50 protein-coding genes and 1 riboswitch (1 of these 51 only partly in view) are annotated in these 56,718 nt (G+C 65.7%); of the genes, 23 read left to right on the top strand and 27 right to left on the bottom strand.

All coding sequences use genetic code 11. The features are described 5' to 3' along the window. Positions 1–741, top strand: partial view of a TonB-dependent receptor gene (locus tag ACOJSI_RS20140; RefSeq protein ID WP_420140107.1) — the 3' portion only. It extends 1,407 nt beyond the left edge of the window; 741 of the gene's 2,148 nt are visible here — the last part of the coding sequence; the start codon falls outside the window, past its left edge; the stop codon is at positions 739–741. 108 nt (positions 742–849) lie between these two features. Then, positions 850–1,911 (top strand): alpha/beta hydrolase, encoded by a 1,062-nt coding sequence (locus ACOJSI_RS20135; RefSeq protein ID WP_420140106.1) that lies wholly within the window; start codon positions 850–852, stop codon positions 1,909–1,911. Position 1,912: 1 nt separating this feature from the next. Here ACOJSI_RS20135 and ACOJSI_RS20130 read toward each other — a convergent pair whose 3' ends face one another. Continuing rightward, positions 1,913–3,202: an SGNH/GDSL hydrolase family protein gene (locus ACOJSI_RS20130; protein ID WP_420140105.1), complete on the bottom strand. Its 1,290-nt coding sequence runs from the start codon at positions 3,200–3,202 to the stop codon at positions 1,913–1,915. A gap of 332 nt (positions 3,203–3,534) precedes the next feature. On the opposite strand from ACOJSI_RS20130, the gene ACOJSI_RS20125 reads away from it, so the two are divergent. Continuing rightward, complete coding sequence (locus ACOJSI_RS20125; RefSeq protein ID WP_420140104.1) at positions 3,535–5,652, top strand: TonB-dependent receptor; 2,118 nt, start codon at positions 3,535–3,537, stop codon at positions 5,650–5,652. A gap of 4 nt (positions 5,653–5,656) precedes the next feature. Here ACOJSI_RS20125 and ACOJSI_RS20120 read toward each other — a convergent pair whose 3' ends face one another. Then, positions 5,657–6,055, bottom strand: a complete 399-nt coding sequence (locus tag ACOJSI_RS20120) for a ribose-phosphate pyrophosphokinase (protein ID WP_420140103.1) — start codon at positions 6,053–6,055, stop codon at positions 5,657–5,659. A 99-nt stretch (positions 6,056–6,154) separates the two neighbouring features. Between ACOJSI_RS20120 and msrB the strand changes: the two genes are divergently transcribed. After that, complete coding sequence (msrB, locus tag ACOJSI_RS20115; RefSeq protein WP_420140102.1) at positions 6,155–6,604, top strand: peptide-methionine (R)-S-oxide reductase MsrB; 450 nt, start codon at positions 6,155–6,157, stop codon at positions 6,602–6,604. A gap of 60 nt (positions 6,605–6,664) precedes the next feature. Here msrB and ACOJSI_RS20110 read toward each other — a convergent pair whose 3' ends face one another. Beyond that, the gene (locus ACOJSI_RS20110; protein ID WP_420140101.1) at positions 6,665–8,281 is read right to left on the bottom strand and encodes a glycoside hydrolase family 43 protein; all 1,617 of its coding nucleotides are present in this window, start codon (positions 8,279–8,281) and stop codon (positions 6,665–6,667) included. A gap of 159 nt (positions 8,282–8,440) precedes the next feature. Here ACOJSI_RS20110 and ACOJSI_RS20105 point away from each other — a divergent pair, with 159 nt between their 5' ends. Next, positions 8,441–10,879 (top strand): glycoside hydrolase family 3 N-terminal domain-containing protein, encoded by a 2,439-nt coding sequence (locus ACOJSI_RS20105; RefSeq protein WP_420140100.1) that lies wholly within the window; start codon positions 8,441–8,443, stop codon positions 10,877–10,879. 30 nt (positions 10,880–10,909) lie between these two features. Here ACOJSI_RS20105 and ACOJSI_RS20100 read toward each other — a convergent pair whose 3' ends face one another. From ACOJSI_RS20100 to ACOJSI_RS20090, 3 genes are all read right to left on the bottom strand, one after another. Beyond that, positions 10,910–11,776 (bottom strand): hypothetical protein, encoded by an 867-nt coding sequence (locus tag ACOJSI_RS20100; protein ID WP_420140099.1) that lies wholly within the window; start codon positions 11,774–11,776, stop codon positions 10,910–10,912. A 100-nt stretch (positions 11,777–11,876) separates the two neighbouring features. After that, a complete protein-coding gene (locus ACOJSI_RS20095; RefSeq protein ID WP_420140098.1) occupies positions 11,877–12,869 on the bottom strand; it encodes a Gfo/Idh/MocA family protein in 993 nt (330 codons plus the stop codon). Next, positions 12,862–13,830 (bottom strand): MDR/zinc-dependent alcohol dehydrogenase-like family protein, encoded by a 969-nt coding sequence (locus ACOJSI_RS20090; RefSeq protein WP_420140097.1) that lies wholly within the window; start codon positions 13,828–13,830, stop codon positions 12,862–12,864. Before ACOJSI_RS20090 ends, ACOJSI_RS20095 begins: the two co-directional genes overlap by 8 nt. Before the next feature lie 50 nt (positions 13,831–13,880). On the opposite strand from ACOJSI_RS20090, the gene ACOJSI_RS20085 reads away from it, so the two are divergent. Beyond that, positions 13,881–14,420, top strand: coding sequence for a DUF1003 domain-containing protein (locus ACOJSI_RS20085; RefSeq protein WP_420140096.1), 540 nt, complete (start codon positions 13,881–13,883; stop codon positions 14,418–14,420). On the opposite strand, the gene ACOJSI_RS20080 is transcribed toward ACOJSI_RS20085, so the two are convergent. From ACOJSI_RS20080 to ACOJSI_RS20065, 4 genes are read right to left on the bottom strand one after another with little or no spacing between them, the layout of a single operon-like run. Further along, complete coding sequence (locus ACOJSI_RS20080) at positions 14,409–15,533, bottom strand: inositol-3-phosphate synthase (protein ID WP_420140095.1); 1,125 nt, start codon at positions 15,531–15,533, stop codon at positions 14,409–14,411. The two genes, ACOJSI_RS20085 and ACOJSI_RS20080, sit on opposite strands and share 12 nt — an antisense overlap. Continuing rightward, positions 15,533–16,546 carry a glycosyl hydrolase gene (locus ACOJSI_RS20075; protein ID WP_420140094.1) on the bottom strand — a complete coding sequence of 338 codons (1,014 nt, stop codon included), beginning with the start codon at positions 16,544–16,546 and terminating at the stop codon, positions 15,533–15,535. Before ACOJSI_RS20075 ends, ACOJSI_RS20080 begins: the two co-directional genes overlap by 1 nt. Beyond that, positions 16,543–17,358 carry a TIGR04290 family methyltransferase gene (locus ACOJSI_RS20070; RefSeq protein WP_420140093.1) on the bottom strand — a complete coding sequence of 272 codons (816 nt, stop codon included), beginning with the start codon at positions 17,356–17,358 and terminating at the stop codon, positions 16,543–16,545. The genes ACOJSI_RS20075 and ACOJSI_RS20070 overlap by 4 nt, the downstream gene beginning before the upstream one ends. Continuing rightward, positions 17,355–17,936 carry a histidine phosphatase family protein gene (locus ACOJSI_RS20065; RefSeq protein WP_420140092.1) on the bottom strand — a complete coding sequence of 194 codons (582 nt, stop codon included), beginning with the start codon at positions 17,934–17,936 and terminating at the stop codon, positions 17,355–17,357. The genes ACOJSI_RS20070 and ACOJSI_RS20065 overlap by 4 nt, the downstream gene beginning before the upstream one ends. 262 nt (positions 17,937–18,198) lie before the next feature. Between ACOJSI_RS20065 and ACOJSI_RS20060 the strand changes: the two genes are divergently transcribed. From ACOJSI_RS20060 to ACOJSI_RS20030, 7 genes are read left to right on the top strand one after another with little or no spacing between them, the layout of a single operon-like run. Then, on the top strand, positions 18,199–19,311 hold the full coding sequence (locus ACOJSI_RS20060; protein WP_420140091.1) for an NAD-dependent epimerase/dehydratase family protein: 1,113 nt from the start codon (positions 18,199–18,201) through the stop codon (positions 19,309–19,311). Further along, positions 19,308–20,381 carry an SDR family NAD(P)-dependent oxidoreductase gene (locus ACOJSI_RS20055; RefSeq protein WP_420140090.1) on the top strand — a complete coding sequence of 358 codons (1,074 nt, stop codon included), beginning with the start codon at positions 19,308–19,310 and terminating at the stop codon, positions 20,379–20,381. Before ACOJSI_RS20060 ends, ACOJSI_RS20055 begins: the two co-directional genes overlap by 4 nt. Then, positions 20,378–21,478 (top strand): glycosyltransferase family 4 protein, encoded by a 1,101-nt coding sequence (locus tag ACOJSI_RS20050; RefSeq protein WP_420140089.1) that lies wholly within the window; start codon positions 20,378–20,380, stop codon positions 21,476–21,478. Before ACOJSI_RS20055 ends, ACOJSI_RS20050 begins: the two co-directional genes overlap by 4 nt. Continuing rightward, a complete protein-coding gene (locus ACOJSI_RS20045) occupies positions 21,475–22,584 on the top strand; it encodes a CgeB family protein (protein ID WP_420140088.1) in 1,110 nt (369 codons plus the stop codon). Before ACOJSI_RS20050 ends, ACOJSI_RS20045 begins: the two co-directional genes overlap by 4 nt. After that, positions 22,581–23,669, top strand: coding sequence for a CgeB family protein (locus ACOJSI_RS20040; RefSeq protein WP_420140087.1), 1,089 nt, complete (start codon positions 22,581–22,583; stop codon positions 23,667–23,669). Before ACOJSI_RS20045 ends, ACOJSI_RS20040 begins: the two co-directional genes overlap by 4 nt. Continuing rightward, positions 23,666–24,763: a CgeB family protein gene (locus ACOJSI_RS20035; protein ID WP_420140086.1), complete on the top strand. Its 1,098-nt coding sequence runs from the start codon at positions 23,666–23,668 to the stop codon at positions 24,761–24,763. Before ACOJSI_RS20040 ends, ACOJSI_RS20035 begins: the two co-directional genes overlap by 4 nt. Beyond that, a complete protein-coding gene (locus ACOJSI_RS20030) occupies positions 24,760–25,770 on the top strand; it encodes a UDP-glucuronic acid decarboxylase family protein (RefSeq protein ID WP_420140085.1) in 1,011 nt (336 codons plus the stop codon). The genes ACOJSI_RS20035 and ACOJSI_RS20030 overlap by 4 nt, the downstream gene beginning before the upstream one ends. A gap of 7 nt (positions 25,771–25,777) precedes the next feature. Here ACOJSI_RS20030 and ACOJSI_RS20025 read toward each other — a convergent pair whose 3' ends face one another. The 6 genes from ACOJSI_RS20025 to ACOJSI_RS20000 form a co-directional block, all read right to left on the bottom strand. Next, the gene (locus ACOJSI_RS20025; RefSeq protein WP_420140084.1) at positions 25,778–28,171 is read right to left on the bottom strand and encodes a membrane-bound PQQ-dependent dehydrogenase, glucose/quinate/shikimate family; all 2,394 of its coding nucleotides are present in this window, start codon (positions 28,169–28,171) and stop codon (positions 25,778–25,780) included. Positions 28,172–28,283: 112 nt separating this feature from the next. Further along, positions 28,284–28,481: a hypothetical protein gene (locus ACOJSI_RS20020; protein WP_420140083.1), complete on the bottom strand. Its 198-nt coding sequence runs from the start codon at positions 28,479–28,481 to the stop codon at positions 28,284–28,286. Between the two features lie 101 nt (positions 28,482–28,582). Further along, positions 28,583–29,974 (bottom strand): efflux transporter outer membrane subunit, encoded by a 1,392-nt coding sequence (locus tag ACOJSI_RS20015; RefSeq protein ID WP_420140082.1) that lies wholly within the window; start codon positions 29,972–29,974, stop codon positions 28,583–28,585. Then, entirely contained in the window at positions 29,971–30,846 is an 876-nt protein-coding gene (locus tag ACOJSI_RS20010; protein WP_420140081.1) for an efflux RND transporter periplasmic adaptor subunit, read from the bottom strand. The genes ACOJSI_RS20015 and ACOJSI_RS20010 overlap by 4 nt, the downstream gene beginning before the upstream one ends. Next, the gene (locus ACOJSI_RS20005) at positions 30,843–31,058 is read right to left on the bottom strand and encodes a DUF1656 domain-containing protein (protein ID WP_420140080.1); all 216 of its coding nucleotides are present in this window, start codon (positions 31,056–31,058) and stop codon (positions 30,843–30,845) included. Before ACOJSI_RS20005 ends, ACOJSI_RS20010 begins: the two co-directional genes overlap by 4 nt. Beyond that, entirely contained in the window at positions 31,055–33,148 is a 2,094-nt protein-coding gene (locus tag ACOJSI_RS20000; RefSeq protein ID WP_420140079.1) for an FUSC family protein, read from the bottom strand. The genes ACOJSI_RS20005 and ACOJSI_RS20000 overlap by 4 nt, the downstream gene beginning before the upstream one ends. Positions 33,149–33,400: 252 nt before the next feature. Between ACOJSI_RS20000 and ACOJSI_RS19995 the strand changes: the two genes are divergently transcribed. Genes ACOJSI_RS19995 through ACOJSI_RS19980 form a run of 4 tightly spaced genes read left to right on the top strand, consistent with a single transcriptional unit; the run spans position 33,401 to position 37,060 of the window. Further along, positions 33,401–34,147, top strand: coding sequence for an SDR family oxidoreductase (locus ACOJSI_RS19995; RefSeq protein WP_420140078.1), 747 nt, complete (start codon positions 33,401–33,403; stop codon positions 34,145–34,147). A gap of 38 nt (positions 34,148–34,185) precedes the next feature. Then, complete coding sequence (locus tag ACOJSI_RS19990) at positions 34,186–35,241, top strand: zinc-dependent alcohol dehydrogenase (protein WP_420140077.1); 1,056 nt, start codon at positions 34,186–34,188, stop codon at positions 35,239–35,241. Positions 35,242–35,255: 14 nt separating this feature from the next. Further along, positions 35,256–36,281 (top strand): lactonase family protein, encoded by a 1,026-nt coding sequence (locus ACOJSI_RS19985; protein ID WP_420140076.1) that lies wholly within the window; start codon positions 35,256–35,258, stop codon positions 36,279–36,281. Between the two features lie 23 nt (positions 36,282–36,304). Further along, positions 36,305–37,060 carry an SDR family NAD(P)-dependent oxidoreductase gene (locus tag ACOJSI_RS19980; protein ID WP_420140075.1) on the top strand — a complete coding sequence of 252 codons (756 nt, stop codon included), beginning with the start codon at positions 36,305–36,307 and terminating at the stop codon, positions 37,058–37,060. Positions 37,061–37,072: 12 nt separating this feature from the next. Here ACOJSI_RS19980 and ACOJSI_RS19975 read toward each other — a convergent pair whose 3' ends face one another. From ACOJSI_RS19975 to ACOJSI_RS19945, 7 genes are read right to left on the bottom strand one after another with little or no spacing between them, the layout of a single operon-like run. Next, a complete protein-coding gene (locus tag ACOJSI_RS19975; protein WP_420140074.1) occupies positions 37,073–37,627 on the bottom strand; it encodes a hypothetical protein in 555 nt (184 codons plus the stop codon). Beyond that, on the bottom strand, positions 37,624–38,973 hold the full coding sequence (locus tag ACOJSI_RS19970; RefSeq protein ID WP_420140073.1) for an AMP-binding protein: 1,350 nt from the start codon (positions 38,971–38,973) through the stop codon (positions 37,624–37,626). Before ACOJSI_RS19970 ends, ACOJSI_RS19975 begins: the two co-directional genes overlap by 4 nt. Next, positions 38,970–39,548, bottom strand: coding sequence for a hypothetical protein (locus ACOJSI_RS19965; protein WP_420140072.1), 579 nt, complete (start codon positions 39,546–39,548; stop codon positions 38,970–38,972). Before ACOJSI_RS19965 ends, ACOJSI_RS19970 begins: the two co-directional genes overlap by 4 nt. Beyond that, entirely contained in the window at positions 39,545–40,504 is a 960-nt protein-coding gene (locus ACOJSI_RS19960; protein WP_420140071.1) for a radical SAM protein, read from the bottom strand. The genes ACOJSI_RS19965 and ACOJSI_RS19960 overlap by 4 nt, the downstream gene beginning before the upstream one ends. Next, on the bottom strand, positions 40,501–42,270 hold the full coding sequence (locus tag ACOJSI_RS19955) for a hypothetical protein (RefSeq protein WP_420140070.1): 1,770 nt from the start codon (positions 42,268–42,270) through the stop codon (positions 40,501–40,503). Before ACOJSI_RS19955 ends, ACOJSI_RS19960 begins: the two co-directional genes overlap by 4 nt. A 2-nt stretch (positions 42,271–42,272) precedes the next feature. After that, positions 42,273–43,211, bottom strand: a complete 939-nt coding sequence (locus ACOJSI_RS19950; RefSeq protein ID WP_420140069.1) for a hypothetical protein — start codon at positions 43,209–43,211, stop codon at positions 42,273–42,275. Continuing rightward, on the bottom strand, positions 43,208–44,791 hold the full coding sequence (locus ACOJSI_RS19945; protein ID WP_420140068.1) for an AAA family ATPase: 1,584 nt from the start codon (positions 44,789–44,791) through the stop codon (positions 43,208–43,210). The genes ACOJSI_RS19950 and ACOJSI_RS19945 overlap by 4 nt, the downstream gene beginning before the upstream one ends. A 17-nt stretch (positions 44,792–44,808) precedes the next feature. Between ACOJSI_RS19945 and ACOJSI_RS19940 the strand changes: the two genes are divergently transcribed. Next, positions 44,809–45,081 (top strand): hypothetical protein, encoded by a 273-nt coding sequence (locus ACOJSI_RS19940; protein WP_420140067.1) that lies wholly within the window; start codon positions 44,809–44,811, stop codon positions 45,079–45,081. Here ACOJSI_RS19940 and ACOJSI_RS19935 read toward each other — a convergent pair. The 4 genes from ACOJSI_RS19935 to ACOJSI_RS19920 all read right to left on the bottom strand — a co-directional run bounded on the left by ACOJSI_RS19935 (position 45,078) and on the right by ACOJSI_RS19920 (position 50,820). Then, the gene (locus ACOJSI_RS19935; protein WP_420140066.1) at positions 45,078–45,467 is read right to left on the bottom strand and encodes a hypothetical protein; all 390 of its coding nucleotides are present in this window, start codon (positions 45,465–45,467) and stop codon (positions 45,078–45,080) included. The two genes, ACOJSI_RS19940 and ACOJSI_RS19935, sit on opposite strands and share 4 nt — an antisense overlap. A 97-nt stretch (positions 45,468–45,564) precedes the next feature. Further along, positions 45,565–46,320 carry a DeoR/GlpR family DNA-binding transcription regulator gene (locus ACOJSI_RS19930; protein WP_420140065.1) on the bottom strand — a complete coding sequence of 252 codons (756 nt, stop codon included), beginning with the start codon at positions 46,318–46,320 and terminating at the stop codon, positions 45,565–45,567. A 140-nt stretch (positions 46,321–46,460) separates the two neighbouring features. After that, complete coding sequence (locus ACOJSI_RS19925; RefSeq protein ID WP_420140064.1) at positions 46,461–49,259, bottom strand: TonB-dependent receptor; 2,799 nt, start codon at positions 49,257–49,259, stop codon at positions 46,461–46,463. 247 nt (positions 49,260–49,506) lie between these two features. After that, complete coding sequence (locus ACOJSI_RS19920; protein ID WP_420140063.1) at positions 49,507–50,820, bottom strand: MFS transporter; 1,314 nt, start codon at positions 50,818–50,820, stop codon at positions 49,507–49,509. Between the two features lie 70 nt (positions 50,821–50,890). Between ACOJSI_RS19920 and ACOJSI_RS19915 the strand changes: the two genes are divergently transcribed. The 5 genes from ACOJSI_RS19915 to ACOJSI_RS19895 all read left to right on the top strand — a co-directional run bounded on the left by ACOJSI_RS19915 (position 50,891) and on the right by ACOJSI_RS19895 (position 56,682). Beyond that, a complete protein-coding gene (locus tag ACOJSI_RS19915; protein ID WP_420140062.1) occupies positions 50,891–51,742 on the top strand; it encodes an endonuclease/exonuclease/phosphatase family protein in 852 nt (283 codons plus the stop codon). Positions 51,743–51,820: 78 nt separating this feature from the next. After that, positions 51,821–52,014, top strand: a riboswitch (cobalamin riboswitch). A gap of 164 nt (positions 52,015–52,178) precedes the next feature. Beyond that, complete coding sequence (locus ACOJSI_RS19910) at positions 52,179–54,083, top strand: TonB-dependent receptor plug domain-containing protein (protein ID WP_420140061.1); 1,905 nt, start codon at positions 52,179–52,181, stop codon at positions 54,081–54,083. An 11-nt stretch (positions 54,084–54,094) separates the two neighbouring features. Then, entirely contained in the window at positions 54,095–54,634 is a 540-nt protein-coding gene (locus ACOJSI_RS19905) for a hypothetical protein (RefSeq protein ID WP_420140060.1), read from the top strand. After that, entirely contained in the window at positions 54,631–55,551 is a 921-nt protein-coding gene (locus tag ACOJSI_RS19900; RefSeq protein ID WP_420140059.1) for a cobalamin-binding protein, read from the top strand. The genes ACOJSI_RS19905 and ACOJSI_RS19900 overlap by 4 nt, the downstream gene beginning before the upstream one ends. Positions 55,552–55,614: 63 nt before the next feature. After that, on the top strand, positions 55,615–56,682 hold the full coding sequence (locus ACOJSI_RS19895; protein WP_420140058.1) for a hypothetical protein: 1,068 nt from the start codon (positions 55,615–55,617) through the stop codon (positions 56,680–56,682). The last annotated feature ends 36 nt before the right edge of the window (positions 56,683–56,718 follow it).

The following is a 56,718-nucleotide window of genomic DNA, read 5'->3' as shown; positions in this document are numbered from 1 at the left end:
CTGACTGTTTTCATCACCGCCGCGACGGGTTTCCGCGCGGGCATCGTCCAGTCGGCGGTCCAGGCCGATCTGCTCAACCAATCCGGCATTCCGGCGAGCACCCAGCTCAAGCCGGAACGGTCGACCAATTATGAAATAGGGCTGAAATGGCGCACGCCGGACCGCAACCTCACGGTCGGCTTGAACGGCTATATCACCAAGCTGCGCGACCTGCAGACAAGCACGCCGACGATCAACACCAGCGTCAGCGGCTTCTCCAACTTCGGCGACGCCACCACCAAGGGCATCGATTTCGAGCTGCACTGGCGCACGCCGCTGGAAGGCCTGACGCTCAATGCGGTCGGCAACATCAACGACAGCAAGTTCGATCGGGTCGAGCCGGCAGTCCAGGCGGCCTTGCCCTATCTTCGTCCAGGCACGCGCATCGTCAACACGATCCCGCACAATTGGCGGCTGGATGCGGCCTACACCACGGCGATCAGCAGCGATGTCGAAGGCTTCGCCAATGTCGCCTGGAGCCGCTCCGGCGATCGCCTCCAGACCAGCGGCGTGAGCGCACGGCCCTACAGCATCGTCACCTCCACGCTAGGCCTGCGCAAGGGACCGTATGAGCTGGCGCTGGTCATGGACAATCTGACGGACGAGCGCGGTCCGACGATCGTCGGCACGACCGGCCCCTTCTCGGGCGCTGGCCCCACGCCGCGCACGATCGGGCTGCGCTTCCGGGTGAACATGCAGTAACTGCGGGGCCGCGCTCCTGTTGGCAGGCGCGCGGCCTTTCAGGGTGCCAGCCGGCAGCGGCCGCGATACCCTGCCGAGGATGACGAGAATCATGAGAGAGGATAGAGGATGGAATTGGGTCGTCGCGACGTCATGGGGCTTGGCGCTGGCGCGCTGCTGACCGCGTTTTGCTCCAGCGCTTCGCTGGCGCAAAGCACCACGCCAGCCTCGATCCTCGACAATGTCGATCCTGAACTTCGCCCCATCGCGGAAGCGATGCTGAAGGCCAATGGCCCGTCGCGCCCCTGGACCCGCGCCATGTTGAACGACATCCGCTCGCACATGCCGCCACCCGCCGCGCGGCGGACGGATGTCCCCGTCGAACAGCGGCGCGTGCCCGGACGCGCGGGCCAGCCCGAGGTCACGCTTTGGATCGTCAATGCCAGGCCGGGATCGTCCCGGCCTGGCATCCTCCACACTCATGGCGGCGGATTCATCCTCGGCAGCGCGCAGAGCGAGCTCGCCTACCTCCAGGGCATCGCGCACGATCTCGACTGCGTGATCGTCTCGGTCGAATATCGGCTGGCGCCGGAGACGACCTATACGGGCTCGATCGAGGATAATTATGCCGGCCTGAAATGGCTTTATGACAATGCCGGTGCGCTCGGCGTCAATCGCGCGCGGATCGTGGCGATGGGCGAAAGTGCAGGCGGCGGCCATGCCGCCCTGCTGGCACTGGCCGCGCGCGATCGGCGGGAGGTGCCGTTGGCCGCGCAGATCCTGATCTACCCGATGCTCGACGATCGCACCGGCAGCGGCGTGACGCCGCCGCCCTGGATTGGCGCGATCGGCTGGAATGCCGGTGCCAACCGGTTCGGTTGGGGGAGCTTCCTCGGGCTGACGCCCGGCGGCAGCAACGTTCCCGCCGCGGCCGTGCCCGCCCGCCGCCGCGATCTGGCGGGGCTGCCGCCCACCTTCATCGGCGTAGGCGGCATTGATCTCTTCGTCGGCGAAGACATCGCTTATGCCGGGCGGCTCACCGAGGCGAACGTGCCGACCGAGCTGGTTGTCGTGCCGGGCGCCTTCCATGGCTTCGATCGGGCCGGCGCGGATACGCTCGTCGCCCAGCGCTTTAACAAGGCGAAATATAACGCCTTGCGTCGCGCCTTCGGTCAGCCGGTGGTCGTCTAGGTCACTGCTTGAAGGTCGCGAGGTCGATCGCCTCCGCCATCGCCCGCGTGCCGGCGTCGTTCGGGTGGACATGGTCGCCGGAATCATAGTCCGGCCGCAGCCGCGCCGGCCGTTTCGGATCGCGCGTCGCCGCATCGAAATCAACCACCGCGTCGAACGTGCCGCTGCTGCGGATCCAGGTATTGACCGCCTGACGTGTCGCCTCCGACTGCGGGGTATACAGCCACAGCCCCTCCGTTGCGGTGATGGTGGCGCCCATCACCTTGATTCCGTGCAGATGCGCCTTGCTGACCATCGCCGACAAGCCGGCGATGATCGCGTCGGCGTCCGCCTTCTGATCGGCGGGCAACGCCTTCATCTGCGACATGTTGATATCGTTGATCCCTTCCAGCAGGATCATCCACTTCGCGCCCGGCCGGCTCAGCACGTCGCGATCAAACCGCGTGAGCGCGCTGGCGCCGGCGCCGTCGCGCAGCACCCGGTTACCGGAAATGCCCATATTGACCACGCTCCACTGCGGACTGCCGCCGCGCACCCGCAGCCGCTGTGCCAGGATCTCAGGCCAGGGATTGTGGCGGCCGGGGGTCGTGGCGAAACCGTCGGTAATGGAATCGCCAAAGGCGACGATCAGGCTGGTCGGCTGCGTCACCGCCGCTTCCAGGCCTGTCAGCCAGAAATAGCTCCGCACCTCCCGCGCCGCCGGCAGGCTGGGCGCTCCCGTTTGATCCCCCGCGGCGATATAAGCCGGGTTCAGACCCAGCGGGTGCGCCGTCACGCCGCCGCTATTGCCCTTCACATAAAGGGATACGGCCAGCTCCTGATCGGGCCGGACGGACAGGCGAACCGGATCGCTGACGATGATCGCGCCGGGCGGAATATAGGTCACCGGCTTGCCGCCGAAGGTCAGCGCCCGGTCCGACGCCGGATCGATAGCGCTGCCTTGCGTGCGCAGCGCCAGATGGACGGACGACAAGGTAAGCGGCGGCTTGCCGATGGCATTGGAAAGCTGGATGCGCACCATGTCCGCCGCCAGCGTGGGCTGCAGGATCATCCGTACCGTCTGGTCCTGCAGTGTGTCGGGAATGGGCACGACACGTTGCGGGCCGCGCTTGAACTGCTCCATCACCTCGGGCGGCGGCGGCGGGACGTTGAGGACAGGCGGCGGCGTCAGATCCTGCGCAGTTGCCCACACGCTCACCCACGTTTCGGCGGCGGCCCGTGCCTGCAACGCGCCGACAGCGGCGCACAGCAACAGCCCGGTAGCGATCCTGCGCCCCACTTTACCCCTCATCCGACGTTCCTCTTGCTTGTCTTTCCACGAGCATGGCGCAGTGGACAATCGATTGCAATGTTGGACGCGTTCCGGCGACAATGGCACTTCTAGGTCGCTGAAAAGCTTCGCAACTCCTGCAAAATCACCGTCTGCTTGCGCAGATATTGCCTCAGAACACTCCGAGTGTTAAACATGCAATCGATTGTAGCAACTAAAAACAATGCTGCAGCAGGGAGAGATGGATGATGAAGGGGCGACCAAAAGCAGCGGTTCAGGACGCGTGGCGCGCATCGCATGCGCGGCGGCGCAGGCTCCTGCTGGGCGGGTGCGCCTCGGCAACGGCCCTGCTGATGGCCGTCACCGCCAGCCCTGCTTTCGCGCAAGACGCCGCCGCGACCGCGACGCCGGCACCCCAGAATGCCCCTGCATCGGCGATGGACCAGGGCGAAATCATCGTCACCGCGCTCAAAAGCGGTGCCCAACGGCTCGATAAGGTGCCCGTCGCGATCCAGGCTTTCTCCCAGGAAACGCTCAATCAGCGCCGCGTGCGCGATGGTGCGGACCTGATCCAGCTCATCCCGGGCGCGTCCGAAGCGCAGGAAATCGGCGCCGGATATCGCATCTTTTCCTTCCGCGGATCGGGCGCCGGTGGCCCCGTCGGCGACGGCATGGTCGGCTATTATCTGGACGATACCCCGTTCGGCATCCCCAACAACCAGAGCGCACCGCCCGTCCAATATTTCGATATCGACCGGGTCGAGGTGCTGCGCGGGCCCCAGGGCACGCTCTATGGCCAGGGATCGATGGGCGGGACGATCATCTACCACACCAAGAATCCGTCGCTGGATCACTTCACCTATGACGCGGACAGCGAGCTTTCGAACACGCGGGAATCGGGCAAGCTCAACTGGCGCGTCGCGGGTGCGGTTTCCGCTCCGCTGGTGACCGATCACCTCGGTATACGGCTGAGCGGCGGCTATGACTATCGCGCCGGCTATAACGACATCTATGCCGGCGCGCCGACGGGAACGCCGACCAAGAAGGACGCCAACACGGTCCGTGCCAAGGATTTCCAGGCGATCATCCTCTGGAAGCCGGACGACAAGCTGACGATCAAGGCCAAGGCGTGGCTGTTCAGCACCGACCAGAATTACCTGAACGTGATGAATTCACTCGATCCGCCTTATGCCGCCTATCAGGGCGATGTGGTCGGCTATGACCGGCGCCGGGCGCGTTATTTCTCCAACACCATCACCTATGAATTCGGCGGTCTCACCCTGACCAACGCGACGGCCTATCAGCGCGTCCTGCCGGGCGGCTTCCAGGTCGGGCTCAATCTGGGTGCACCGTTGGGCATCGGCACGCTCAACAATGGCGGCGATGCGCGCGGTTTCGTCAACGAATTCCGCCTGGCGACGTCGGGTTCCGGGCCGTTCCACTGGGTCGGCGGCATCTTCTACCAGAATGCCAAAGGCCTCTACACGTTCGACATCAACTTCCCGACGCTGGCCATCACCGGCAGCACCTTGACCAAGACCAAGAATGCGTCGGCCTTCTCCGAGGTCAGCTACGATCTGTTCGGCGGCAAGCTCGTGCCGCTGCTGGGCATTCGCTATTACAAGGATCGGCGCACGTCGGATTCCGTATCCAACGGCACGCTTGTTTCCAGCCGCGCGACGCCGGATGCGGTCACTTGGCGGGCCAATTTGGCTTATTATCCAACCGAGAGCTGGACAGTTTTCTTCAACGCGTCGACCGGATTCCGCAGCGGCATCCTGCAGTCGCAGGCGCAAGCCGATGCGGTGATCGCCGACGGCGTGCCCAGCAGCGTGTCGCTGTCACCGGACAAGCTGCGCAACCTGGAATTCGGCGTTAAGGGATCGCTGTTCGACCGGAAGGTACGGGTCGCGGCCAGCGTCTACGACATCAAATATCGCAACTTCCAAAGCGCGTTCAACACCTCCATCGGCCTGTCCGCCTTCGCCAATCTGGGCGATGCGAAGACGCAGGGGCTCGATCTGGAAATGTCGTGGGACACGCCGCTCCGGGGGCTGAATCTCAACCTCGTCAGCAACATCAACACGTCGAAATTCACCAATGTGATCCCGGCCTTTGCCGGCGCCAACCCGCGCGTCGCCGACGGCGAGCGGCTGCTGAACACCCCGCCTTACAACGTGCGGCTGGATGCCAATTACGAAACGGCCGTGGGGGATTCGTTGCGGCTGTTCGCGAACGTCCATGGCTCGGCAATCGGCAAGGCGCGCAATGCCGATGCCACCGTCAACATCATCCGGCCGTACCAGCTTTACGGCGCCAATGTCGGGCTGAAGTTCGGTCGTTCGGAAGTGCGGCTGTTCGTCGACAACCTGTCCGACGAGCGCGGCCCGACGGCGGCGAATGGGCCGACGCTGCTCGCCGGCCCGCGCCCCCGCACGATCGGGGTCGGCTTCCGCACGCATTTCGACTGACGGCTTAAACGGGCCGGTCCCGCCAATAGGCGAAGGCCGCTTCCTGCAGCCGGCGCACCAGCGCTGCCGCCTCGGGACCGGTCCACGCACCATGATAATCATGGCGCGCGGGCTGGTCGCCGACCCACCAGCCCTGCCCAGGCAGGCCATCGGATTCGCGTACGACCAACACCGCCAGTTCGGGTTCGCCATCGGCCCGCGCCGCGCGATCGATGACGTCGAGCGTCTTGCAGACCGCCCGCATCTTGGGGCGGGTGAAGCGGTGGCCGAGATCGGCGAGCAAACCCGAATAGCTGATCGCCTCGCCCGCTTTCGCGGCGGCGATGAGCAGCGATCGTACCGCCGCCGCATCCGAGATCGCCGCGGGGCCGAACAGCGCCAAGGGTGACGGCGATCCTTCCATGCCAGCAATTGTCGCGGTGCGATGCGCGCACGGCAAGCCCCTCCCCGCGCGCCAGAGACCCCCTATATTGGGGGTCACACCTCTGACGGGAGCCGATCCATGGCCGATTATTTCAAGGACGAAAGCGTCATCGCCCAGCTGACGCCGGAGCAATATCGCGTCACCCAGGAAAGCGCGACCGAGCGGCCCGGCACGGGCGCCCTGCTCAACAACAAAGCGCCGGGCATTTACGTCGACATCGTGTCGGGCGAGCCGCTGTTCGCATCTTCGGATAAATATGAATCCGGATGCGGCTGGCCGAGCTTCACCAAGCCGATCGAACATTCGCATGTCGAGGAGGTGCACGACACCTCTTACGGCATGAACCGGATCGAGGTGCGTTCGAAGCATGGCGACAGCCATCTCGGCCACGTCTTCAACGACGGGCCGATCGACCGCGGTGGCCTGCGTTACTGCATCAACTCGGCATCCTTACGCTTCGTGCCGCGCGAGGAGATGGAGGCACAGGGCTATGGTGCCTATCTCGATCAGGTCGAGGACGTGCGCTAAGGTTCACGCATCCGAAATGAAACGGGTCGGCCCCGTGTCGTGGGGCCGATCCACCAATGCCTAGCGTGCGGCCTGCGTGCCGCTTTGCGCATAAGGGCCGATGAGCGTTCCGACGAAGCCGCCGGCGGTGGCCGTCGACAAGTTGGTCGCATCGACATCATGCGCGACCGGCTGCCATGGCCCGGACGCGGTCGCATAATCGAAGTCATAGCGGCCGCCGCGGGCGTGGACGCGCAGCCGGATCGGGCCAGACGAGATCGTCTTGCTCGCCACCGTCACGCCCGTGATCGGATCGGACCCACCGGCACGGCGCGATACCCGGACGGCGAGCTTGCCGCCTTCGCGGGTCAGGCCGACGGCCAGGAAGAAATTGTCGTTTTGAACGGCAGCCAGGCCTGCTTCCTCTCCGTCGGCAGGCGCGAAGTTGACGGCGGTGGTGACGATCGCTTCCGCATTCTGCTGGCGGCGGGCGACGAAGCTGGGGCTCTTGCCGTCGCCGATCCGTTCGGGCCGCGCCTGCAGCTGGAGCGCGCCGCCGCCGAGCGAATATCCCGCCGGCGAGCGCATCACCATCCAATAAGGCGCGAGCTTGGGCGCGGTGAAATCGTCCCGCGCGACGAAGCTTCCGGTCGTCGGCGGCGCGGCGAAAGCGGGGAGCGCAGGCGCCTTGGCGACCTGGGGAACGGCCGTGCCATGCGGCAGGATCGTCGGCCAGCCATTGGCCCAGCTGACGGGCAGCAGGAAGGTTTCGCGCCCGGTGTTATAGAAGCCGCCCTCATAAGGTCGGGTCGCGAGGAAGACGGCCCACCAATTCCCATCGTCCAGCTGCACCAGATCGGCATGACCCGACGAGGTAACCGGCTGCGGGCGGGCGGGGTCCAGATCCCGCTGCGTCAGGATCGGGTTCACCCCGGCCGGCGCGGGCACATAAGGACCGTCGACGCGATCGGCGCGGAAGATCACCTCGCTATGCCTGTCGCTGGTGCCGCCTTCGGCCGCCATCAGATAATAGACGCCGTCCTTCTTGAAGAGGTGCGGGCCTTCGATCCAGATCGGTTTGGCGGCGGGATCGACGCCTCCATCGACGATCATCTTCGCTTCGCCGGTGGTGCGCAGCGTTTCGGGATCGAAGCGGTGGAGCCAGATGGCGCGGTGGCCGTCATAGCGCGGGGTGCCCTTGGGCACATCGTTATTGACCAGCCAGGCACCGCCATCCGGATCGAAGAAGAGCGACGGATCGATACCGCCGACATCTTTCAGCCATACCGGATCAGACCAGGGTCCCTTGGGATCACGCGCGGTGATGACGAAGTTGCCGCCGCAATCGACGCAGGTGTTGACGATGTAGAAGCGGTCCTTGTGATGCGAAATGGCCGGCGCAAAGACGCCCTTGGACATGCCGAGGCCACCGAAGTTCAACTGACCGGGCCGATCGATCGCATTTCCGATCTGACGCCAATGAACGAGATCGCGGCTATGCCACACGGGGATGCCGGGGACCAACGAGAAGGTGGAATTCACCAGATAAAAATCTGCACCAACTTTGACGATACTAGGGTCGGGATAGAAGCCCGCCAGGATCGGATTGGCATATTGGCCTGCCGCAGGAGCGGCCGTCTTTTCAATACCTTGATATTCGACCCAGTCGAACCGCGCCACGTTGGCTGCGGAGGACATCGATGTCAAATTTCCGAACGCCGCCAATAATGTAAGCGTTTTCAGGAGCTTCAGCGCGGGAGATGCTATCACGGTTCAACGCTTTCATCTGGCGTTTGAGACAAGTTCGGCTAAGGCCATGCAAGGCCGCAGCATAGCGGAGCGTATAGGGAGCGGAAGATGAGGCGGACGGTCAAGGGGATACTGGTCTCGGCAATGGCGCTAACGCTGGCGGGCGCCGGCATTGCGCAAGGTTCCGCGCCGCGCGGACTGGCCCACCCCGATTTATGGCCAGCAGCGAAGAGCCAGGGCCTCGTCGATCCCAAGACCGAAAAGTTCGTGACGTCGCTGATGGCGAAGATGACGCTGGAGGAGAAGGTCGGCCAGATGGTGCAGGCGGATATCGCCAGCATTCGCCCCGCCGATCTGCGCCAATATCCCCTGGGCAGCATCCTGGCCGGCGGCAGCTCGCCCCCGCTCGATAGCCCCGATCGCTCGCCTGCCCCTGCCTGGCTGGCGACGGCGCGCGCCTTCAACGCGGTCGCGAACGAGCCGCGTAAGGGCCATACCACGATCCCGCTGATCTTCGGCATCGACGCCGTCCACGGTAATTCCAACATCGTCGGCGCCACCGTCTTCCCGCACAATATCGGGCTGGGCGCGATGCGCGACCCGGCGCTGATGACCAAGATCGGCCGCGCCACCGCCGTCGAAACCGCCGCCGCCGGCATCGATTGGGCGTTCGGTCCGACGCTGACCGTGCCGCAGGACGAACGCTGGGGCCGTGCCTATGAAGGCTATTCGGAAGATCCCTCCATCGTCGCATCCTATTCCGCGGCGATGGTGATCGGCCTGCAGGGGCAGCCGGGCAAGGGCACGATCCAGCAGGGGTATGTCGCGGCCAGCGCCAAGCATTTCCTGGGCGATGGCGGCACGATCGGCGGCGTCGACCAAGGCGATGCGGACATTCCCGAGCGCGACCTGATCGCGATCCACAATGCCGGCTATCCCCCCGCGATCGATGCGGGCGTGATGAGCGTGATGGCGTCCTTCTCGTCCTGGCAGGGCGTGAAGATGCACGGCAATAAAAGCCTGCTGACCGACGTGCTGAAGGGCCGGATGGGCTTTGACGGGTTCGTCGTCGGCGACTGGAACGCGCATGGCCAGATCCCCGGCTGCACGACCAGGGATTGTCCCGAGACGTTCAACGCCGGCCTGGACATGGCGATGGCACCCGACGGCTGGAAAGAGCTGTTCACCAACACCGTCGCCGAGGTGAAGGCGGGCAAGATCCCGATGGCACGCGTCGATGACGCCGTCCGCCGCATCCTGCGCGTGAAGGTGAAACTGGGCCTGTTCGAAGCCGCCCGGCCTTATGCGGGCAAGTTCGACGTGGTGGGCGCGCCCGAACATCGCGCGATCGCGCGGCAGGCGGTGGCGGAAAGCCTGGTACTGCTGAAAAATAACGGTGTCCTGCCGATCAAGGCCAGCGCCAACATCCTGGTCGCGGGTGCGGATGCCGACGATATCGGCCAGCAATCGGGCGGCTGGACCTTGTCCTGGCAGGGCGACGGCAACACCAATGCCGATTTCCCGGGCGGCACATCCATCTATGCCGGCATCGCCGCGGCGATGAAGGCGGCAGGCGGCATCGCGACGCTGAGTGCCGACGGCAGCTACACGACCAAGCCGGACCTGGCCGTGGTCGTGTTCGGCGAACAGCCTTATGCCGAGATGCGCGGCGACATCCGCACGCTGGAATTCGAGGCGGGCGACAAGGTCGCGCTGGCGATGCTGAAGAAGTTCAAGGCCGCCGGCATCCCGGTTGTGTCCGTTTTCCTGTCCGGTCGACCGCTCTGGGTAAATCCCGAACTGAACGCGTCCGACGCGTTCGTGGCGGCGTGGCTGCCCGGCACCGAGGGGGCGGGCGTTGCCGACGTGCTGGTGGGCGATGCGGCGGGCAAGCCGCGCAAGGATTTCCGCGGCACGCTGTCGTTCAGCTGGCCTAAGACGGCGGCGCAATTCACGCTCAACAAAAGCGAGGCCAATTACGATCCGCTGTTCGCCCTTGGCTATGGCCTGACCTATGCGCGCGGCGGTAGCGTCGGGGCGTTGAGCGAAGTGTCCGGTGTCGATCCCAGCCTGGGCAATAGCAGCCTGTTCTTCGCCAAGGGACGCGTACCCGCACCCTTCTCCTTCGCCACCGACAGCCGTGTCGAGCGCAAGCCGGTCGATAGCGCGACGCTGCAGGAAGGTGCGGTGCAGCTTAACTGGCCGGCAGGGCAGGATGCCACGATCCGCATCGGCGGCAATTCGATGAACCTGACGCGGGAGGTGAATGCCGACGTCCAGCTGCAGATCACCTATCGCGTCGACAAGGCCCCGGCGGCGCCGGTCAAGCTTTCGGTCGGAACCGGCACGGTCGATGCGAGCCAGCTGTTCGCGGCGGGCGCGGGCTGGCGGACGGTGAAGATCCCGCTTGCCTGCTTCAAGGCGCATGGCGACGATATGACCGCGGTGACCACCGCCTTCGCGCTGAACACGACCGGACCGTTCACCCTGTCGCTGTCCGATCTGCGGCTGGCCGCCGATCCGGCGGGTTCGGTCTGCCCGAAGTAAAGTCTGTGTGAGGACGGCTGGTGCAGGCGACTATCGCCTGAGCCAGCCGATCCCGACACCAACCGCGAGCGCCGCCACCAGGAAGGCGCCCACCGCCGCAACCCAGGACAAGGTAAAATAATAGGTGCCGAGGCCGGCTGCGGCGGCGACGAAGCTGCCGAGCCATTCCACGAGTGAGTCGATCCGCTTGTTGCGAGTGCGGACCGGGGTGGGTGCAGCCCCTCGGAAGACATCGTCCTGATCGACCTGCCCGAAACGCTGTCCATTCTCGACGCGCCTTTGGCCACGGGAAGGATCCAAGTCGGCAGTCGGCCAGATATCGACATCGCCGGTCCCGCTCAGCAACCAGATACGATCTTTGAGCGGGGCGTTGCGGATTTCCTGCACAAGCTCCTCCAGCCGCGGCCCCGGAGCGCCTCCTCGATCCAGCGCATCCAGCTCCGCCAGCGTCGCCGCGAAAAAAGGCTCGGCGTCGGCGACATCGATCATTCCGGACGTTCGCACGAGGAGGAAGGGGCGGAATTGCTGCTCGATCAATGCCGTGAAACCGTCATAGATCGATGCGTTTTCGGGGCCAATCGCCGACAGGATCGTCGCGCGCCGCTGGCGGAGGCGGTCCAGCGCGGCGCCCTGGTCGGTGACCAGATAGGGATAGGTCTGATCGGCGCCGACATCGTCCAGCAGCGCGTCGCGTTCTTCGCTGCCAATATCCTCATCATCGATCGCGCGCGCGCGGCGCAAATCGCTGCTGGAGAACAAACACCACCATAAGAGAGGCGGTGCATTGTTCGCCTCCAGTTCCTGCCGCGCGTCTTTCCAGAATGCCTCCCACTCGCGGTCGGCGCCGTTGGGCATGCGCGACAGGGCCGATGCGTCGAGGAAAACGGGATGGGACATGGAGCTCCCTTTGCGTGTCCATACCCGCAGCGAGACCACGGGCCGGCGGCGAAACGCCGGAGCCCTGGTTAGTATCCGATACGGAACTAAACGGTACGGGTCAGGCCGCGTAGATGGCGTCCAGGATCCGCGCGGACTCGATCAGCCGGGCGCTTTCCGGATCGAAGCGCGACCCTGCGGCAAGCTGCACCGCCCAATTGGCGGCAGCGCGCCCGCCCCACGCATCCGGCGGGCCGACCAGCAGTTCGCGCTGCGTTCCGCGATGGCGCTCTGCCGTGAAGTCGTAGAAGGAGCCGTTGACGTTCCGCAGCGCCGCCGCGCCGTTGGTGCCGTAGAAGATGGCGCCGATCTCGGCCTCTTGCCCGGCATGCAAATTCCAGGAGCAGGCCAGCCGCACCGACGCGCCGGAGGCACCCGATGCAAGTTGGAAGCTGGCGGTGGCATAGTCTTCCACCGCGCCTTCGGGCAGCGGCCTGGCGTGCTGAAGCAGCGTCGCCTGGACCGGACCGGCGAGCGCGGGGAAGTCCATCGCCCACAAAGCCAGATCGACGAGATGCACACCGAGATCGATCACGCAGCCGCCGCCGGATGCGGCGCGATCGAAGAACCAATCCTTGCCGGGCCCGTACGCATTGTGGAACGTCAGATCGATGGCGAAGATCTCGCCGAGTTCGCCCGAGCGGATAAGTTCGACGATGCGCTGCATGCCGGCCGTGAAACGATAGGAAAGATCGACGCCAAGCAGACGATCGGCGCGGCGCGCGGCATCGACCACCGCCGCCACCTCGCCTGCGTTGCGGCCGAGCGGCTTCTGGCAGAAGACCGCGACGCCCGCAGCCAGCGCCTGGATTGATTGTTCGGCATGGAGCGCGCTGGGTGTCGCGATGACCACCCCGTCCGGGCGCAATGCGAGTAGCGCTTCCAGCGAAGGGACGATCCGCGCGGCAGGCGCCCGCGCGATCGCCTCGCGCGTCATTTCCTCCGAAGGATCGCTGATCGCGATCACCTCGATCGCGTCGGTATCGATCATCGCCTCCATGCGATTGCGGCCGATCCAGCCGACGCCGAGGAATCCGACCTTGGACTTAGGCATAGGTCACCAGCGCTTTCACGAAGCCTTCGGGCTTGTCGCGGGTCGCATCCAGCGCCTCCCCCAGCCGATCGAGCGGGAAGCGATGCGAATAGAGTGGACGCGGATCGAGCCGGCCGGACGCGACCGCCTCCACCGCCGCGCGGACGCCCGCGCGCTGCACCTCCGGATCGCGCTCATGGGCGTTGATCACGTCGATCCCCTTCCAGTTCCACATCTGCATATTAACCTGACGCGGCCCGTCCTGATGATAGCCCGCGACGATCAGCTTGCCGCCGAAGCCGACGAGCTCGCCCGCCAGATCGAGCGGCCATTGCTTGCCGACGGCCTCGATCACGCGCTCACACATCCGATCCCCCGTGAGCCGCTTCACCGCATCGATGATCGCCCAATGATCGTCCATCGCGATCGTCTCGGCAGCGCCATAGGATCGCGCGAGATCGAGCGAGAAAGGCCGGCGCGAAATGGCGATGACGCGAGCGCCGGCATCGGTCGCGAGCTTCGTCAGCACGGCACCGAGAAAGCCGATCCCAACGATCGCCACCGTCTGGCCCGGGCGGACATCGCTGCGCTGAAAGATGTTGAAGGCGCAGCCGAGCGGCTCGCCCGGGAAGGGCTCATCCGCCAGCGCCGCCGGCAGTTTCACGACTGCCTCCGCCGGCGCAACGTCATATTCGGCGAAGCTGCGATGGGCGAGGGTCGCGACCCGATCGCCGACCCGTAGCCCTTCCACGCCTGCGCCGATCGCATCGATCACACCCCATCCTTCATGGCCGAGCCCGCCTGGTTCACCCGGATAGGTCATCCATTCCTGGCCGGCCCAGGGCTCGAGATTAGAGGCGCAGACCCCACAGCCTTGCAGCCGGATCCGCACCTCACCCGCGGCAGGCTCCGGCCGCGCCACCTGCGCAATCCGCATCTCTCCCGGGCCGGCCAGTATCGCCGCTTCCATTGACGCCGTCATACATTGTCCTTCCAAGGCAACTATTTGGATTGATGAGGATTTCTTGCCAGATGGAATCCGCCGAGCCCGATGGCGCCAACACCGCCGGCATGAATGCGACGCTGGCCGCCAACATCGCGCGGCTGCGCGAGCGGGCCGAGCTGGAGGAGCGACGCGCACCGCTCAGCACCCGCTTGGCGGATCGCATCACCCGCTTCACCGGATCGATGCTGTTCGTGCTGATCCACCTGGTCGGCTATGCTCTCTGGCTGACGATCAACCTGGGGTTGGTGCCGGGCGCGCCGCGCTTCGACCCCAGCTTCGTCATCCTGGCGATGGAAGCGTCGGTCGAAGCGATCTTCCTGTCGACTTTCGTCCTGATCAGCCAGAATCGCATGGCCGCCCTTTCGGATCGACGGGCCAAGCTGGATCTGCATATCAACCTTCTTGCCGAGCATGAATTGACCAAGCTTGCCGACCTTGTGGTGCGCATCGCCGAACGCATAGGCGTGACCGAGACCGATCCCGCGTTTCACGAGATCAGGCAGGACGTCGCGCCGGAACGCGTGCTCGATGCTCTCGAGGAAACGGAGCGGCCATCAGGCCGCTGACGCGGCAGCATCGGCGACGAACGCCTCCAGCGCCTGATGCGCCTGATCGTCCGTCATCTGCTGGGGCGGGTGCTTGCAGAAATAGGCCGAGGCGGCATCGATCGGGCCAGACAGGCCCCGGTCGAGCGCCAGCTTGGCGCAGCGCACCATGTCGATCGCGACGCCGGCTGAATTGGGGCTGTCTTCCACCGACAGGCGCAGTTCGAGGTTCATCGGCACGCCGCCGAACAATTGCCCTTCCATGCGCAGGAAGCAGACCTTGTTGTCATTCTGCCAGGCGACGTAATCGGACGGACCGACATGGATATTCTCATCCTCCAGCCGCCGCTCCGCGACGGACTGGACGGCTTCGGTCTTGCTGATCTTCTTGGACTTCAGCCGCGTGCGGTTCGACATGTTGAGGAAATCGGTATTTCCGCCGGTGTTGAGCTGGTAAGTCCGATCCAGCTTCACGCCACGCTTGCGGAACAGATCGGTCAGCACGCGGTGGACGATGGTGGCGCCCATCTGCGCCTTGATGTCGTCGCCGACGATCGGAACACCGGCGGTACGGAAGCGATCGGCCCAGGCCTCGTCCGAGGCAATGAAGACGGGGATATTGTTGACGAAGGCGACACCGGCTTCCAGCGCGCATTCGGCATAGAATTCGGTCGCCGCCTGGCTGCCGACCGGCAGATAATTCATCATCACGTCAACCCGGGCTTCGCGCAACGCCGCCACCACCTCATCGCGGGTCGGTTCCGGCGCGTCCGCAAGCAAAAAGGTGCGATCGTCGTCGGGATAGTCCAGCATATGTTCGGCGACGCCATCCTTGACGACGCCCATGCGGACCTTCGCGCCGATCTTCTTCACGTCGGGGCAGAAGATGGCGGTGGAATTGGGCTTGGCGAAGATCGCGTCGGCGATGTCGCGGCCGACCTTGCGGCGATCGACATCCCATGCCGCTACGAAGCGGATGTCCGACGGCCGGTAGCCACCGATCGTCTCGTGCATCAGCCCGGTCAGGTCGTTCGCGCCTTCGCGATAATGGCTGACGCCCTGGACAAGCGAGCTGGTGCAATTGCCGACGCCGATCAGGGCGACGTTGATGGTTTCGGATGTACGCGCGAGCATCAGGCTGCACTCCTTTCGGCGGCGAGCCGTTCGTCTCGATCGAAGTTGAGAAGGCCAAGTTCGGGCCCGGTGGGCGACGTCCCGGGCCCGGCCGCGGGGCTCGTGATGGCCGGCCGTACGCCGCTTGCCGGGGCATAACGATCGATCATCCAGGCGCAGAAATCGGCGAAGGCCTGCGGGTCTCGCGCCGGGCTGGTATGGTGCGGCTCGACGCCGAGATGCTGGGGCGTGAAGCAGAAGGTGACGGTCACGTCGAAATCGGCGAGCGCCTCCATCTGGCGATCGAACGAGTCGACCGCGCCGGGGCGGAAACTGTCCGCCCAGGACAGGCCGGTGCGCAACCGCTTCGTGCCGAGCCGCTTCATCCACGCCACCGCCTCATCCAGGCGCGGATCGTGGAAGTGGAACCACTGCATCAGGCCGATCTCGGCGGCATGCTGCGCATAGGTATCGAGCGCGGGCTTGGGCGTACCATCCTCGCGGATCAGGCCGAGATAGAAATGCCGGTAATAAGAGGAGCCTTCCGCCTCGCGATGGCGGGTTTCGGCGCCCCAACTGACCGGCAGATCGAAGAGCGAATACCAGAAGATGCGGGGCACGACGCCGGACAGCAAGGCGGCGGTCCGCTCCAGCCCGAATTGCTGTACCTCCTCGGCGCCGAAGGAACTGACGCCCACCTCGGTGACCCAGACCGGCTTGTCGGTGACCGCCTGGATTTCGGCGACCTTGGCGGGCCAGGCGCTGAGCGGCCATAAATTCCAGTCGAGCGGGAAGCCATGGACGGCGACGGCATCGACCGCGTCGAGCGCGCCATGGCCTTCCATCCGCCTGAGCCAGTGGGGATCGATCGGCGACATGCCGCCGAGCACGCGCGTGACCGCGGGGTTGATGCTGTGGATCGCAGTGCCGGCGCGGATCACATGATCGGCGAACTGCGCCCATTCGGGATCGATATTGGGATCCCAATGCGACTTGTTGTTGGGCTCGTTCCAGATCATCGCCGCTTCGATCATGCCGCGGGTCCTTTCGCAGGATAGGCCGCCATCGGCTGATCGCTCCAGGTGGCAAAGGGAATTTCGGCGGTGCGGCAGAGATAGACTTCGTCGATCGGCCCGCCTTCGATCGCGAAGCCGGACGCGCGCAGCATCGCTTCCGCGCAGGCGCGGTTGGGGGCCCACCAGTTCGTCCAATCATGCGCGAACTGCTTTTCGATGAAGTGCATCTTGGGATAGCGCGGGTCGTCGAAATAGGCAGGCGGATCCAGCGTCCCTTCGACATAGAAGGGGTGATCCTCCGGCACCTCCATCACCTCTTTCGCGCCCTGCTGCAGCGACTGGAACAACAGCATGTCTTTTGCGACATGTTCGCGGATCAGGTCGAGCGCCAGGAGCGGGTGGCGCAGATGGTAGAGCACGCCCATGAAGATCACGAGATCGAACCGCTCGCCCAGCGCACCGACATCGTAGACCGACAATTTGCGGAACTCGATGCCATCGAAACCAAGCGCACGGGAGGCGAGCCGCGCTTGATCGAGATAGCGTTCGTCACTGTCGATGCCGACAACCCGTTCGGCGCCCCGCCGCTTCATCTCGATGGAATAGAAGCCGGCATTGCAGCCGATATCGAGCACCGTCTTGCCGCTCAGATCGGCCGGCAGGAGCGTGGCAAAGCGTTCGAACTTGAAATTCGGATAATCGCCCAGGAAATGATCGGGCGCGGTGTGCACCCCGCCGAGATCGATATTGTGAAACCAGGGTGCGAGCGCCTCGATCTCGCTACGCAGCGCCTCCCGATCGGCGGTCAACGCGGGATCGCGCTCGCTCATGACAAGCGCTCGTTGAGGGCCACGACGCGACCGCCGCCCTGATAGAGCGACAGTGTGGTGAGCGAGCCCGGATCGCAATCGAACGACAGGATCCGATCCGCGTCCAGCCCGAGATACTGCGAAACGACGCCGCGGATGACGTCGCAGTGGCTGACGCACAGCACCGGCCCCTCCTCTTCCAGATGTTCGAGATGATCGACCGCACGGCGGGTGGCGGCAGCCATCGTGTCGCCGGCCGGGGTGACGGCGCGCCCGCGCGCGCCGTTCCAGCATTGCCAATCGCTCCGCCGATCCAGTGCGGCGAAGGGTTGGCCTGCCCACGCGCCGAAGTCGATCTCGTCCCAAGCGGCGCTGGTCTGAACGGGCAAACCGTGGGCCGTAGCGATCGGCGCGGCCGTCTCCTGCGCGCGGCGGCGCGGGCTGGCGAAGATGGCGGCGAGCGGCACATCCGCCAAGCGGCCCGCCAGCCAGCGCGCCTGCGCCCGGCCGGCCTCGTTCAGCGCGATGTCGGAACGCCCGCTCAACACATGCCCCACCTCATCGTGGCTGCCGTGCCGGGCCAGAAACACCAAGCCCATCACGCAGCAAAGGAACGAGTGGAGAGCATCAACATAGAAGCTTGCAACCACACAGGGCCGCGTCTGTTCCACATCCTGACGTAAAAATGCAAGAATCTGATTGCGCGGCGGAACAAAGATGAAGAAGAAGCACTTGGATCTGCCTGATAGATATTGGCAGGAAGGTGCCCTGATATAAGTTAAGTTAGAACTTTTCCAGTATTTATTTTAACCAGTGTTAACCTAAGTTAGATACTAATCCAAATTAGTATTGGGAGGGCATGTGGAGCGCATCCTTATTACGGGCGGGGCAGGGTTCATCGGGCGCTTCGTGGCAGACGAGCTGCTGCGGCGCGGCCATGAGGTGCGCGTGCTCGATAGCCTGATCGAGCAGGTCCACGGCGAGACCGACGGATCGCAGATGCTCAACCCGCACGCCGAACTGATCCGCGGCGACGTTCGCAACAAGGATGTGGTGGCCAAGGCGCTGCAGGGTGTCGACAGCGTCATCCACCTGGCGGCGGAAGTCGGCGTCGGCCAATCGATGTACGAGGTCGAGCGATATACTTCGACCAATGACGTCGGCACGGCCGTGTTGTTCGAGGCGCTGATCGACCAGCCGGTGCGGCGCGTCGTCACCGCCTCCTCCATGTCGATCTATGGCGAGGGCCTGTACCGCGACGCCGAGGGCGAGCTTGTCCAGGACGCCGAGCGCAAGGGGCTAAAGGACGGCCAGGCCAATTGGGAGCCGATCGACGATCTCGGCCGGCCGCTGACGCCGGTGGCGACGCCTGAATGGAAGCGCCCCAACCTCTCCTCCATCTACGCGCTCAACAAATATGTGCAGGAGCGCACGACCCATATCATGGCGGCGCCCTATGGGATTGAGGGCGTCTGCCTGCGCCTGTTCAACGTCTATGGACCGGGCCAGGCGCTCTCCAATCCTTATACCGGCGTGCTGGCGATCTTCGCCTCGCGGCTGTTGAACGGGCAGCAGCCGATGATCTTCGAGGATGGCGAGCAGCGGCGCGACTTCGTGCACGTCTCCGACGTGGCGCGCGCGTTCGCCGATGCGCTGGTTCTGCCCAGCGCGGTCGGCGGCACCTTCAATATCGGCTCCGGCACCGATCGATCGGTGACCGAGGTCGCGACCGAGTTGGCCCGCGCGATGGGCAAGAACGAGATCGCGCCGGAGATTGTCGGCAAGGCGCGGATCGGCGATATCCGCCATTGCTTCTGCGATACGTCGCTCGCTGCCGACAAGCTGGGCTTCCGCGCCACGCAGGATTTCCAGGAAGGCCTGGCGGAACTCGCGATCTGGGTCGCACAGCAGACGGCGCAGGACCGGGTCGAACAGATGCGGGCCGAGCTCGAAGCACGCGGGCTGGTCGCATGAGCATCGACGGAGCGGATCGCCCGATCCTCGTCACCGGCGGCGCCGGCTTCATCGGCTCCAACCTGGTCGATCGGCTGGCGGGCGCCGGGCATAAGGTTGTGGTCTATGACGCGCTGTCGCGGGCGGGGGTCGAGACCAACCTGGCCTGGGTTCAGTCGCGCCATGGCGATCGCGTCCAGGCGATCATCGCCGACATCCGCGACGAGGATCGGCTGGCGGATGCGGCGGCCAACGCCAAAGCCGTCTTCCACCTGGCCGCGCAAGTTGCCGTGACGACGAGCATGGTCGATCCCCGCGACGACTTCACGATCAATATCGTCGGCACGCTGAACCTTTTGGATGCATTGCGCACGCGCAATCCAAAAGCGCCGATCATCTTCGCGTCGACCAACAAGGTCTATGGCGATCTTGCCGATATCGACTTCCAGCTGGAGGGCGATCGCTACGTCCCCGGCGACGCCGCGGTGCGGGACCACGGCATCGGGGAAAGCCGTCCGCTCGATTTCCATACGCCGTACGGCTGCTCCAAGGGGGCGGCCGACCAATATGTGCTGGATTATGCCCGCAGCTTCGGGATCGCCTCCGCCGTCCTGCGGATGAGCTGCATCTATGGCCAGCGGCAGATGGGAACGGAAGATCAGGGCTGGGTCGCCCACTTCCTGATCCGGGCGTTGGAAGGCAAGCCGATCACGCTGTATGGCGACGGCCATCAGGTGCGCGACATCCTGGACGTGTCCGACGCGGTCGACGCTTATGTGAAAGCGTGGGAGCGGATCGACGCGGTCAGCGGACGCGCCTTCAATCTCGGCGGCGGCCCGGCCAATGCGGTCAGCCTGCGGCAACTGCTCAGCCATATCGGTACGTTGCTGGGGCGCGAGTTGGAGATCGGCACGTCCGACTGGCGCGCCGGCGACCAGCGCTATTTCGTCGCCGATACGCGCGCGGCGGAGGCGGCCCTCGGCCTGGGCGCCAAGGTGCCGTGGAAGGAGGGCGTCGCCCGCCTGGCCGCATGGCTGGCGGCCGAGCGCAATCTGGCCGCGCCTGCAGCCGTATTGGAAGCCGCTGCATGAGGCGCCCGCGCGTCCTGATGACGGCCGATACGATCGGCGGCGTCTGGACCTATGCGCTGGAGCTGGCGCGCGCGCTGGTGCCGCTGGGCTATGATCCGATCCTGGCGGTGCTCGGCCCCGCGCCGAGCGCGGCGCAGCAGGCAGAAGCAGACGCGGCGTCGGGCGTGCGCCTGATCGAAACAGGCCTTCCGCTCGACTGGCTGGCACCCGATGCGGCTGCCGTCCGCGCCAGCGCCGCCGCGCTGGCCGTCCTTGCTACCGACATCAAGGCGGACATCGTCCACCTCAACCAGCCCGCTTTTGCCGGAGCGGCAGACTTCCCGGCGCCGGTTGTCGCGGCTTTGCACAGTTGTGTCGAGACGTGGTGGCACGCGGCTGGCGACGGTCCGCCACCCGCCAGCTTCGCTTGGCAGACCGATCTGGTGCGGGCAGGTTTGCACGCGGCCGACCGTGTCCTGTGCCCCAGCGCCGCCTTCGCCGCCGAAGCCCAAGCGGCCTATGATCTGCCGGTCACCCCATCGGTGGTCCATAATGGGCGGACGGCGCGCGCTTATGCCGATGCCGCCCCGCACGATTTCGCGATCACCGCCGGCCGGCTATGGGACAAGGGCAAGAATGTCGCCACGCTCGATCGGGCGGCGGGCCAGCTGAGCGTACCCTTCAAGGCGTTCGGGCCGCTTGAGGCGCCGCATGGCGAGCAGGTGCGGTTTGAGCATCTCTACACGCCGGGCAATGTCGATGAAGCGACGCTGGCCGCATGCCTCGCCCCCCGCCCCGTCTTCGCGTCGGCCGCGCTTTACGAGCCGTTCGGGCTGGCCGTGCTGGAGGCAGCCTCCGCCGGCTGCGCACTGGTCCTGTCCGACATCCCGACCTTCCGCGAGCTTTGGAGCGATGCCGCGATCTTCGTGCCGGCAATGGATGCGGACGGCTTCGCGCGGGTGATTGGCGCAGTCGTAGGCGATAGCGCATTGCGGGCCGAGCTCGGCTCCAAAGCCCGTGCCGCCGCGCAGGCCTACACGCCCGACCGGATGGCAGCGGCGACCGCGGCGCTCTATCGCAACGTCGTACCGGCCGCGGCGGCGAAGGCGGCCGCATGAATATCGTCTATTTCACGCACAGCCTCGCCTCCTGCTGGAACCATGGCAATGCGCATTTCCTGCGGGGCGTGCTGCGCGAACTGATCGCACGCGGCCACCGCGTAGGCTCGCTCGAGCCGGCCAGCAATTGGAGCCTCGCCAATTTGCTGGCCGATCATGGCGAGGCCGGCCTGTCGCCCTTTCGCCATGCCTATCCCGAGCTGCGCAGCGAAAGCTACCAGCCGGAGGCGGATCGCGCGGCGATGGTGGACGGTGCCGATCTGGTGATCATGCATGAGTGGAACGATCCCGCGCTGGTGGCCGAGATCGGCCGCATGCGGAGCGCCGGCGGCCGCTTCACCCTGCTATTCCACGACACGCATCACCGCGCGGTAAGCGATCCCGACGCGATCCGCGCCTTCGATCTGTCCGGCTATGATGGCATACTCGCGTTCGGCGAGACCTTGTCCGACGTCTATCGCCGCTGGGGCTGGGGCGACCGCGTCTGGACCTGGCACGAGGCGGCCGACACGCGTCTGTTCCATCCGCCGACGCAGGAAGGCCGGCGCAGCGGACTCGTCTGGATCGGCAATTGGGGCGATGGCGAACGCACGCAGGAGCTGGAGGAATATCTGTTCCGTCCGGCGCAGGCGGTCGGCCTGCCGCTCGATATTTACGGCGTGCGCTACCCGGACGAGGCCCGGGAAGCACTGGCCCGTTATGGCATCGCCTATCATGGCTGGGCGCCCAACGCGCGCGCGCCGGAGATCTTTGCCCAACATCTGGCAACGGTCCATGTGCCCCGCCGCTATTATTCGACGATCCTGCCCGGCATTCCGACGATTCGGATGTTCGAGGCGCTGGCCTGCGGCATCCCACTCGTCTCGGCGCCGTGGGAGGATAGCGAAGGGCTGTTTCGGGGCGGCAGGGATTATCTGATCGCCCGCGATGGAGCGGCCATGGCGGCGCACCTGCGTGCGCTTCGCGAGGATGCCGCGCTGCGTGCCAGCCTTGTCGCATCGGGGCTGGAGACCGTCCGTGCCCGCCATACCTGCGCCCACCGCGTCGATGAGCTGCTCGCCATCGTCGCGCGCCTGCGCGCCCCCAATCTGGAGACTGCCGCGTGAAGATCGCCTTCTACGGCTCGAGCCTGGTATCCTCTTACTGGAACGGAGCCGCGACCTATTATCGGGGCATCCTGCGCGATCTGGCGGCGCGCGGTTACGACATCACCTTCTACGAACCCGATGCATTCGACCGCCAGCAGCATCGCGATATCGACCCGCCGGAGTGGGCGCGATCGGTGGTCTACCCCGCCACCGAGGAAGCGATGCGTGCCGTGCTGGCCGAGGCTGCGGCGGCGGACATCGTGGTGAAGGCCAACGGCGTCGGCGTGTTCGACCGCGAGTTGCTGGAAGGGATTGTCGCCCAGGCGCGTCCGGATGCGCTCCGCATCTTCTGGGACGTCGACGCCGCCGCCACGCTGGACGAGATGCGCGCCGACGCATCGCATCCGGTGATCGCCGCCCTGCCCGATATCGACATGGTCCTGACCTATGGTGGCGGCCAGCCGGTGATCGACGCCTATCGCGGCTTTGGCGCGCGCGAGTGCGTGCCCGTCTACAACGCTTTGGATCCGTCCACGCATCACCCGGTGCCGCCCGACGAACGCTTCCGTTGCGACCTCGCCTTCCTGGGCAACCGCCTGCCGGACCGCGAGGCACGGGTGGAAGAATTCTTCCTGAAGCCGGCGGCGGCGCTGCCCGACCGGCAGTTTCTGATCGGCGGCAACGGCTGGGACAGCAAGGCGATGCCCGCCAATGTTCGCCATCGCGGGCATGTCTACACGGCCGAGCATAACGCCTTCAATTGCACACCGCTGGCGGTGTTGAACGTCGCGCGCGACAGCATGGCGCATATCGGCTTCTCGCCCGCAACCCGCGTGTTCGAGGCGGCCGGCGCCGCCGCCTGCCTGATCACCGACGCGTGGGAAGGGCTGGGCCTGTTCCTGAAGCCGGACGTCGAAGTGCTCGTCGCCCGCGATGGCCAGGATGTTGCCGAACATCTCGCGGCGCTGACGCCTGCCAAAGCCAAGGCGATCGGCGAGGCCGCGCTGGTGCGCGTCATGGCCGAACATACGTATCGCCTGCGCGGGGCGCAGGTGGACGCCTTGTTCAAAGCGCATTTCGCGCGGGCGCGGGAGGCGGCATGAAGCTCGTCGTCCTGGGCCTGTCGCTCTCCTCCTCCTGGGGGAATGGTCACGCCACAACCTTCCGCGCGTTGCTGAAGGCCTTTGCCGCACGTGGGCACGACATCCTGTTCCTCGAACGCAACGTGCCCTGGTATGCCAGCCAGCGCGATCTGACCGATCCCAATTTCTGCCGGCTCGCTTATTATGACGATCTGGAGGCGCTGACGGCGTGGCAGGACGAGATTGCCGCGGCGGATGCGGTGATCGTCGGATCCTACGTCCCCGAAGGCGTGGCGATCGCGCGCTATGTCCAGGGCATCGCTGAAGGCGTCACCGCTTTCTACGATATCGATACTCCGGTGACGCTGGCCAAGCTGGCGCGGGGCGATTTCGAATATCTCTCGCCGGAGGTCATTCCCGGCTACGATGTCTATCTCTCCTTTACCGGGGGGCCGACGTTGCGGCTGCTGGAGGAGAGCTACGGCTCGCCCGCCGCACGCGCGCTTTATTGTTCGGTCGATCCCGACGCCTACCGGCCGACCGGTGTGCCAAAGCGGTGGGACCTGTCCTATCTCGGCACCTATAGCCCGGATCGGCAGCCGACGCTGGAACGGCTGCTGATCGAACCCGCCCGCGCCATGCCGGATCGGCGTTTCGTCGTGGCCGGCCCGCAATATCCGGACGACATCGATTGGCCGGCCAATGTCGAGCGGATCGAGCATCTTCCGCCTGCCGGCCATGCCGATTTCTATTCCGCCTCCCGCTTCGCGCTGAACGTCACCCGGGCTGACATGATCGCGGCCGGCTGGTCACCGTCGGTGCGCCTGTTCGAAGCGGCGGCCTGCGGGACACCGATCGTGTCGGATCGCTGGGCCGGGCTCGACGCGCTGCTGGCGCCGGAGTCCGAGATCATTCTGGCCGACAGCAGCGCCGATGTCATCGCGGCGCTGGATCGCGCCGACAGCGACGCCATCGGCGGCGCGGCGCGCGCCCGCGTGCTCGCCGAACATACGGCCGCGCATCGCGCCGCAGAACTGGAAGCCCACCTCAACGAAGCATCGGAAGGCCGCACAAACGGCCCGCACGAAGACGCTACACTACGGGAAATTGCATGATGATCGGACGGACGAGCGATCTTATCCTGGTGGCCGGCGGTGCCGGCTTCATCGGCACCCACCTCTGCACCGCCCTGCTGGAAGCAGGGCACGACGTCTTGTGCATCGACAATCTGCAAACCGCCCGGACCGCCAACATCGAGTTGCTGGAGGAATATCCCAACTTCAGCTTCATCGAAGCGGATATCACCGAGCCGCTGCCGCGTGCGGTGCTGAGCCATGCGCCGCGGATCAGCCGCATCTACAATCTTGCCTGCGCCGCTTCCCCGCCGCGCTATCAGGCCAACCCCGAACATACGATGCTGACCAATGTGATCGGCACGAGCGCCTTGTTGCAGCTGGCGGAGCTTTCGGGCGCGCGCTTCCTGCTATCGTCCACCAGCGAAGTGTATGGCGATCCGGAGCATCACCCGCAGCGGGAGGATTATCGCGGCTGGGTCAGCTGCATCGGCCCGCGCGCCTGCTATGACGAAGGCAAGAGGGCGGCGGAGGCGATCACCTTCGACTATGCCCGGCTGGGACGTGCGGATGTGCGCGTCGCCCGCATCTTCAACACATATGGCCCGCGCATGCATCCGGATGACGGCCGTGTCGTCTCCAACCTGATCTGCCAGGCGCTGTCCGGGCAGCCGATCACCATCTATGGTGACGGTACGCAGACACGCAGCTTCTGCTACGTCTCCGATCTGGTCGACGGGCTGATCCGGCTGATGGAAAGCGAGATGGACGGCACCCAGCCGGTCAATCTCGGCAATCCGGAGGAGCTGACGGTGCGGGAATTGGCGGAGATGGTCCGCGACATCGTCGGCGCGCCGGATGACATCACCTTCATGCCCCTGCCCCAGGACGATCCCCGCCGCCGCCGTCCGGACATCAGCCGTGCGCAGGAATGGCTCGGCTGGTCCCCGACCGTACGCGTGCGGGATGGGGTCGAGCGCACCTGCGCCTGGTTCGCCGCTGACCTGGATCTCGCCAAGGCGACACCCGAAGCCGTTGCTGCCGAATGAGGCGTGGTCAGGGCAAGGCGTAGGCGATGACGCTGTCGCCGATCGGCGTTTCCATGAAGTGATGGCCGCCGGCGACGATCACCAGATATTCCTTGCCGTTGATGGCATAGACCATGGGAGTCGCCTGGCCGCCGGCGGGTAGCACCTTCGACCAGATCGTCTTGCCGTTGCGCAGATCGATCGCACGGATCAGATTGTCCGTCGCAGCCGCGATAAAGACCACGCCCCCGGCCGTTACGACAGCACCGCCATTATTGGGTGTGCCGATCGTCAGCGGCAGCATGGATGGGATGCCGAACGGCCCATTGGTGCGCGCCGTACCGAACGGGCGATCCCATAAGGTCTTCCCGCTGGCGATATCGATCGCGCGGATGCCACCATAAGGCGGGCGCTTGCACAACATGCCGGTCATCGGGAGCCGCCAGCCGGCATTGACGTCGATCGCATAAGGCGTGTTCGCCTGCGGGTCGCCTGCGCCTTCCGCGCCGCCGATATTGCCACGGGCCTGATCGCGCGGGGCCCACCCCTTCTTGTTGGCGATCGCGCGCGGCACCAGCCGGACATAATTGGGCATGTCGTTATAATTGGCGAAGATCACCCTGCGGCGCGGATCGACCGCGACGCCACCCCAATCGGTGCCGCCATTATAGCCGGGATATTCGATCGAATGCCGGTCCGCCTCCGGCGGCGTGAAGAACCCTTTATAGCTCGCCCGGCGGAACTGAATGCGGCAGGCGAGCTGATCGATCGGCGACATGCCCCACATATCGGCTTCCGTCAGCGGCGGCTTACGCAGCGTCTGCCACAAGGAAACGATCTGCGTGGGCGCGCGCTGTTCCGGTTCGACGCCGCCACCGGGCGCCTTGATCGTGCCGATGGGGGTCAGCGGACGCCCGGTCCGCCGATCGAGGATATAGATATCGCCTTGCTTGCTCGGCAGAACCAGCGCCGGCGCCCCCTTATAATCGATCAGGGTTGCCTGGGCACCGAAATCATAATCCCAGACATCCTTGCGTACCGCCTGGAAGCGCCAGCGCGGCTTGCCGGTAGTCACGTCCATCGCGACGAGCGAGGTTGCATAGAAATTTTCCGGCGGGCGGCGTTTGCCGCTCCAATAATCCGCCGTGGAATTGCCCATGGGCAGATAGACAAGGCCGAGCTGCTCATCGCCGCTGGCAATCGTCCACATATTGGGCGTTCCGCGCGCCCAGGTCTGGCCCGGCGGGGGATAGCCGTTCCAGTTCGGGTGCATCATGTCCCACGCCCAGCGCAGCTTGCCGGTGACCGCGTCGAAGCCCTGGATCACGCCGGACGGCTCCCAGCGATCCTGGCCGTCGAGCACCTGATGCCCGGTCACCACCACCCCGCGCACGATTGTCGGCGGCGAATTGATCGAGACGAAACCCGCGGGAACCACGCCCATGCCGATCTTGGCATCGACTTGGCCGTGCGTACCGAAATCCTCGCACGGGCGGCCGTTGCGCGCATCCAAAGCCACCATGCGCGCATCCAGCGTGCCGTAGATGATGCGCGTGGCACAGGGGCTGCCCACGGCGGCGCCCGGCACCGGATAATAGCTCACCCCACGGCAGGCAGCGGTATAGGGAATGGCCGTATCGGAAACCTGCGGATCATAGCGCCAGCGCTGCTTGCCGGTTGCGGGATCGAGCGCGATCACCATGCTTTTCGGCGTGCAGACATAAAGGGTGTCGCCGATCTTCAGCGGCGTATTTTCCGCCCCATAAGTGTTCCGGATCTTGGCGGAGGACGGCAGATCGCCGGTGTGCGTCAGCCACACCTGACGGAGCTGGCCGACATTGGCCGGCGTGATCTGCGCGAGGGGCGAGAAACGGCGGGCGCTATAGGAGCCGCCATAAGCCGGCCAATCCGCATCTGCCTGCAGGGCGGCGGGATCGGCCATCGCCGGTCCGGGATCGGGCAGCGCCGCCAGCACCTGCGGCTGGTTGATCCGGCCGAGCACGACGCCGACCACGGCGGTACCAAGCACCACCACCAATATGGCACCCAAGGCCCAGCGCCAGCGATGGGCGGCGCGCGTCAGCGTCGGCGCAACCAGCAGCGCCAGGATCAGCAGCACCAATGGCGCGATCACGCGCGGCACCAGCGCCCAGCCATCGGTACCGACTTCCCAAAAGGCCCAGACGATCGTGGCGGCGACGATCGCAACATAGATCCACAGACCCAAGAGCCGTTGGCGGATCAGTAACCAACCGGCCACGATCATCGCGCTACCCGTAATGACGTAATAGGCCGAGCCGCCGAGCAGCGCGAGCCAGGCACCGGCAACAGCAAGTATCACGCCGATCAGCGTGATCACGCCGCCGATGATGATCGCGGGAATGCGGGAATGGCGGATCGGCTGGGAAGTATCGGCGTCCATAGTAGCACCTCGTCCCACGCGCAGTCGCAGCTGGGTTTAGCCCAAACATCCCGCCCGAAGCGCCGTTCCGCACAGGGCGCAATAAGGCGGCACGATCACAGTCGCCTGCCTGTTATGCGAGTGTCTGCCCGACAATCTGGAGCGAAGATCGGCTTTGCTTAACGTCATCGCCGCCCGGGAACAGCTTGTTCAGATAATAGCCCAGCAGGAGATAATGGGCGCGCATCGCGGCAGGATGCGATGCACGTCGCGCGCATTCCAGTTCCGCTTCCGCGCGCCGCTGCAAATATTCCTGATCGTCTGGCGCCATCGCCGCGACTCCATACCTTTGCTGCCGAAGTGACATGGCAAGGCCATCGCTACCGTGACTTACGTTAAGGTTCGACGGACATTAGGTCCATTTTCGGCCTTTCACCGCCACCCACCGCCGAGAGCCAGAAACAGATCGACCTGACGGTCGATAACAATCGCATCCGAAGCCGCCAGCGTCGCTTCTGCGGTCGCGAGGCTCGCCTGCGCCGTCAATACGTCCAGGAAGCCCGCCCGGCCGAACCGGTAGAGCCGTCCCGCCTGATCCGTCGCCAGCGCGGCGCTATTGCGGGCAAGGCGCAGCGCGCGGTTGCGATCCAGTTCCTGCGCATAAGCGGACAGGGCCGTTTCGGTCTGACGCAGTGCTTCGATCGTGGTGGAATCAAATTGTGCCGCAGCGGCATCGGCGGCTGCCCCTGCCTGCGCAATGCGGGCACGGGCCGCGGCGCGATTGGGGAAGCTCCACGAGACGAGCGGGCCCAGGCTGACCGCAAAGTCATTGCCACGTCCGATGCTGGCGACCGGGCCGGTCAGCCCAACCGAGCCGCCAAGGCTGACCTGCGGGTAGAGATCGGCGGTGGCGACGCCGATCCGTGCCGTAGCGGCAGCGAGCTGACGCTCCGCGGCGCGAATATCCGGCCGCCGTCGCAACAGCGCGGTACCGTCGCCGATCGGGATCGGACGCGACAAGGCCGGGGTCGCGGCACAGCGTTCGACCTCGCGCGGATAGGTTGCCGGGGGCGCGCCCAACAAGGCGCCGAGCTGATAGAGGGCAGCCTGGCGCGCGGCGAGAATGGGCGGGGTTTGCGCCTGACTTTGTTCGAGCGCCGTCTGCGCACGCGTCACATCGAAGGCGGTCCCGCGGCCGCCCCGGAACAGGCGCCGGGTAACGTCCAGCGTCTGCCGCTGCAACGCCACGATGCGCTGATTGGCAGCCAGCGTCTGATTGGCCGCACAGGCGGCGGCATATACGCGCGTGGTGGCCGCCGCGACGGTCACGCGCACATCGTCGCGCGCCGCCTGCACGGCTTCGGCATCCGCCTGTGCCGCCTCGATCCCGCGCCGTATCTGTCCGGCCAGATCGAGCGGATAGGCCAGGCTGAAGCCCAGATCATAGCCGACCGTGCCCGGCAACGCCCCGCCTGTTCCGGACGGGCGCGCCAGCGTGGCGCCGCCGCCCGCGCTGGTGGCGACTCGCCGAGCCGTCTCCGCCTCGCGTACGATCGCTTCGGCGCGGCGTAGATTGGCATCTGCGACGCGCAGATCGGCATTGGCCGCCAGCGCCTGTCCGACCAGCGCGTCCAGCCGGGCATCATCATACAGGCCCCACCAATGATCCGGCAGCGGCGCCTGGCGAAAGACCGGCGCCGTACCGCTGTCGAAGCGCCCCTGGGCGGCGGGCGCGTTCACGACGGCGCGATCGGGCAGCTGATAGTCCGGGCCAGCGACGCAACCCGCCAGCGCCAGCGCCACCAGCCAGACGAAATGCCTCAACGCCCGGCCTGCGGCAGGATCGTGACGGTGGCGGTGCGCCCGGCGATCAGGCGCGTGCCGGCGGGAACCTGATCCAGCTTCACGCGGACCGGGATGCGCTGGGCCAATCTGACCCAGGCGAAGGTGGGGTTGACTGTGGGGAGGAGGTTGCCGGCATTGGTGCGCTCGCTGTCGCTGATGCCGGCGGAAATGCTGTCGACATGCCCGCGGATCGGCGCCGCATCGCCCATCAACTGGACGCGCACCGGATCGCCGATGCGAATGCGGGGCAGCTTCGTTTCCTCGAAATAGCCTTCGACCCGGATCGAATCGTCGTCGACCAGGGCCAGTGCCTGCTGGCCGGCCGCGACATAATCGCCAGGGTGGAGATCAAGGTTGGTGACCGTGCCGTTGACGGTCGCGCGGACGGTCGTGCGCTGCAGGTTGAGCACGGCCTGATCCCGACTGGTTTGCGCCTGCGCCAGCGCCGCGGCCGCCGTCGCCGCCCGCGCGACATTCTGCTCATGCGTTTCCGCCGCGACGAGATCGCCCAGCGCCAGATCGCGCGCGGATTCGCGCCGCGCCTGGTTCAGCGTCGCACGAGCGCTGGCGATGGCTGCATCGGCCTGGGCCAGTGCCAAAGCGAAGCGCGGCCGATCGACCACGAACAGCAGATCGCCCGGCTTGACGCGCTGATTGTCACGTACCGCCACCTGGGTCACGAGACCGGACACGTCGGGGGTAACCCGCACGACATCGGCCCGGATATGGCCATCGCGCGTCCACGGATCGCGCTCGTAGCGATGCCACAGCCACACCGCCACGAGCAACGCCGCCGCGACCAGCAGGAGCGTGATGGCAAGGCGGCCCAGCGGGGCAAGCCAACTCCTCATGCGCCGGCGCCGGGACGCGAGGTCAGAAAGGACAACAAACCAAGAATGATGACGAACAAGGCAAGATCCGCAAGGGGGCGATAGGCGACATAGCGATAGCCGCCGACCAGGTTGATCAGCCGGGTCAACAGCCCGGTCAGGACGAGCGCGATGATTCCCAGCAGCAGCAAGGTCGGGAAATAGACGCCGGCCACGATCATGTCGCCCTTCATCCCGCCGTCTCCTCGTTCAATCCGGCTGCCCGCGGGAACAGGTTGCGACGGAGGCTCGTCAGCGCCAGCACCGCCGCGCGACGCCGTTCGGCCGAGGGCCCCTGCGCTAACACACGCAGGGCATTATCGATGCATTCCAGCAATTGGGACGATGGTTCGGCCGGCGCATCGATCCGCAGCCCACGATAATATTTGGCGATCCCGCGCAACACGGGCGTGATCAGCGCCTCTTCCTCCTCCGTTCCGCCGCGCCGTAGGTTGCGCAGCTCGCCCACTGTCAGGCCAATGCGCAGATCGACCAAGGCGTCGAGCAGGGGCTTGCCCGGATCGTCACCGCGCGCCGCCAGACGCGGCGCCAGCAACCCGATCCGATCGAGCATGCGGCTGGTCCAGCCGGTTGCGTCGGGTGGGCTGCGCAGATCGCTGCGGCGGGCAAGGTCGCGCCAGCCGGCGCGGATCAGGCGCTCCGCACTGCGCGCGGTGCCGATCGTCTGGAACAGGCCGACCGTCACGACCGCGAACAATGTGCCCATCAATTGCGCGAGCGAGCCGTTGATGAAGCCTTCGAAGCCGGGTGTGTAGCGATCGTTCAAGCCGATGCTGTTGAGCACGCCCAACACTGCGCCGAGCCCCACGAACGACGGGCGCGCGTCGGCAAGAAACGCACCCAGGATCAGCATGGTCGGCGCCAGCGCGAGGATCAGCATCGGAAAGGTCGTGACCCGCGGCAGGATCGCATAGGCATAAAGCGCGGCGAGGCCGATGCCGAGCAGCGACCCCCAGAAGAATTTCATGATCGCCGGCGCCGGCTCATCGCTGCTGCCGAACAAGGCGCAGCACACGCCCGCGATCAGCACCGCGCCGGCCCCGTCAGGCCAGCCGGTCAAGATCCAGAAAGCACAACCGAGCAGCACGGTTGCGGTCGTTCCCGCCGCCGCGCGTATCGCCACGCCGCGATCGCGGTGCAGCGCGCGCCGCCCGGTCGCGGCGAGCAGCGTGGCGATGCTGGGCGAGACCGCCCGCGCAGTGGGCGCACGGATCTGCTCGCGCAACAGCCGCGCATCGCGATGTGCTTGGACGAGCTCCCCCAGCCGGGCGGTGATACTCAACCGCAAGGCATCGCGCCATTGCAGCGGAGCAACGATGTCCGGCTCTGCCGCAGCGGCCAGCGCGACCAGATGATTGCCGCCCTGCTCGTCCGCACCGGCCGCCAACCACGCCTGAATGCGGGCGAGCAATTCCTTAAGATCGGCCGGGATCGCGCCGCAGACCCGGATCAATTCGCGCAGTCGATCCTCAACCCCACTCGCGAGCGGCAGGATGAAGGATAATTCGTCCTGCAGCGCGCGCACCGTACGGACGCGCGGGCGCAGCCGCCCGGTGTCAAACGGCAGGTGGATCGACAGTTGGTGCAGCTCATTCACGTCGAGCGCGAGGCGCCGGCGATCGCGCGCCAGCGCGGCGCCGCCCTCACCGGAGAGCGAATCCGCCGTCCAGCGTTCGGCATCCGCCAGGATCGTATCGGCCCGGCGCAGCAACTGGTCCGCCACCGATCGCGGCAGGATGACCCCGTGGATCAGGCTGCCGCACAGGATGCCGATCACAATCTCCTGCACGCGCAGAATGGCAACGTTGAAAATCTGACCAGGCACCTCAACGCTCGGGAAGCCGATGATGCTGGCGGTATAGCCCGCCAGTAGGAAGATATAGGCGCGCGGCGTGCGATCGAGCAGCGAGAAATAGAGGCAGACACCTAGCCACAGGGCCAGCCCCAGGCTCAGCGCCGCTGGTTCATTGACGAAGGTCGGGACAAGCACGACCGCGGCCGTTGCGCCCAATGCGGTTCCCGCCACGCGGAAGACGGCCTTGGACAGGACGGCGCCCGCCAGCGGCTGGGCGACGATATAGGAGGTGGTGATTGCCCAATAGGGCCGGGTAAGGCCGATCCGCAGCGCCACATAATAAGCGAGCATCGCCGCCGCGAAACACTTGACCGAGAAGAGCGCCGGTTCGCTGCCGAGACGGGCAAGCCGCATCCTCAGCGTAGGTCTATCCACCTCGCTACGCGTCGGGAGTGCCTGCGCTGTCATGCTGCCATCCTATCGCAGGCGGGGCTGCGGGCGATACACCTTTGACCCCGTCACTCCTCACCGGCGGGACCGACGCTGGCGATAAGCGGGCATGCGTCCAAACCTCCCTAACGCAGGTTATTTCTCGCATGTTTTCAGGAACATCCGCGCGACGATCCGGTTAGTCGGGCATGTCTTGTCGGAGGTTGAACCCATGACGTGGCGAGCAATAGCAAAAGATTTCCGCGCGCGTCCTGTCGGAATGGGATCAGCATGCGTGTGATCACCCCCACTCCATTGGCAGGCAAGCGGATCCTCGTCAGCGGCGGCACCACCGGGATCGGCCGTGCGACCATCGCATTGCTGGCGCGCGAGGGCGCGCATGTGCTGACCTTCGGCCGCCACCAAGATGCGCTGGACGAAGCCCTGGAGCTTGCACGCCAAGGCGGCGGGCGCTGTACGGGATTGGTGGCCGATGCCGCCACGCGCACGGGCATCGAAGAGGTATTCGCCGCCGTCGACCGGGAGCTGGGCGGGCTCGACATATTGGTCGCCTGTGCCGCGCTTGGCGCGGACCCCCTCCACGAGATGGAGGAGGAGGATTGGCGTTATGTGATCGAGACCAACCTGGTCGGCTATCTGTCCTCCGCGCGCCAAGCCATCCACCGTATGGAGCAGAAGGGCGGCGGCCACCTGATGTTCGTCGGATCGATCAGCACCGAGATCAAGGCGGAGGGTGAAAGCGTCTATTCCGCCACCAAGGCCGGCATCCAGGCCTTTGCCGAGACGCTGCGCAAGGAGATTGCGCCCCATAACATCAAGGTCAGCGTCATCCAGCCAGGATCGGTCGCGACGCCGATGCAGGAATGCAGCGATGCCGAAAAGCAGGAGGCGATCAAGGCGGAGCAGATGCTGCTGGCCGAAGACGTCGCCGATGCCATTCACTTCGTCCTCACGCGATCCAAACGCACCGACATCGTCAATCTGCGGATCGAGCCCCTGATCCAGAAGACGAGCTGAGTGCGGCGGACGAGAATGCCCCATCCAGGAGCGCGCCGATGAAGGCTGCCCTGAAAACCGCCGACGGCAAATTCACCGTGAAGGAGGTGGACCGCCCGATCATCCCTGCTGACGATTTCGTGCTCGCCCGCGTGAAGGTTGCCGGGATTTGCGGCACCGATCTACGCCACTGGAACAAGGCCGATCCCGCACTGGAATGCCACATTGTCGGCCACGAACTGGCGGGCGAGGTCGTCGATGTTGGCGCCAATGTGGTCAATCTGAAGCCCGGCGACCGCGTCGTGATCGAAACCGTGATGGGCGACGGCGTCTGCGACTATTGCACCGTGCAGCGCTACAATATTTGCGAGCATCTCTACGATGTGCGGACGCAATATGTATCGCGCGCCTATGGCGAGTTCGTGTGCGGGCCGGAGAAGAAATTCTACAAATTACCCGATCATGTGAGCTTCGAGGAAGCGGCCCTGATCGACACCTTCTCGGTCTGCCTGCACGCCCATCACCTTGCGCAGGTGGGCGTGAACGACAAGATCGCGATCATCGGTGCGGGGCCGATCGGGCTTGGCCAGCTCCAGCTCGCCAAGCTCAGCGGCGCGGACGTCATCATCGTCGATCTGGTCGACGGCGCGCTCGAGGTGGCGCGCGACTTGGGCGCGGATCTTGTCGTCAACAGCGCGCACGCCGATGCCGCCGCCCGGGTGATGGAATTTACCGGCGGCCGCGGCGTCGACATCTGCTTCGAATGCGCGGGTGGGCCATCGATGCCGAAGACGTTGCCGCTGGCAACACGGATGGCGCGGCGCGGCGGCAAGGTCGTGATCGTCGGTGGCTTCGACGATGGCGAAATTGCGATCCCCTTGGAATGGCAGCGCATTCAGATGTCGGAGATCCGGATCATCCCCAGCGCCAGCTTCGCTTTCCATGACATCTACCCGGAACAGGGCATGGTGCTGGAGCTGCTCGCCAGGGGTAAGCTGAACGCGCAGAAGCTGATCACCCACCGCTTCCCGATCGATCGCATCAACGAGGCATTCGAAGTCGCGGACGCGAAAGAGAGAACCGGCGCCGTGTTCGTCGCGGTAACCTTTCCGTGACACCTCCTGCCGGTATGCCCGCCCTCTATTGCGGGACCTATCATATGTCGGGCGGCGGAGGCCTGCATCCCCTCTTCCGCCACAAGGATGGCACTTGGTCGGGCGGGGAACCCTATGCCGATGCCGAAGATGCCTCCTTCGGCACCTATTCCGCACGCCATGGCATTTTCTATTTTGTCGCCGAGCAGGCGACCGGCAGTGTCGGCGCTTTCCGCTTCACGGAGAGCGGCTGGCGCAAGCTTCTGCAGGCGCCAACGGGTGGGTCGGAGCCCTGTTATGTGGCGGCGGATGCGTCCGGGCGCTGCCTGGCTGTCGCCAATTATGGCAGCGGCAGCGTCGCTCTGTTGCAGCTGGACGACGATGGCCTCCCGACCCAGCCCGCGCGCATCCTCGCGCACTCCGGCCATGGCCCGATCGAGGATCGCCAGGACGGGCCCCATGCCCATTGCGCCTGTTTCAGCCCGGACCAACGCTTTCTCTATCACGTCGATCTCGGGACCGACGAGATCCTCGTTTACGATTTCACGCCTGGCACTGCTGTCGCCGGGGCACGCCGCGTCGCCTATCGCGCGCCGCCGGGATCGGGACCACGTCATCTTGCTTTCCATCCCCAGGCATTTCGGGTGCTTCTGGTCAGCGAGCTTGCCAGTACGCTGACCGTACTGGATCGCGACGACGGGCAGCTGGTGCCGCGCGAGGTGCGATCGACCTTGCCGGAGGGATATCGCGGCGAAAGCTTGGGCGGGCATCTGACGCTCAACCGGGCGGGTGATCGCGCCTATGTCAGCAACCGCGGCCATGACAGCATTGCCGTCTTCGCCTGGGACGATGATGGCGCGCTCCACCTGCTTCAGCATGTGCCGAGCGGCGGCGCCTCTCCCCGCCAGTTCGTGCTGATGGAGGCCGAACGGCAGTTGATCGTCGTGCATGAGCATAGCGCCAACATCACCGCGTTCGATGTCGACGACGAGGGTCGGCTGCAGCCGACCGCTACCAACCTGTCCATCCCCGGCGCGGCCTTCCTGATTGCCGCACCATGATTTCGCCGGATCGAGGAGACGCCATGTCGATCGCCCCATCTCGCCTGCGCGGCAAACGCATCCTCGTCACCGGCGGCGCCGGTGGCGTCGGCCGCGCGGTGCTGGCGCAGTTGATCCAGCACGGCGCGCGCATCCTGATCACCGATCGGGTCGAGGCGGATCTGCACGCCACTACCGAGGCCGCCCGCGCCTCAAACCAGGCGGCCGACATCCACCATGTGACCGCCGATCTTTCGACCTCCCAAGGCGTCGCGCAGATGTTCGCGCAGGTGGACGATTGGCTCGGCGGACTGGACATGCTGATCGCGTGCGCCGGCGTCGGCTCCGGCCCGCTGCTCGAGATGGACGAGCCCGCGTGGCGCTATGTGATCGAGAGCAATCTGGTCAGCTATGTCGCCTGCACCCAGGGCGCGATCCAGCGGATGCGCGTCTCAGGCATCAAGGACGGGCTGATCATCCTGGTTGGATCGATCAGCGTTCACATCAAAGCGGTAGGCGAGAGCGTGTATAATGCCTCCAAGGGCGGGGTCGCCTCCTTTGCCGAAACGCTGCGCAAGGAGCTGATTCCCCACAGTATCCGGCTGACCCTGATTGAACCCGGCGCGATCGGATCGGCCATGCAGCCCTTTTCGCCGGAGGAGCGTGCGCGGCGGGTGGACGCCTATGAGTTGCTGCCGCCGGAGGAAGTCGCCGATGCGATCCTGTTCGCCGCGACGCGCGGACCGGGGGTGGACGTGGTGACGCTGCGGATCGAGCCGCTCGTCCAGAAGATCGTGTAGATGCGCGGCCGATCAGTTTGCCGGTACAAACGACTGTAATACCGGCTCTGAGAGGAAGGCCCGGTGCCGGCAGGGATCGGCCCGCACGCGCGTTCCCGATACCGGCACGGCCACGCGGTCGCGATCGAAGGGACTATGCGTAACCGGATGCCCGAAGGATTTGGCCAGCGCTGCCGCGAAGCCGTCACCATAATCCTCGCTGGTGAAGACCCGGTCCACCGTCGTGCCGAGCATGGTATGACAGACCCAGGCAACGAAGGCACGATGGTCTTCCGCCGGGGCATCATTGTCGGGCAACAGGCGCGGCGCCTCGCCCCGAGACCGCGCGAACGCTGCCAGCGCCGCATCATCGATCACCAGCCGCTCGGCCTGCGGGCATTGCGCAGCAAGCCAGGCGCTGCGCTGCGCCGGCGCGCAGCCGGGAAATTCGGGCTTGGTGTAACTGAGGATCAGCAACCGATCGCAGCGCGCCTGCGCAAAGGCGATCAACGCCTCATGCCCCTTGTGCAGCGGGCAGAATTTGCCAACCACTAAGCCGGTAACCGTCCGCTCGGGAGCGGCGCTCATGCTGCCAGGCTCCCGGGAAGATCGGACGTATATTGCAGCAGCTTATCCTCACTCACGATCGTCGTGACCGAGATCGGGACGTCGCCGAGCACGCGGCGCAGCGCCGCTTCCGCGATGCCCGCTTCGTCACTGGCATCGGCGGAAAGCGCGAGCGAAATGGCGCCGTCGCTGTCCTGATGAATTGCGAACTGAGCGCCGGAAAGCCGCTGCAAGGCATGACTGAGGTCGATATTGTTGACCCAGGCACCCGCAGCGGTGCGAAAGCGCACAGCGCGGCGGCCGCTGAAATCGCGCAGCATCGGCACGTCGCCGGCCATGTCCAGCACGGCGGTGTCGCCGGTCCGATAGCGCACCAGCGGCAGGCAGAAATTGAACCCGCCGGTGACGCACACTTCGCCCCGGCTGCCCGGCGGCAGCGCATGGCCGGCGTCATCCACGATCTCGACATAGAGGCGCGGCTGCAGCAGCACGCGCCCGCCCAGCGCGCGATCCGTCACCGCGATCGGACCAACCTCGTTCATCGAATAAAGATCGAGCACCGGGCAGCCGAACCGCGCCTCCAGCCGGTCGCGCATGCCATCCGTCAACATCATGGCGACCGACAGGATGGCGCGCGGCCGCATCGTCACCGGCAGTTCCAGCAGGCTGGCGAAGGAGATTGGATCGCCTGCCACCACCTCGGGCGCCAGCGCATCCAGGTAGCGCGCACGATCGTCGGCCTCGCGCCAGTCGTTGGGATGGAGGTTGATCTTGGCGAGCCCGGCTTCGCCCATCGTGGGCGTGACCGAGACATAGGTGAAACAGCGCTGCTGATGGCCGAGCAATACTACCCCAACATCCCCGGAGCCGGCGCGCAAGGTGATGCCGAAGCGGGCAAGCGCGCGCTTGTGGAACGTCAGGTAGCTCGCGGCCACGCGCGGGTGCGACGCGATCAGCAGAGGGTGGCCGGTCGTACCGGTGGTGCGGAAATTGATCAGCCGATCGGTTGCTACCGTGTCGGGCACGAAGGCGGCAATGTCCCGCGCCAGATCGGCGCGCGATGTCGTGGCTATATCATCCAGCCGCGATGGCGCATTTCCACGCGCGCGGAAATGCGGCACCTCCCGATAGGTCTGCTCGAGAAAGGCGCCGATCCACGCGGGCGGTATGCCGGGCCGCCAGCCGATCGGAGCGGTCAGCATCTCGGCTTCGAACATCGCCAGCGCCTCCAGGTCCGCCGGCAGCAGCCGGTTGCCGCTGCGATTGCGATAGGTGGGCGCGGCAGGATGCTCGGTCATCCGCAGCAGCATCGCCCGTCCGCTTTCGCTCAGCGTCGGATAGCGTTCGGCGTCGGTCGGCTCGCTCATTCGCGCGTATATTTGTCGGCCGATTCCTCGGCCGCCTTGCGGATCAGCGCTTCGCGAACTGCGCGTGCCCGCTCTTCGGCCGCCCGGCTGGCATTCAACAGGCGGTTGCGCTCCGCCGCGCTGACCGCGGACAGCCGGTCCGTCGCCTGCGCCTCGGTCTCGCCCGCAGGGACCATGTCCAGCGCCGCCAATGCGGTGCGGGCCAGTTCTTCGCGCCGTTCGACGTCGGTAACATAGGCCTGTGCCCGGCCGTTCGCGGCGAGATCGCCCGTCCTGGCGGTCAGCAAGGCCATGATCGGCGCCGGCGCCCCAAGCGCATCGGCGAAGCTCTCATCCGCCAGCAGCCACACCAGGATGGCCGTCAGCCGAAGCCGGTTACGGTCCTTTTCCTCGATCGCCAGAAAGGGCTGCAGATCCCGCACCGCCGGCGCCTTGCCCTGGCGCGCCAGCAGATCATGGACGAGCGCGGCGGTGGCCACCTGCCCAAAGCCCTGTACGTCCGGATCCGCCAGAAAGTCGGCCGGGGTTTCGGCGAGGCGGCGGGTCAGCCGCTCCAGCGGTGGACCTTCGATCATGCCGCGAATTTCGCGAATTGCTGGGTGGAGGGGCAATCGTCACAGGTTGGGAGACGGCGCGCCGCACGGGCCGCGGCGAACCGCGCCGCCAGCCCATCCATATCCGCAACGGTGCGCAACGCGGCGATCGGAACACCGTAAGCGGCGCCGCTGAAGCTGCAGGGCGCGGCAATCCCATCCTCGTCGATGAAGAGGAAGGGCGCGCCCTGCCCGCAATCCTCGATCGCCAGCGCGCGATTGTCGGCACTGGCGGCAAGGCGTTCGACATATCGCGCGCCGCCGCGCAAGATGACGCCACATGCCTGCAGATCGCGCTTCAGCGCGGGCAGGCGCGCCGCCAGTTCGGCAATGTCGCCGGGTCGTAGCCGCTCGGCCGGGAAGAAAGCCGGCCGGTCACGCCCGCCCAGTTGGTTGAATGTGATCTCGTCCACGCCCCATTCGGCCAGCCCCAGACACAGATCGGGAAAATGTGGCAGCGTCCGGCGCATCAGCACGACATTGGCCCGCAGCCGCAGCGGCGCCTCGCCGCGTTCCTGCGCGAGCGCCCGCAGCCCCGATCGCACCCGATCCCAGGCCCCTGCCCGCCCGCGCAGCGCGTCATGGATCGATGCGGGCCCATCAATGCTGACCGTCACTTCGCGAAAATCGGCGATGAGCGCGGCGCGCACCGCAGCGCGATCCAAGCTGCTGCCGTTCGTGGTCGCGCTGATCGCCAGGCCCGCCTGCGCCAGCCGGGCGGACACAGGCCAGATCGGCCGCCATGACAAAGGTTCACCCCCGAGCCAGCTCAGCAGCACGGTCTCGCCACTTGCGCGCGCCCACTCCGCCAGCAGGGTACCGAAGCGCATCGCTTCCGCGGCCGGGACGGCGCGGCGGGCGCCGCCCAGCCGCCGATCATAGGCGCAGAAGCCACAGGCATAATTGCAGTGCGTCGTCGTACGCCACAGCACGATCATGCCGCCACCCCGGCGCGCGCGGCATCCCCGCCATAGCGGCGCCGGCTGAAGGCCTGCGCAAAGGCGGTCAGATCCTCCATCTGGCTGATCGAATGAATGTCCCAGCCCTGCGCGTCCCGGGCACGGGCCAACGCCTGGCCAATCTCGCTCTCGGGCTTAATCCAGGGCCCCAGGTTCAGCGCCATCGTGCCGCCGGCGCGCGCCTGACGCAGCGCACTTGCCGCCACGTCCCAGCCGCTATTCCCACGCTCGTCCGTGTCGAACATGGTGGTAATGCCGTCATCCGATATATTCAGGATGTGGACCGCGCGATCGCGCGGCGTGCGCGATGCGAACGTATCGCGCAGCCGATGGATCGGAAAGGCGGTGGCGCCACCGAAATAGCCGACCAATATCTCCAGGATCGCCTTTTCGTCGCGGACGAACCCATCCGTCCCCATCCATTGATGGGCTCCACTCCAGAGCGTCGCCTGCACCCGGGCGCCCGCCTTGAGCGCCGAAAGCGCGATCACTGCGCCGGCCAGCGTCAGGAAGGATGTCGTCTGGCGCGGATCCGGCATGGATCCGGAGCTGTCGACATAGAGATCCAGATCGATCGGCTCGGGCTTTTCGGTTGCCCCCGGCTCGACGCCATAGACACGTCGCACGGTCGTGACACCGGGCACCACCGTGCGCGATTGCGCCACCGTCTGCAGCCAGTCGATCTCGTCAAAGGATTCGCCCAACGACCAGGGTTCGACGCCTTCCAGCTGCGGTTCCTGCCCCTGCTTGGCGGGCTGCACCGGGAAGGGGATCAGCATCGGCAAGGCACGCTCGCGATAATAGCGGATCGCGATCTCCTCATCGGACAGGTTCAGACCCGCCGCGCGCAGGATCTCTCCATATTCGAACGGCTCGCGCGTCTGCCCGACACCGCCGCCCTTGGGTCGCTCCGCCGGCGGCAAGGGCGGCGGGGCGGCGGGGCCATCCTCGTTACCCGTCACCGCCGGATCATGTGCAGGATGGACGGCGCCATCCTCTTCGCCCGCTTCGATCGTCTGGGCGCCGCTGGGATCGGCCCCATCGGCCGCGCTGCGCGTGTCGTGCAGCCGACGGATGGCCGCATCCTTCTCCGCATCCTTGGCCAGGTACGGCAGAACGAGAGTGGCGAAGCGGCCCGCGGCAAAGAGCCAGTCGCGTGCATAGACGCGGATCAATCGCGCGCCGAGCCAGGCATCGCCCTCCATCACAGCATCGCCACGCGGGCCGCCAAGGCTGCCCTTCTCGAGCGACCACAAAGCCTCATACATGCCCATGTAGAGCGACCATAAGCGGCTGCGCGAGCCCCCCTCCCGCGTGACCATCCGCCTATAGACGCCGGCCATGTCGAGCCCTGCCTGACGCTGGAGACGATCGTTGATCAGCAGATCGGTATAAAGGTTCGCGACCATGGGCGCATGGCGTTCCAGCGTCGGCAGCGCACGCCGCAACCGCGCGATCAGCCGGAAGCTTTCGGTCGCCGTGGCCGGCGCCAGCACGTGATGGCCGATCTCATGCGCCAATATCTCGGTCGCATGATCGTCCAGGTCGAGCCTGCCGATTGCCTCCAGATCGATGACGACGCTCTTGTCGACCAGCCGGATCATGGCGAAGGCGCCGTCCAGCCCTTCGCGGCCGGCAGACACACTGGTGTCGCATAATTGCGGATTGCGCAGCCGGGTAAAACGGCTCCACGCGGACAGGGCCGCTGGCCAAGCGGCCTGCCACAGCGCGAGACGTTCGGCCATGCTCATGGCCGCCACGGCTGCACCTCGACGAAATGGCTGTAGGGGGACGCCAGCGCTACGCTGTCGCGCGTCCGGGCGGCAACCAGTCTGTCCGTCGCCAAGTTGGTGGCAACACCCGGCGCGGCCGTGGCTGGCTCCGCTGCATCATATTCCGCGTCGCTGGCAGGATGGAGCGTTGCGCCCCAGGCGTCGGCAATCAGCAGAAAGATCTGCGCACCGGATCGCACGATGAAGCCATCGGCGCCCGCCTTCAGCCGCGGCGGCCGTTCGAACGGTCCGCCAAAGCCGACGAAGCCACCGACCCGGATCGGCGCGGCGGGGCGCCCATCGGGCGTCCACCAACGATCCGCCGCGAGTGCCGCGCGCGCCTCCCGCCAGGATCCAACGGCGCCGATCGCCGCCAGTGCCAGCGGCTCCGGCAAGGCGTCAGCAGCAGCCAGCGCCTGCGCGCGATAATGCGCCATGCCCGATCGCCATGCGACCACCTGCCCGACCCGCGGCAGTGTGTCCGCATCGATCAGCGGTCCAAGCTCGGCCATATGTGTGATCCAGGCCTCGGCACGCGCACCGGCGGTAGCATCGATCGTCAGCGCGGCGTTGGTCAGCATCGCCAGCACGGGCTCCGGCCTCTGCGCGACGGTGGTCGCCAGCGCGGGCGCCAATTGCGCCCACACCCGATCGATCAACGCCCGCCGCGTGCCCGCCAACCCGCGGCCGACCAGATCCAGGGTTAGGGCGAAGGCCGCATCGACCACGGCAGCGGCACGATCCGGCGCGGCCGCTTCCACCGCAACCGCGAGCGGATCGATCCGCTCGCGCACGGCATCGGTCAGCGCGTCCAGATCGAACCCGGTGCGCGCCCGCCGCGCTTCCGACACCTGCGCGTTGAAGCGGGGTCGGGCTGCCGCGAGTTCACGCGCGAGCACCGGCGACAGCGTCATGGGCGGCTGCCGAGCCACGCGAGATAATTGGTGTAACGCTGATGCAGATATTTGAGGTGGAGAAGCTCGTCGTAGAGCGGGCCGTACAATTTGCGGCCGCTCACCCGCTCTTCGATCAGCCGCTCGATCTGCGTCAGGCGTGTCCGCACCTCGCGCTCGCCCAGCCCGTCCAGGCCGGCCGCGAACTGCTGGGCCAGGTCGCGCACCGGATCGTTGCGATCCAGGTCTAGCCGGTCATATTCCTCGCAGGACAGATCGAACAGATGGCGCAGCCAGGCGATCGCATCCGTACGATAGGCGGCATTTTCCGGCAGGCCAAAGAAAGGCGCGTCGCGATCCGGATGCAATTTGTCACGCAGCACGAACGGCAGTACCTGGCGTACATCCTCCAGCCCTACCGCATCCGCGCCGCGGAAGAAGGCCATCGCCTTGCTGAAGCTGACCAGGGTCATCAGGTTGCGGACCGAAACACCGTTCAACGTCTGTGTGCCGATGTCCTTCAGCCGATCGCGGCCGCCGTCCGCGGCCGTGACCTGGGCCCAATCCACCCCTGACAGGCGCGCCGTATCCTTGCTCATATATTCAAACGTCGCGCCGGCCGGCTCCATCAACTCGAACTGGCTGGCGAAGAATTCGATGCGATGGCGCACCTCCGGCAATAACGGCATGGCACGCACGGCGGCGACGAGCTGATCGACCTCCGTCTCGTCGAACAGGATTTCGCGCGGCACCACCTCTTCGGGACGGACATTCTCCTCGATCCGCAGGATCAGCTCATCCAGAAAACGCGGATTGAAGGAGAGCGCCTGCACCACCACGTCGATACGGTCGCGCAGCGCCTCGATCACCTGATAGGTGCCGCCGCCGGCATCGTCATTGGCGGTAAGGTACCAGGCCGCGGATGGGCATTCGTAAATCTGCCCCAGCACTTCGGCATAATTGTCACCCATGACCGTGAGCAGCGCGCTCTGCGTACGGGTGGGGATGCGGTTATATTCGTCGACAATCTTGACCCGCATGCCCAGCCACGGCCGCCAGGCAATCCGGATCGCATCGACGCTCTGGGCGGAGACCAGATCGGCCGGCAGCGGATTGCCGAGCAGATCGGCGATCGTCATCTGCGGGTGGCCGTGCTGCATCGCGCGACGCACCTCCCGCACCGGCGATCCTGCCAGCACCCCCATCAGGATCGCGCTTGCGGTCTTGCCGCGACCGGGTCCGCCCACGAACAGGCATTTGGATCGCGTGGCGAAGGCCAACAGCGGCAGTAGGACGTAGCTGGAATAGCTTTGCGCGGACGGCAGCGTCAGCAGGCGCTTGCTATCGCCAACCTGAAATTGCGGGGCCGGGCCATCGTCATATTCGATATCGTAATGCGGGCTGATGATCGCGGTGTTGACGATCCAGAAATAGGCCTGTCGCAGCTTCTCATCCAGCCGGCTCTGGCCCTCCTCGGCCGCGGCGGGCAGCGCCAGCGGCCCATCATATAGCTCCGCAATATCGAAATTGCGGGAGACGGGAGCGGGCCTGGGTGTCGTCGGCGCAGCCGAGACGCGCTGGAAAAAGGGAAATCGCGTCACGCCTTCGACGATATCCAGTGACGCATGCACTGCCAACCCCCGGGCCGCTTGATCGCCCGATCAGCACGACGCATGACCGGCGCATGGACGATCAGTTCCGCGAGGATATCGCCCGCGCCGAAGGGAGCGGATTAGGCGCCAGCCAGCAATTGGTGCTGCACCTGATGCTCTGCATCCAACACTGGCATCGCACCGGTTGGCTTGCCCAGATCGTCGACATGCCGTTCGAGAAACTTGTCGAACTGGCGCAGGGTGGCGACGTCTTATCGATGCCGCCCGGTCGGGATTAGGCCCGCACCATCTCATTCTGCGCGATCAGCCGCCAGTCGCACAGCGCTGCCTCCCGAATGGGCGCCGCCGTAGCGCGATAGGCATCGCTCTCCACGATCGCGCGGAATGCCGTAAGCGAGGGATAACGGACCAGCAGCGCCGCATCCCATGCCTCATCCGCCGGCCCCGCGACGAAGCCGGCGACATTGCCGGTCCACAGCGGTGCGATGCCGACGATGCCGAGCGCGGCGGCCACCGATCTGAAGGCGGGAATATACCGATCGAAATAGAGGTCGCGGCCGCCGTCGGGACGAAAGCGTAACAGGTTGAGCATCACCGGCGACGCATCCGCCGGGATGGTTTGGGTCAGCCGATCCAGCTTTGGCCCGGCAATTTCGTGAAGCATGCGACGTCTCCTCTGCATATGCCGAGGGTCGCCGATCGCGATGCGGCGCGGTAGCCGCCCGCATGGCAGCACAGTTTTGCCGCCATGCGGGCGGGGATCAGGCGATGATAACTTCGGCGTGTGCGAAGGCGGCTGCAAATTCGTCCGACAGCGGCTCATCGGTGACGAGGATATCGACATCGGCGAGCGATGCGGTGTGCTGCAGCGCGCGCCGCCCGAACTTGGAGGCGTCGGCGCCGAGCAGGGTGCGGGTCGAGGTTTCGTAGGCGATACGGCTCATCGCGGCCTCGGACGGATGGAAATCGGTTAGCCCATGTTCGACGCTGATGCCTCCGACCGAGAGGATCGCCAGATGCGGCGTGAACAGGCGGACATAGGCCTGGGCTTCGTGATCGGAAAAGGCGCGATAGTCATAGTCCATCTGGCCGCCGGCCAGGAACAGGCGGTTGTCGTTGATCCCGCCCAGATCGTTTGCCACCTGCAGCGAATTGGTGATCACGGTCAGCGATCGTCGGTCGGCAAGCTGTTTGGCGATGAAGCAGGACGTGGTGCCGGCATCGATGAACAGGATCGCGCCGTCGTCGATCTTCTCGACCGCGGCGCGCGCGATCCGGATCTTCGCCTCGGCATTTTCATCCATCCGCTGGCTGAGCGGGCCTTCCAGCGCCGGAGAGGCCAGCCGCGCACCGCCATGCTCGCGCACAACGACCCCGGCTTCTTCCAGCGTGCGCAACTCCCGCCGGATCGTCTCGTCCGATACATCCAGGTCCGCCGCCATGCCGGCGACGGAAAGGGTCATCCCGGATCGCAGGCGCGATACGATGTCACGCTGCCGCTTCGAGCGCTTCTGCACGTGATTCCTCTGCTATTCGCCGGCACGGGCTGGGCCGCGGAGAAAAAGCCGGTCCGGCGCCGTCTTTCAAGACAAACCTGCGCGATCATGCGTCCGGCCGAGCCGCCGATATGACTAGGAACGGCAGCCCGGCCAGCGGCTTAGAAGTCGGCCGTGACCGTGAGCGTGAAGCCGCGCCCCCAGCGCACGATCTGCGGCACCTCATCGCTGTCGGGGCCGACCGTGCGATAATAGCTGATATTGTCGAAGATGTTGGTGGCGGCCGCCGCGATCTTGAACCGCCGGTCGATGGTGTAGGCGACGGTCGCATCGACGCTGCTGGTGGCGCGCTGCGTATCGTTAAGCTCCTTCCCGCCATAGTCGCCGAAGCGATAGGCCGCGATCAACGCGCCGTTATAGCGATAGGACAGGTTCGCGTAGAAAGGCCCTTTCTCGTAGAAAAGCGACGCATTGTAGAGGTGGTTGGGCGCTCCCTGCATCTGCTGGCTGTGATCGGTCGCCGCATCGTTCAGATGTGCCCAGCTGTGCTGCAGCGTGGCATTGCCCGACACGCCGAAGCCGCTTTCCCAACCGCGCAGATCGACCAGCTGGAAGCGCGCCGACACTTCGACGCCATACATGCCGGCCGAGCCGCCGTTGACCGGCCGGGAGATGGACGAGATCCCGTTCTGCGCGATCTGCTGCGCGCGGAAACTGGTGCCGCGATCGTAAAGATAATCGCTCAGTGCCTTGTAGAAAGCAGCGGCGGAGGCGCTGAATCCGCGATGCTGATGCTCGATGCTGGCATCGAAATTCCAGGATTTGACCGCCTTCAGATCGGGATTGCCCTCCGTGATATCGATCGAACCATCCGAATTGACCGTCGTCTGGCTACCGCCGGCGAGCTGAAAGAAGGCCGGCCGGGTGTAGCTGCGCCAGATCGCGCCGCGCAGCACGCTATCGCTGTCCGGCCGGTAATTGGCGTGCAGGCTGGGGAGCAGGATGTTGAAATGGCTCTTGCTCGTCTGGAAGCCGTCCTGGACGCCGGTGGCGCTGCCGCCGCTGACCATGTTCCAGAAGCGATTGTCGATAGTTGTGTGTTCGAAGCGCAGCCCCGGCTGCACTTCCAGCCGATCAAATTCCATCTTCGCCAAGCCGTAGCCCGACACGACGTCTTCCGTACCCGAAAGGCTGTTCTTGTTGAAATCGTCCGGCGACAATGTGACCTGCGCCGCGGCGAGCCGTGCCGCGTCGGTCAGCGCGGTGCCGTTGCCACGCAAGAAGGTGTAAGGATAATATTTGCGGTCGATCTCAGCGATCTGATTGCGGACGAACGGGCTGTCCGTCATCGGCTGACCGGCCGGCACCAGGTCGAGATTGCTGTAGTCGCGCGAATAGGTGTTGCGCGTGCTGTGCACGAATTTGACGCCGGCGCTCAGCGCATCGAGCCATGATCCGACCTTGTAGGTCGCATCGAAGCGACCGCCGAGCTTGGATGCGACGCTGCGCGAGGTCGTATATTCGCCGCTATCCTGTTCGGCCGTGAACAGACTGTTGTCGTTGAGGCGCGCAAGCTGTGCCGCGCTGAGCAGCGGGATCGGATAGCCGTCGCGATAGCTGACCTGAAACGGCCCATTGAGCTGATTGCCGGCGAAGGTCTGGTAGCCGATCTCGGCATGGTTGATCGCGGCGCTCTTACCCCAGCTCCAGAAACCGCTATAATTGAGCGTCAGTCGATCCGCCTCGGTCGTGCCGCCAATTACGCCCGATATCAGCGTGGACTGGGCGGGCGCGGTTTCGAACCAGCCATGATATTCGGCGTCGCTCTCGGCATTCTGGAACAGCCCGTCCGGACGCTGGATCGCGGCCGAATAATGATCGGCCTGGATACCCTTCTGGTAGATGTTCTGCGCGATGTCGGACACCGCATAAGTGCCGCGCGCATAGAGGCTGGTTCCGCCGAGATGCCAGTCCAGCCCGAGCGCGCCGCCATAGCGGGTCTGATGCCCTTCGGTGAACTGGGCATTGGTGCTGGTGAGGAGCAGATTGTCCTTCTTGTCGAAGCCGTCGGGATTGCTGCCCTGCTCTCCGTCCGAAACAGCGAACTCCCACTGGCCCGCCTGGAAATCGACCATGGTGGAGGCGAAATAGCGCTTGCCATAATAGCCGGTGGCATAGACGCCGAACGCATCGTCGGGACCGAAGCGATGGGAGATTTCGGCCTGCGCCATGCCGCTGCCCGCCGGCGTCTTGTAATCCAGTGCGGTCTGGTTGAGCCCGCCTTGCAGATAGACGCCGACATGGGTCTTTTGGTCGAAATCGAAGGCTGTGGGCGTCCGGAAATCGATCGTGCCGCCGATCGCATCGCCATCCATGTCCGCGGTCGACGTCTTGTTGACGACGATCGCCGCAATCCCGACCGGCGGCAGCAGATCGAGCTGGATCTGGCGCGAATAGGGCATGCCCTGAGCCGCATTTGCGCCGTTGACCAGGTTCACGTTGTAGGAGCCGCTGAGCCCACGCAGATAAACGAAGCTCGCCCCGCCCCGCGCCGCGCCGTCCAGCCCGCCATGATTGCCCGACGAGGGCGTACCGAAAAAGTCGGTCGGGGCAACCGATATGCCGGGCAGGCGCGCCAGCGCGTCGACCACGCTGACCGCGGGCTGACGCTGAAGATCGGCACCGGAGAGGACGCTGGTCGTGCCCGTGGAGGCGATCTCCGCCTTTTTTGACGCATGGCCGGTGACGATGATGTCCTGCCCCCCGTCATTGCGCACCATGTCCGATCGCGGGACGGTGACGGCCTGGCTTTCGGCGCTCGGGCCGCCATTGGCGGTATCTGATGCCATCGCGGGCGTGGAGAGAGCGGCGATGGCGATGCCAGCGGCGCCGTTCAGCCATGCGGCCGTGCGCGAACGAAGGCGCGCGTCGACGCGCACCATCTTGATGATGCTGTTCATTGAAATCCCCGATGCGTTATCGTTGCGGCCGTTTAAGCCCGAACCGGCCGCTAATCCGCCGTCGCGTAGCTTTTGTGACACTTTGCCCGGGTATTGATGACTTCATCGCAAACGCGCGTGTCAGTCGGTCATGATCTCCACACATCTCATCGAAAGATACTCGGATTGCCGCGCTGAGAGAACGTCTCGGCCACACTTAGCCGTGTGCGCGGGGCAGGTAATTTGCCGGCGTCGCCCGATGAAGCGATCAGGCGGCCACCAGATCAATCGCCCGAGCTCTGCCAGCCAGGTGCGGCCGCAGGAGCAGCGCGAGGACCAATCCGGCACCCGCAATGCCCGCATGCAGGGCCCAGAACATGGGCGGCGCCATCCGTTCATAGAGGGCACCGATTGCGCCGACCGCCAGATTGGCGAAGAAGCCATGCAGGTAGAACAGGCCTACCATCACGCCGCTCCACCCGTCTGGGGCGGCCGCCGTCACGATCTCCAGCGCGGCTGGCCAGATCAGCGCAATACCCATGTCGAGGCAGGCGAGCACACTCAGCGGCTCCCACACAGCACCGACGCCACGCAGGCTGACGCCGGACAGCAGCACATAGCCGGTGACGATGGCCAGGCAGCCGGCGATCAAGCGATCACCCCCACTCATCCGCATCACGAGGGGAACACGGCTGCTGAGGAAGACCATCACGATCGTCAGCACGCCGTCCGCGGCCACGAACCAGGCCGGTGGAATGACGAAGCCACCGACATCCAGTGGGATCGTACGCTCGATCCAGACAAGGAACAGGTTGGAGACCTGCTCATATGCGGAAAAAGCGAGGATGGTGACGCCGATCGTCGCGAGCGCGAGCAGGATCGAACCCTCCGACGGCTGCGCCCACTCCGCCCGATCGGCACGCCGGCTGCAGCGGGAGACTTCCGGCACGCCGGCATAAAGGGAAAGGCCGGCCAGCATGGCAAGGCTTGCCGCGGCAAAGCCAAATTGCCAGCCGAACCGATGGCCAAGCCATCCACATACCAGCGGACCGAGCATCACGCCGATGTTGAGGAAAACAAGGTAGCGCGCGAACGCCATGCCGCGATCCGGATCGTCGCGGGGGTGAAGATCGCCCAATTGCGCAGCCAGGTTCGCCTTCAACAGACCCGTGCCCGCGATCAGCATCAGCAACGCCGGAACCAGCAAAAAGGGCCAGATCAGGCACGCATGGCCTACCCCGGCGACGACCGCGCCGATCAGCACCGCACGGCGCCGCCCGAAGAGACAATCGCCCAGCAGGCCGCCAACCGGCACCGCCAGATAGGTGGATGCCACATACACTCCATAGATTTGCGACGTCAGCGCCAGCACCGACAGCGGCCCCCACAGCGCCTCCAGATCGTGCCGGATCGTCGGCACGCCCCAAGCGCCGGCGCCGCCATCCGCCAACACCTGGTGCAGCAGATAGAGCGTCAGCAGCGACCGCATGCCGTGCAGCGAAAAGCGTTCCCACAGCTCCATGCCGGCCAAATTGTAGAAAGCACGGCTGAGGCGGGGGGATGCGGGGAAAGCGCCTGTCACAGCTTGGTCATAAATTACGTCTGTTACCAATTGGCGAAACGTGGTGCGCCACGAGGAGGAAGGACCCGCGATGTTGAAGACCTTTGTCGCACGTATCGGTGGGCTCGCCGCCTTGGCGCTCATGTGCGCGACCGGCGTCGCTGCACGCGATCTGCGCGTGATGACGTTCAACGTCCGCTATCCAAATCCCGACGACGGGCCGAACATCTGGGCGAAGCGGCGCGACCTGTTCGTCCGCACCATCCGCCTCGCCGATCCGGATGTGATCGGCACGCAGGAATTGTTCCAGTCGCAGGGGACGGACGTCGTGCGTGCGCTGCCCCGCTACCGCTGGTTCGGGCGCGACCGGTTCGGCGGCCACGGCAGCGAGCATATGGGCATCTTTTACCGCACCGACCGACTCCGGCTGGTGCGGCAGGGCGATTTCTGGCTGTCGGAGACGCCGGCCGAATCCGGCAGCATGGGGTGGGGCGCCGCGCTGCCGCGCATGGTGAATTGGGGCATATTCCAGACGCGCGGCCCCGGATCCTATCGCTTCCTGCTGATGGACACGCATTTCGCCAACCGCGATGCCGAAGATGAGCAGGCAAGGCGGCGATCGGCCGACCTGATCGCGCGTCGGCTGCCTGCGCTCGCGCAGGGTTTGCCGATTGTCCTGACCGGCGATTTCAATGCGATCCCGGACAGCGAAGCGCACCGCCGTTTGGCCATGATCCTGACGGACGTCTGGCAGAATGCCCCCGACAAGCAGGGGCCCGCGGGCACCTTCCATGATTTCAGCGGCACGCCCGGCAGCATGATCGACTATATCATGGTACGCGGTTTCCGGCCGATCCGTGCGGCCGTGCTGACCACGCATGACGGCGCGCGCTATCCGTCCGATCATTTTCCGATCGTTGCAACCTTGCGTCACACCCGCTGACGGATCGCGCCCGAAGCGACATCGATGTTGCTTTCACGGGGCAAGCGGATAAAGGCCCGCCGCAAGGGGGCTCGCGAGAGCAACCGGATGCACGCCGGTAACGGGAATGCAGTGCCGCCTTCGGGTCCATTCTGCAGCTATCCCTGTAACTGTGAGCGGTGAGTGCGGGACGCTTGCGGATCTGTCCGCAGCCACTGGGGGAAATCCTGGGAAGGCGCGCCTCGAACGATGACCCGCAAGCCAGGAGACCGACCGGCGCGTGTCGCTCTTGCCCGGCTCAGGGATTGGCCAGGCGCGAAAAGACTTTCGTCTGAGCGACGATAGGCGGCCGGGGCCGCAGCGAACGGAACGGCGGGGCGCGCCCCTCGCCGCTCCCAACGTCCGCGCATGCGGAGGACCCGGCTTGGTTCGCTCGGCGCCAGGTTTTTTACGCTCCATGAAGACGGCCCTTTTTTGCGCGACCGCGATCGCGCTGCTTCCCGCCCAATCATTCGCGCAGGACCCGTCCGACGATCAGCTCGTCGTCACCGGCACCCGCACGGCCGACCCGCAGGCGGCCGATCGGCTGGGCGGATCGCTCACCGTGGTGGATGCGCAGGCGATGCGGGATCGCCAGGTCCGCGACGTATCCGACGTGTTGCGCGACGTTCCCGGTGTCGCGGTCAGCTCCGTCCCCGGCCAGACCCAGATCCGGTTGCGCGGCACCGAAGCCAACCATGTCCTGGTGCTGATCGACGGGATCGAAGTGTCCGATCCCTATCAGGGCGAGTTTGATTTCAGCACGCTGGCGGCCGATCAGGCGGCGCGGATCGAAGTGCTGCGCGGCCAACAGAGCGCGCTCTACGGTTCGGACGCGATCGGCGGCGTCGTGCAATATATCACTGCTTCCGGGCGCGAAGCGCCGGGCTTTACGGCGCGGGCGGAAGGCGGCTCCTTCGGCACGTTCAACGCCGCCGCGCGCGCGGCTGGCGTCACCGGCGATCTGGATTATGCGCTGACGCTGACGCGTAACGACACGGACGGCACGTCCGGCACGCGCACCGGCAACCGCAACCTGGGCAAGGCGACCACCGCGGCCTCGCTCAAATCGACCTGGAACCCAGCCGGCAACATCAAGATCTCCGCCGTCGGCCGCTATTCGCGTACCGTCAGCGACTTCAACAATCAGGATTTCACGCCAGGTAGCCCGACCTTCGGCCTGGCAGTGGATTCACCCGGCAGCTTCGTGCGCGTGCGCGGCCTGTACGGCCTAGTGCGCGCGGAGGCATCGGGACTGGACGGGCGCTGGCAGAATGCCCTGTCGGCTCAGGTGGCCAACACCAAGCGCGACGGCTTCGATCTGGATGCGCCCAGCTATGGCGATCGGGGCAGCCGCGTGAAGGGTTCGTTCGAAAGCACGCTGCGCTTCGACGAAGGCGTTACCCGTAACAGCATCACCTTTGCCGCCGATGCGGAACGCGAAAGCTATCGCAATGCCGATCCGACCGGCTCCTCCTTCACCGGCTGGCGCCACACGAACAATGTCGGGCTTGTCGGCCAGTATAACCTGACTGCAGGCGCCTTTGCGCTGGGTGGCGCATTGCGTCACGATTTCAACAACAAGTTTCAGGATGCCACGACCTGGCGCGCGGATGCGAGCTACGCGTTCGACACCGGCACCAAAGTCCATGTCGCCGGCGGTTCCGGTGTCAAGAATCCCGGCTTCTTCGAGCTTTACGGGTTCATCGACGGCCGCTTCATCGGCAATGGCAGCCTGAAGCCGGAAAAATCGACCGGCTGGGAAGCGGGCGTCGAACAGCAGCTCGCCGGCCAGGCGCTGACCATCGGCGCCACCTATTTCGACAGCCGGCTGAAGAATGAGATCTTCACCGATTATCCCGCCCCGGATTTCGTCGCGACGCCGGCCAATCGCGATACCGATTCCAAGCAGCATGGCGTCGAGACATTCCTGACCGCGCGGATCGGTACGGCCTGGCGCGTCGATGCCTCTTATACCTATCTGCACGCCCGCGAGGATCATGTGCGGGAGGTCCGCCGCCCGAACAATATCGCGAGCCTCGCGGTCAGCTGGCACGCGCCGGAGGATCGCGGCGGCGTCACCCTGGTGGTACGCTATAACGGCCAGCAGACCGACAGTGCCTATCTGGATCCCAGCTTCGTACCGACGACGGTCAGGCTCGGCTCCTACACGTTGGTCGGCGTGAACGGTGATATCGCCATCACGCGCAACCTGTCGCTGTTCGGCCGCGTCGAGAATGCGCTCGACAAGAAATATGAGCAGGTGTTCAGCTTCACCAACCCCGGCATTGCTGCCTATGGCGGCATTCGCGCCCGTTTCTGAGGAGCCGGATGATGACGATCGATGAACTCGGAACGGACGATCGGGTCGGCTGGGCGTGGGCGGCCGCGCTCGCGCTGGTTACCGTGGCGGGAACGCTGGCGGCATCCTGCATGATGCCCTTCGTTGCGTTGGCGGTGATGGCTGCGGCCACCCTGCCGCTGCGCCATGCGCTGGCGGCGACGGCGCTCGCCTGGGCGGCGGAGCAGCTGCTGGGCTATACTTTGCTGGGCTATCCGTTCGACGCGCCCACGATCGGGTGGGGCCTTGCTCTGGGTCTCGCCGCGCGCGCTGCGGCGCACGCCGCTCATGCGATCGGCGCGTATAAGGGGATCGCGCGTACGATCCTGGCCTTCGCGGCAGGCTTCGTCCTGTATGAGGCCGTGCTGTTCCTCTACGGCGCGGCGATCGGCGGCACGCAGGCCTTCACGCCCAACATCGTGCTGCTGCTGGCCCGCAATGAAGTGGCCTGGTTTGCGGCGCTGCTCGTCGTGCGGGAAACGCTCCGCCTGCTGCTGCCCCCGCGCATGGTGCCGCACGGCGCGACGGCGTGAAGGTCGCTTCCCTCCTCCCCAGCGCGACAGAGATTGCGGTCGCGCTGGGGCTGGGCGACGATCTGGTCGGACGGTCGCACGAATGCGATTTTCCGCCCGCCGTGCAGCGCCTGCCAGTCTGCACCGCGACCAAGCTGGAAAAGGGCCTGCGTTCGATCGAGATTGATCGCCGCGTGCAGGAGATCGTCCGCCAGGGCCTGTCGGTCTACGAAGTGCATGCCGAATTGCTGCGCTCGCTGAAGCCCGATGTGATCCTGACCCAGACGCAATGCGCAATCTGCGCGGTCACGCCGGCCGACCTCGAGGAATCACTGCGCGCCTGGACGGGCGCGCAGCCCGAACTTGTCTCGCTCGCACCCGATACGCTCGACGATGTCTGGGGCGATATCCGGCGCGTCGGCGCCGCAACCGGGCGTGAGACGCAAGCCGAACAGGTCGTGGCCGATCTTCAGGCCCGGCTTGCCCGGCTTCGGCAAGCGGCAGACCAGTTACCAAAGCGGCCGCGTGTGGTCGCGATCGAATGGTTCGATCCGCTGATGGGTGCCGGCAACTGGATTCCGGAACTGGTGGAGATAGCAGGCGGCGAACCGCTGTTGGCGGCGGCCGGACAGCATTCGCCGATGCTCGACTGGTCCGCCCTGGTCGATGCCGATCCCGACCTGCTGGTGCTGATGCCGTGCGGCTATCAAATTCCGCAGAGCGTCGCCGATATCGAAGCGGTGTCGGGCGAGCCGCGCTGGCGCCAGCTTCGCGCCGTCGCCGAGGGGAACGTGTTCATCGCCGACGGCCATCATTTCTTCAATCGCCCAGGGCCCCGTCTGGTCGAAAGCACGCAGATCCTGTTCAAGATTTTCCGCGCTACCTTCGATGGAGGCGATGCGGGCGACGGCTGGATCCGCTGGCGTTCGACGCCCTGACCCTGCCGCGGGCGGCACCGAGCGCCCGGCGCAACCGCGAACCCGCTGAGGCGTTGAAACGCGGTGCCGCGCGATCGCCCCCCTGCCGGTCTCACCAACGCGCCCGACGCGTCGTTTTACCGATCCTATGATGCGGCGTTCACCGGAACGCGGCCGAAGCTGCGGCTGGGCGATCCTGGCATCGACGTGCAGTGGATGCGCCGCCGTCTGTGGGGCTCGCTCGTGGCGGGCACGTGGTCCGGCTTCGTGCTGCCGCTGATCGGCCTAGGCCTGATGTCCCATTGGGGGCCATTTGGCCGCCTCGACAGCTGGCAATTGGAAACCTTCGGATCGAACAGCCTCATCCTTCTGGCGATCCTGTTTTTTCCGCTGATCTTCGTGCCGCGCGTGATCACGGCCGTGATGCCGATCAACCGGTCCACGCCTTTCCTGTTGGGCATGCGTCAGGCCTATGATCGGGATTGGGGGCCGAAGATTGAAGGCTATGCGGACTCGCCGTCCCATTTCCGCAAGGTGCGCCGCGCCTGCCTGGTCGTCACGATCGTCGGCGTGACCGCCATCGTCGTTGCGATCGCCTATGGCGTGTACGATGCTTCTCGGCCGCGTGCCCCGCTGCCACAACTATCGTTGGCACGGCTGGCCGATCCATCCGCACCTTTGCCATCAGCCGCGCGGGTGATCGGCGCCGTGCCGGATCTCTCCCAGCGCTGGAATTATCATTACAATGTTCGGCAGGACATACATCACGACGTTTATTATCCGCTCCGCGCGCCCGGCGAGCGGGCCGACGTTCCGGCAAAAGTCGTGGAGCTGGATCAGACCTCGCCGCAATCTGAGGTGGCATCCTGGAACATGGTCAACGCTCCCGGCCCGCGCGAGGGCACGCTGTCCGTGATGGGCGATTGGGAAGCGGGCGAAATGCAGCATGCCGGCGTCAAGCTTGCCGCCCATGTCACGCTGCTGACGCGCGAGCAGCTGCACGGCAAAATGCCCGATCAAGGGATGACAGGCTTCTTCATCGGCCTGTTCGGCTTCGTCGCGACGCTGTTGGGCGGCGCACTCTATTGGTCCTTCGGGCGCGCGGCGAAGCTTGCCGCCGCACGCCCCCGCGGCGACTTCAACAGGATCTGACCCGGATGCAGCGCAGGGTGGCGCGCCCACGTATAA

The organism is Sphingomonas sp., assembly GCF_048595155.1.
Taxonomy (GTDB): Bacteria; Pseudomonadota; Alphaproteobacteria; order Sphingomonadales; family Sphingomonadaceae; genus Sphingomonas_I.
This window is presented reverse-complemented; position numbering and strand designations above follow the sequence as displayed.

What these genes read in the sequence shown, in the direction of transcription:
- ACOJSI_RS20025 (WP_420140084.1), bottom strand. Translation starts at nt 28,171, where the DNA reads ATGGACGCCGATACTTCCCAGCCGATCCGCCATTCCCGCATTCCCGCG.
- ACOJSI_RS19970 (WP_420140073.1), bottom strand. Translation starts at nt 38,973, where the DNA reads ATGAGCGAGCCGACCGACGCCGAACGCTATCCGACGCTGAGCGAAAGC.
- ACOJSI_RS20075 (WP_420140094.1), bottom strand. Translation starts at nt 16,546, where the DNA reads ATGATCGAAGCGGCGATGATCTGGAACGAGCCCAACAACAAGTCGCAT.
- ACOJSI_RS19905 (WP_420140060.1), top strand. Translation starts at nt 54,095, where the DNA reads ATGACGATCGATGAACTCGGAACGGACGATCGGGTCGGCTGGGCGTGG.
- ACOJSI_RS19995 (WP_420140078.1), top strand. Translation starts at nt 33,401, where the DNA reads ATGCGTGTGATCACCCCCACTCCATTGGCAGGCAAGCGGATCCTCGTC.
- ACOJSI_RS20030 (WP_420140085.1), top strand. Translation starts at nt 24,760, where the DNA reads ATGATGATCGGACGGACGAGCGATCTTATCCTGGTGGCCGGCGGTGCC.
- ACOJSI_RS20005 (WP_420140080.1), bottom strand. Translation starts at nt 31,058, where the DNA reads ATGAAGGGCGACATGATCGTGGCCGGCGTCTATTTCCCGACCTTGCTG.
- ACOJSI_RS19975 (WP_420140074.1), bottom strand. Translation starts at nt 37,627, where the DNA reads ATGAGCGCCGCTCCCGAGCGGACGGTTACCGGCTTAGTGGTTGGCAAA.
- ACOJSI_RS19990 (WP_420140077.1), top strand. Translation starts at nt 34,186, where the DNA reads ATGAAGGCTGCCCTGAAAACCGCCGACGGCAAATTCACCGTGAAGGAG.
- ACOJSI_RS19965 (WP_420140072.1), bottom strand. Translation starts at nt 39,548, where the DNA reads ATGATCGAAGGTCCACCGCTGGAGCGGCTGACCCGCCGCCTCGCCGAA.
- ACOJSI_RS20080 (WP_420140095.1), bottom strand. Translation starts at nt 15,533, where the DNA reads ATGCTCGCGCGTACATCCGAAACCATCAACGTCGCCCTGATCGGCGTC.
- ACOJSI_RS20105 (WP_420140100.1), top strand. Translation starts at nt 8,441, where the DNA reads ATGAGGCGGACGGTCAAGGGGATACTGGTCTCGGCAATGGCGCTAACG.
- ACOJSI_RS20125 (WP_420140104.1), top strand. Translation starts at nt 3,535, where the DNA reads ATGGCCGTCACCGCCAGCCCTGCTTTCGCGCAAGACGCCGCCGCGACC.
- ACOJSI_RS20010 (WP_420140081.1), bottom strand. Translation starts at nt 30,846, where the DNA reads ATGAGGAGTTGGCTTGCCCCGCTGGGCCGCCTTGCCATCACGCTCCTG.
- ACOJSI_RS19980 (WP_420140075.1), top strand. Translation starts at nt 36,305, where the DNA reads ATGTCGATCGCCCCATCTCGCCTGCGCGGCAAACGCATCCTCGTCACC.
- ACOJSI_RS20045 (WP_420140088.1), top strand. Translation starts at nt 21,475, where the DNA reads ATGAATATCGTCTATTTCACGCACAGCCTCGCCTCCTGCTGGAACCAT.
- ACOJSI_RS20065 (WP_420140092.1), bottom strand. Translation starts at nt 17,936, where the DNA reads ATGGGCTTGGTGTTTCTGGCCCGGCACGGCAGCCACGATGAGGTGGGG.
- ACOJSI_RS20020 (WP_420140083.1), bottom strand. Translation starts at nt 28,481, where the DNA reads ATGGCGCCAGACGATCAGGAATATTTGCAGCGGCGCGCGGAAGCGGAA.
- ACOJSI_RS20120 (WP_420140103.1), bottom strand. Translation starts at nt 6,055, where the DNA reads ATGGAAGGATCGCCGTCACCCTTGGCGCTGTTCGGCCCCGCGGCGATC.
- ACOJSI_RS19985 (WP_420140076.1), top strand. Translation starts at nt 35,256, where the DNA reads ATGCCCGCCCTCTATTGCGGGACCTATCATATGTCGGGCGGCGGAGGC.
- ACOJSI_RS20110 (WP_420140101.1), bottom strand. Translation starts at nt 8,281, where the DNA reads ATGTCCTCCGCAGCCAACGTGGCGCGGTTCGACTGGGTCGAATATCAA.
- ACOJSI_RS19925 (WP_420140064.1), bottom strand. Translation starts at nt 49,259, where the DNA reads ATGAACAGCATCATCAAGATGGTGCGCGTCGACGCGCGCCTTCGTTCG.
- ACOJSI_RS20035 (WP_420140086.1), top strand. Translation starts at nt 23,666, where the DNA reads ATGAAGCTCGTCGTCCTGGGCCTGTCGCTCTCCTCCTCCTGGGGGAAT.
- ACOJSI_RS20085 (WP_420140096.1), top strand. Translation starts at nt 13,881, where the DNA reads ATGGAATCCGCCGAGCCCGATGGCGCCAACACCGCCGGCATGAATGCG.
- msrB (WP_420140102.1), top strand. Translation starts at nt 6,155, where the DNA reads ATGGCCGATTATTTCAAGGACGAAAGCGTCATCGCCCAGCTGACGCCG.
- ACOJSI_RS19955 (WP_420140070.1), bottom strand. Translation starts at nt 42,270, where the DNA reads ATGGCCGAACGTCTCGCGCTGTGGCAGGCCGCTTGGCCAGCGGCCCTG.
- ACOJSI_RS20000 (WP_420140079.1), bottom strand. Translation starts at nt 33,148, where the DNA reads ATGACAGCGCAGGCACTCCCGACGCGTAGCGAGGTGGATAGACCTACG.
- ACOJSI_RS20070 (WP_420140093.1), bottom strand. Translation starts at nt 17,358, where the DNA reads ATGAGCGAGCGCGATCCCGCGTTGACCGCCGATCGGGAGGCGCTGCGT.
- ACOJSI_RS20090 (WP_420140097.1), bottom strand. Translation starts at nt 13,830, where the DNA reads ATGACGGCGTCAATGGAAGCGGCGATACTGGCCGGCCCGGGAGAGATG.
- ACOJSI_RS20055 (WP_420140090.1), top strand. Translation starts at nt 19,308, where the DNA reads ATGAGCATCGACGGAGCGGATCGCCCGATCCTCGTCACCGGCGGCGCC.
- ACOJSI_RS20100 (WP_420140099.1), bottom strand. Translation starts at nt 11,776, where the DNA reads ATGTCCCATCCCGTTTTCCTCGACGCATCGGCCCTGTCGCGCATGCCC.
- ACOJSI_RS20130 (WP_420140105.1), bottom strand. Translation starts at nt 3,202, where the DNA reads ATGAGGGGTAAAGTGGGGCGCAGGATCGCTACCGGGCTGTTGCTGTGC.
- ACOJSI_RS20095 (WP_420140098.1), bottom strand. Translation starts at nt 12,869, where the DNA reads ATGCCTAAGTCCAAGGTCGGATTCCTCGGCGTCGGCTGGATCGGCCGC.
- ACOJSI_RS19910 (WP_420140061.1), top strand. Translation starts at nt 52,179, where the DNA reads ATGAAGACGGCCCTTTTTTGCGCGACCGCGATCGCGCTGCTTCCCGCC.
- ACOJSI_RS19960 (WP_420140071.1), bottom strand. Translation starts at nt 40,504, where the DNA reads ATGATCGTGCTGTGGCGTACGACGACGCACTGCAATTATGCCTGTGGC.
- ACOJSI_RS20135 (WP_420140106.1), top strand. Translation starts at nt 850, where the DNA reads ATGGAATTGGGTCGTCGCGACGTCATGGGGCTTGGCGCTGGCGCGCTG.
- ACOJSI_RS19950 (WP_420140069.1), bottom strand. Translation starts at nt 43,211, where the DNA reads ATGACGCTGTCGCCGGTGCTCGCGCGTGAACTCGCGGCAGCCCGACCC.
- ACOJSI_RS19935 (WP_420140066.1), bottom strand. Translation starts at nt 45,467, where the DNA reads ATGCTTCACGAAATTGCCGGGCCAAAGCTGGATCGGCTGACCCAAACC.
- ACOJSI_RS20050 (WP_420140089.1), top strand. Translation starts at nt 20,378, where the DNA reads ATGAGGCGCCCGCGCGTCCTGATGACGGCCGATACGATCGGCGGCGTC.
- ACOJSI_RS19915 (WP_420140062.1), top strand. Translation starts at nt 50,891, where the DNA reads ATGTTGAAGACCTTTGTCGCACGTATCGGTGGGCTCGCCGCCTTGGCG.